Annotated in this window: 37 protein-coding genes and 1 other RNA gene; 21 read left to right on the top strand and 17 right to left on the bottom strand. The window is 38.5% G+C overall.

From position 1 onward, the window contains the following. Positions 1–82 precede the first annotated feature (82 nt). The 6 genes from XM47_RS17515 to XM47_RS17490 all read right to left on the bottom strand — a co-directional run bounded on the left by XM47_RS17515 (position 83) and on the right by XM47_RS17490 (position 8,472). Positions 83–2,884, bottom strand: a complete 2,802-nt coding sequence (locus XM47_RS17515) for an insulinase family protein (RefSeq protein WP_053084609.1) — start codon at positions 2,882–2,884, stop codon at positions 83–85. 72 nt (positions 2,885–2,956) lie between these two features. Beyond that, positions 2,957–3,727, bottom strand: a complete 771-nt coding sequence (locus XM47_RS17510; protein ID WP_048695467.1) for a divergent polysaccharide deacetylase family protein — start codon at positions 3,725–3,727, stop codon at positions 2,957–2,959. A gap of 117 nt (positions 3,728–3,844) precedes the next feature. Next, positions 3,845–5,056 (bottom strand): FAD-dependent monooxygenase, encoded by a 1,212-nt coding sequence (locus XM47_RS17505; RefSeq protein ID WP_048695466.1) that lies wholly within the window; start codon positions 5,054–5,056, stop codon positions 3,845–3,847. A 15-nt stretch (positions 5,057–5,071) separates the two neighbouring features. Next, the gene (ubiH, locus tag XM47_RS17500) at positions 5,072–6,289 is read right to left on the bottom strand and encodes a 2-octaprenyl-6-methoxyphenyl hydroxylase (protein ID WP_048695465.1); all 1,218 of its coding nucleotides are present in this window, start codon (positions 6,287–6,289) and stop codon (positions 5,072–5,074) included. A 15-nt stretch (positions 6,290–6,304) separates the two neighbouring features. Next, positions 6,305–7,624 (bottom strand): Xaa-Pro aminopeptidase, encoded by a 1,320-nt coding sequence (pepP, locus tag XM47_RS17495; protein WP_172656564.1) that lies wholly within the window; start codon positions 7,622–7,624, stop codon positions 6,305–6,307. A gap of 269 nt (positions 7,625–7,893) precedes the next feature. Beyond that, a complete protein-coding gene (locus XM47_RS17490) occupies positions 7,894–8,472 on the bottom strand; it encodes a UPF0149 family protein (protein ID WP_048695461.1) in 579 nt (192 codons plus the stop codon). A 223-nt stretch (positions 8,473–8,695) separates the two neighbouring features. Between XM47_RS17490 and ssrS the strand changes: the two genes are divergently transcribed. Then, positions 8,696–8,876, top strand: a non-coding RNA gene (ssrS, locus tag XM47_RS18935) — 6S RNA. An 8-nt stretch (positions 8,877–8,884) separates the two neighbouring features. Here the strand turns inward: ssrS and XM47_RS17485 are convergent. After that, positions 8,885–9,649 carry an SIMPL domain-containing protein gene (locus XM47_RS17485; RefSeq protein ID WP_048695458.1) on the bottom strand — a complete coding sequence of 255 codons (765 nt, stop codon included), beginning with the start codon at positions 9,647–9,649 and terminating at the stop codon, positions 8,885–8,887. 233 nt (positions 9,650–9,882) lie between these two features. On the opposite strand from XM47_RS17485, the gene XM47_RS17480 reads away from it, so the two are divergent. The 3 genes from XM47_RS17480 to bfr (XM47_RS17470) all read left to right on the top strand — a co-directional run bounded on the left by XM47_RS17480 (position 9,883) and on the right by bfr (XM47_RS17470) (position 11,592). Continuing rightward, the gene (locus XM47_RS17480) at positions 9,883–10,386 is read left to right on the top strand and encodes a phosphatase domain-containing putative toxin (RefSeq protein ID WP_048695456.1); all 504 of its coding nucleotides are present in this window, start codon (positions 9,883–9,885) and stop codon (positions 10,384–10,386) included. Between the two features lie 261 nt (positions 10,387–10,647). After that, positions 10,648–11,112 carry a bacterioferritin gene (gene bfr, locus XM47_RS17475; protein ID WP_048695473.1) on the top strand — a complete coding sequence of 155 codons (465 nt, stop codon included), beginning with the start codon at positions 10,648–10,650 and terminating at the stop codon, positions 11,110–11,112. Between the two features lie 12 nt (positions 11,113–11,124). Further along, entirely contained in the window at positions 11,125–11,592 is a 468-nt protein-coding gene (gene bfr / locus XM47_RS17470) for a bacterioferritin (RefSeq protein ID WP_048695452.1), read from the top strand. 186 nt (positions 11,593–11,778) lie between these two features. On the opposite strand, the gene mrcB is transcribed toward bfr (XM47_RS17470), so the two are convergent. The 3 genes from mrcB to XM47_RS17455 form a co-directional block, all read right to left on the bottom strand. Continuing rightward, positions 11,779–14,073, bottom strand: a complete 2,295-nt coding sequence (mrcB, locus tag XM47_RS17465; protein ID WP_048695449.1) for a penicillin-binding protein 1B — start codon at positions 14,071–14,073, stop codon at positions 11,779–11,781. Then, positions 14,063–16,528: an ATP-dependent helicase HrpB gene (hrpB, locus tag XM47_RS17460; RefSeq protein ID WP_216596000.1), complete on the bottom strand. Its 2,466-nt coding sequence runs from the start codon at positions 16,526–16,528 to the stop codon at positions 14,063–14,065. Before hrpB ends, mrcB begins: the two co-directional genes overlap by 11 nt. 1,143 nt (positions 16,529–17,671) lie before the next feature. Continuing rightward, on the bottom strand, positions 17,672–18,835 hold the full coding sequence (locus XM47_RS17455) for an XrtA/PEP-CTERM system-associated ATPase (RefSeq protein ID WP_048695444.1): 1,164 nt from the start codon (positions 18,833–18,835) through the stop codon (positions 17,672–17,674). Positions 18,836–19,237: 402 nt separating this feature from the next. Here XM47_RS17455 and greB point away from each other — a divergent pair, with 402 nt between their 5' ends. Both greB and XM47_RS17445 read left to right on the top strand, forming a co-directional pair. Further along, a complete protein-coding gene (gene greB / locus XM47_RS17450) occupies positions 19,238–19,714 on the top strand; it encodes a transcription elongation factor GreB (RefSeq protein ID WP_048695441.1) in 477 nt (158 codons plus the stop codon). A 649-nt stretch (positions 19,715–20,363) separates the two neighbouring features. Next, on the top strand, positions 20,364–22,187 hold the full coding sequence (locus tag XM47_RS17445; protein WP_048695438.1) for a DEAD/DEAH box helicase: 1,824 nt from the start codon (positions 20,364–20,366) through the stop codon (positions 22,185–22,187). A gap of 82 nt (positions 22,188–22,269) precedes the next feature. Here the strand turns inward: XM47_RS17445 and XM47_RS17440 are convergent, their stop codons facing one another. Both XM47_RS17440 and tesB read right to left on the bottom strand, forming a co-directional pair. Then, a complete protein-coding gene (locus XM47_RS17440) occupies positions 22,270–23,163 on the bottom strand; it encodes a phosphoribulokinase (RefSeq protein ID WP_048695435.1) in 894 nt (297 codons plus the stop codon). 99 nt (positions 23,164–23,262) lie between these two features. Next, positions 23,263–24,123, bottom strand: coding sequence for an acyl-CoA thioesterase II (gene tesB / locus XM47_RS17435; protein WP_048695433.1), 861 nt, complete (start codon positions 24,121–24,123; stop codon positions 23,263–23,265). Between the two features lie 96 nt (positions 24,124–24,219). Here tesB and XM47_RS17430 point away from each other — a divergent pair, with 96 nt between their 5' ends. Beyond that, the gene (locus tag XM47_RS17430; protein ID WP_048695430.1) at positions 24,220–25,416 is read left to right on the top strand and encodes a GGDEF domain-containing protein; all 1,197 of its coding nucleotides are present in this window, start codon (positions 24,220–24,222) and stop codon (positions 25,414–25,416) included. A gap of 13 nt (positions 25,417–25,429) precedes the next feature. Beyond that, on the top strand, positions 25,430–25,987 hold the full coding sequence (locus XM47_RS17425; protein WP_172656562.1) for an NUDIX domain-containing protein: 558 nt from the start codon (positions 25,430–25,432) through the stop codon (positions 25,985–25,987). A gap of 121 nt (positions 25,988–26,108) precedes the next feature. Here XM47_RS17425 and XM47_RS17420 read toward each other — a convergent pair whose 3' ends face one another. The 5 genes from XM47_RS17420 to rsmD all read right to left on the bottom strand — a co-directional run bounded on the left by XM47_RS17420 (position 26,109) and on the right by rsmD (position 30,105). After that, positions 26,109–26,597 (bottom strand): TIGR00645 family protein, encoded by a 489-nt coding sequence (locus XM47_RS17420; RefSeq protein WP_048695429.1) that lies wholly within the window; start codon positions 26,595–26,597, stop codon positions 26,109–26,111. Between the two features lie 129 nt (positions 26,598–26,726). Then, on the bottom strand, positions 26,727–26,936 hold the full coding sequence (locus XM47_RS17415; protein ID WP_048695426.1) for a cold-shock protein: 210 nt from the start codon (positions 26,934–26,936) through the stop codon (positions 26,727–26,729). 251 nt (positions 26,937–27,187) lie between these two features. Then, positions 27,188–29,065: a TIGR00341 family protein gene (locus XM47_RS17410; protein ID WP_048695424.1), complete on the bottom strand. Its 1,878-nt coding sequence runs from the start codon at positions 29,063–29,065 to the stop codon at positions 27,188–27,190. Between the two features lie 26 nt (positions 29,066–29,091). Beyond that, entirely contained in the window at positions 29,092–29,472 is a 381-nt protein-coding gene (locus XM47_RS17405) for a VOC family protein (protein ID WP_048695421.1), read from the bottom strand. A 15-nt stretch (positions 29,473–29,487) separates the two neighbouring features. Then, a complete protein-coding gene (rsmD, locus tag XM47_RS17400; RefSeq protein WP_048695419.1) occupies positions 29,488–30,105 on the bottom strand; it encodes a 16S rRNA (guanine(966)-N(2))-methyltransferase RsmD in 618 nt (205 codons plus the stop codon). Positions 30,106–30,275: 170 nt separating this feature from the next. Between rsmD and ftsY the strand changes: the two genes are divergently transcribed. The 13 genes from ftsY to XM47_RS17335 all read left to right on the top strand — a co-directional run. After that, entirely contained in the window at positions 30,276–31,598 is a 1,323-nt protein-coding gene (gene ftsY / locus XM47_RS17395; protein ID WP_048695416.1) for a signal recognition particle-docking protein FtsY, read from the top strand. Between the two features lie 38 nt (positions 31,599–31,636). After that, positions 31,637–32,323, top strand: coding sequence for a cell division ATP-binding protein FtsE (gene ftsE, locus XM47_RS17390; RefSeq protein WP_048695415.1), 687 nt, complete (start codon positions 31,637–31,639; stop codon positions 32,321–32,323). Continuing rightward, complete coding sequence (gene ftsX, locus XM47_RS17385; protein WP_048695412.1) at positions 32,320–33,309, top strand: permease-like cell division protein FtsX; 990 nt, start codon at positions 32,320–32,322, stop codon at positions 33,307–33,309. Before ftsE ends, ftsX begins: the two co-directional genes overlap by 4 nt. Before the next feature lie 285 nt (positions 33,310–33,594). Beyond that, on the top strand, positions 33,595–34,107 hold the full coding sequence (locus tag XM47_RS17380; protein WP_048695410.1) for a hypothetical protein: 513 nt from the start codon (positions 33,595–33,597) through the stop codon (positions 34,105–34,107). Continuing rightward, positions 34,097–35,791: a GMC oxidoreductase gene (locus tag XM47_RS17375; protein ID WP_048695407.1), complete on the top strand. Its 1,695-nt coding sequence runs from the start codon at positions 34,097–34,099 to the stop codon at positions 35,789–35,791. The genes XM47_RS17380 and XM47_RS17375 overlap by 11 nt, the downstream gene beginning before the upstream one ends. A gap of 2 nt (positions 35,792–35,793) precedes the next feature. Further along, positions 35,794–36,873: a ferritin-like domain-containing protein gene (locus tag XM47_RS17370; RefSeq protein ID WP_048695406.1), complete on the top strand. Its 1,080-nt coding sequence runs from the start codon at positions 35,794–35,796 to the stop codon at positions 36,871–36,873. An 11-nt stretch (positions 36,874–36,884) separates the two neighbouring features. Beyond that, positions 36,885–37,511 (top strand): DUF952 domain-containing protein, encoded by a 627-nt coding sequence (locus XM47_RS18980; protein WP_048695404.1) that lies wholly within the window; start codon positions 36,885–36,887, stop codon positions 37,509–37,511. 150 nt (positions 37,512–37,661) lie between these two features. Beyond that, positions 37,662–40,319: a response regulator gene (locus tag XM47_RS17360; protein WP_172656561.1), complete on the top strand. Its 2,658-nt coding sequence runs from the start codon at positions 37,662–37,664 to the stop codon at positions 40,317–40,319. A gap of 2 nt (positions 40,320–40,321) precedes the next feature. Next, positions 40,322–41,233, top strand: a complete 912-nt coding sequence (locus XM47_RS17355) for a GGDEF domain-containing response regulator (protein WP_048695400.1) — start codon at positions 40,322–40,324, stop codon at positions 41,231–41,233. A gap of 12 nt (positions 41,234–41,245) precedes the next feature. Next, positions 41,246–41,755, top strand: coding sequence for a TIGR03546 family protein (locus tag XM47_RS17350; RefSeq protein WP_048695396.1), 510 nt, complete (start codon positions 41,246–41,248; stop codon positions 41,753–41,755). A 2-nt stretch (positions 41,756–41,757) separates the two neighbouring features. Next, positions 41,758–43,539 carry a TIGR03545 family protein gene (locus tag XM47_RS17345; RefSeq protein ID WP_048695394.1) on the top strand — a complete coding sequence of 594 codons (1,782 nt, stop codon included), beginning with the start codon at positions 41,758–41,760 and terminating at the stop codon, positions 43,537–43,539. Positions 43,540–43,674: 135 nt separating this feature from the next. Continuing rightward, entirely contained in the window at positions 43,675–45,780 is a 2,106-nt protein-coding gene (locus tag XM47_RS17340; RefSeq protein WP_048695393.1) for a trypsin-like serine protease, read from the top strand. Between the two features lie 19 nt (positions 45,781–45,799). Further along, positions 45,800–46,670, top strand: an 871-nt coding sequence (locus tag XM47_RS17335; RefSeq protein ID WP_149865551.1) for a lactonase family protein, incomplete at its 3' end; no start/stop codon positions are given.

Raw genomic sequence — 46,670 nt, 5'->3', positions numbered from 1 at the left:
ATTTAGCTCTATAAAGGTCAACGCTTGCTGGGCTTGAGTCTGCATTAGCTAGGGCTTGACCCTAGCTAATTCCAATTAGGCTTTATTTGCTACCTTTCAACTGAATCAATAACTCCATGTTATTCTTCTTCAATAACATGCTTTGGTATAAATCGATTAGCTCTTGTTTCTCAATCTGCTTAAGCGTTTCAATTTTTGTTTGTTTAGTCGAGAAGTCTAAAACATTATCAATAAAATCAATTAGATAAGGTCGAGCTTCGGTATACAGGTTATCTGCTGGCTGATTCAAACCGGCAAGCATAGCTTGTTTAGCTTGGTTAAATTCTTCATCAGTTAATGTGGCCAGTTTTGCTTTATAGTCCAGCTTAAATTTATCAAAACGTTTCTTTAAGTCTTTATAAGAAGCATTGTTGCTTTGCACTAACATCATAAAAATAGGATGCTGATCATAGTCAAATGCCATGCTAGAGACTTGGTAACCCAATTGTTCTTCGGTTCTAAGTTGGCGGAAAAACTCACTACTAAACTGGCTATTAATCAGCTCTAACACAAGTGAATTTCTAACCGACTTTTTAGGCGACACATATGCGTCTAACACAGCGACATCCGTATGCTCAACTTTTTGCTTGTAGTTTAAAACCTCACCTTTATGAATTGGCATAATTTGGCGTTTGTACCTTTCAATAACATCACGCTCTACTGGCAATTTAGCACTGGTAATCGACACCATATTTTTTACTGTATCGACTTCATAAGCGCCGTAAGCAAAAATCAAAACACGATTACGCTTTAGTAGCTGTTTTCTAAAGTTTTTAACCATAGTTAAGTTTACATAGTCGCTAGCCATTAATAGCTGTTCGTCAGTAAAGGTTTGATACATTAACTGGTTAAATACAGAGCCCGCCTGATCCGCTGGAGTTTGTTTTGCTTTATTACGCTTTTGCTCTTGGTACTTTTGTAAAGACAACTCAAATTGCTTTTGGCTTAATTCAAAATTAGCTAAGGTGTCTAATACTTTATCTAGTAATAAGCTTTGATTACCACTCTTACCTTGCATTCTAACTCTGATGCTACCGCCCCAATAATTAGAAATACTAACAGAGGTACCAGCGCGACCAGCCTTATCCATTAAAGCAACTAGGTTACGGCTGAACATTTCTTTAAACACAGATGAAGTCACTGTGTATTGTGCATCTATATCCGCTAAATCTGTGTTAATTAATACTTCTAACCAACCCTTTTTAGCCTGATATTTTTCACTATGGATTAACCAAGCCTCGATACCATTTTCATTATAAATCTGAGTTGGCTGCGCTAAGCTTTTCTCAACCAACTTATCTAATTCAGGATTAAACAATTCATTCGCAGATGGCAACTGCATTTGAATGTTTGCCGCTAAGCCAGTCCAAGTATTTATCTCTTGCTGAGTAATCGCTTTATTTGAATACTGGCCAAAGTAATAAGGGATCTCTTTTTCTACTTTAGCTTCTGGATAAATATGCCAAACCCGCATGTTATTTGGGTTTAATTGCAGCATAAATTGGCTAATAGCATTTGGGTCAAATTCGTTAAAAATAGTGCTCGAATCCAAAATATGCTGAGCAGGTAAATCAAATAAACTAGCCGCTAAGTGAGTCGCTTTACGAGTTAAATTCGCTTTAGAGTTATTATTGAATGACTCTATTGCCATGGCTTTAATTTCATTGAAATAACTTGATTTAATCCCTTGGTTTTTAATCAAATTAATATAGCTTAACGTGGCTGCTATCACCTGATCTTGCTCGACAATACCTTTATCGGTTAACTCAATATAAACTTGTAAAAGGCCTGAATTGTCATAGTAAGATGGAGAAATTCTAACTGTACTAGAATTTGCCAATTGCTGTATTCGTAGGTATTCACCTAGCGTACCTGGCTCTTCAGAACTAATTAAATATGAAACGTACTGATTTACTTTTTGTCGCCAGTTATCTGAGTTATCTGCAATAGGGAACTCAATAATCAGCTGTTTACTTTCTTTTTGCGGTTTGTAGTAAATATGCTGATTTAAAGTTTGAGCTGTAAAAGCAGGCTCTACCACTTTAGGTTTATTGATTTGATTATTTTTAATCGTCGAAAAGTGCTTTTCAGCTAACAGCTTTAATTCCGCTAAGCTTTGCTTACCAGCAAGCACTAAATTCATAATATTGGCTGAATAGTAGGCTTGATAAAACTGCTTCATTTCAGCTAGTAATTCAGAATTTGGTTTATCACTTAAGGTTTCTAAGTTACCCACACTCATGTGCTTTAATGGATGTGCTGGGTTGCCTGTTTCGCCACGTACACGTTGTAAAATTCGACCATCATTTTGGCGGCCTCGAGTCCACTCGTTATCAACTGCGGTACGTTCTTTATCAACATATTTAGGGTCAAACAATGGCGCTTTAAAGTAATCACTAAACTGGTCTAAGGCTTCATCAAAATGGGTTTGGTTTACACTGAAATAATAGTTCGTGTGATCTAAGCTTGTGTAAGCATTACTAAAACCACCACGAGCTTGAACAAACTTGAAAAAAGAAGATGGCTCTGGGTACTTTTCTGTTCCCATAAACAGCATATGCTCTAAAAAGTGCGCTAAGCCTAATTGTGATTCAGGGTTTTGGTGACTGCCGACGCCAACCGCTAACGACGCTGTCGACTCTTCTGAGTTTTTATCCGAAATTAAAATAACCCTTAAGCCATTAGCTAAAGTTAAATATTCATATTCTCTATCATCTGTCGGACTTTTATTTATCACTATATTTTCAACTTTTTTGGCTGGTGACTTAGGCTGGCTTGTTTGGGTTGCACTACAGGCAGTTAATAAACTGGCTACCAGTGCGATAGTCCAAAATGAAAGTTTCACAAAAACTCCTTAATCATTCAGTTATTTTGTTTAAGTAGGCGCTTAAACAAATTTATTATTATATTGAATAGGTTATTTAACTTGGGTATTGCTCGCGAATGTCTGATATGGCTTAGTTTGCAACTCAGATACTCTTCTTAACATAATTGCATTGGCTGTATATTTAGCGAAAAAAGCCTCTAAAACAGCAATGGTTTCAGGGTGAGGGTGACCAATAGCAATAACATTTTGTTGTTTAGTCGCCATTTTTAGCACTTTGTTCAATTGTCTATTAATTGCGACTTGATCTATTTCATTATCTAAAAAAACATGTCGTCTATGTGCGGTTAATCCATGAGACAAAGCAACGCTTAAAGCCTGAGAAGATTTACTCGTGCGACTATCCACAAAATACAAATCTCTTTGTTTGAGCACACTCATAATGCTTTCTAAAGGTTGAACTAATTGGGTTAATTTACTGCCCATATGGTTATTAACCCCACTTATATGAGGAAAATCATCTAGCGCTAGCTTCAAAGTTTGTTTGATTTGCTCTGCGGTCATAGTACTTAAAATAGTGCCGGGCTCTTGCTTAATACCACTGCTCGACTCCATCGGCAGATGCAGCATTATTTCTCTGCCCTCAGCAACCGCTCTATTGGCAATATTTTTCCCGAATGGAGTGTTAGGTAAAATAGAAAGTGTTATCTCGGCTGGTAAGTTTAACAAACGAGCATCCGACGAACGATAACCAACGTCATCAATAATAATCGCAATATCAGCGCTAACAAACTGAACAGAGGCCAGTAAGCAAAGAATCGTTGTAAAACTCGTAATTATAATTTTATGAAAGAAGCGGAACAAAATACTCTACCCAGAATTAAATGCACCGCGAGTTTACCAAACTAACAGAAAAGAAGGTAACAGAAAGCGAGATTTTTCTAACCTAATCTCGCCAATTAAATTAAACCCAGCTTCAGGTTAAGTTAGGCTAGTTTTTGCAAGTTCAGGTAATCGCCCTGTATTACCTAAAGCAGCTTGAATAAATTTAGATTTAACTGGGCCAATTAAATCGACTAAGTTCAATGCGGCAGCTCTAGCAATTTTAAGTGGTAATAAATCATTGCTAAAGCCAGTTTTGAAAACGTACATAGCCGCTATTCGTTCAACCGCATCTGCTTGTCGCCAACGCATCACTTGCTTGAGCTTAACCAAGTTAATCTGACCATTTTCAGAAAGTTGTTGATTGGCGGCTTCTGCGATAGCTAGAGCATCAATTATGCCTAAGTTAGCGCCTTGCCCTGCTAGTGGATGAATTGTGTGGGCTGCATCGCCAATCAAAACACAAGTGTCTTTAATAAAGCTTTGCGCATAACGCATGGTTAATGGAAAGCTCATTCGCGAATTAACAATTTGGCATTGGCCTAAATTACCGTCAATCGCCGCAGTTAATTTGTTATTAAATTCACTATCTGACAATGCCAGTAATTGATCAGCTTGCTGGTGCGTTTGCGACCAAACAATAGAACACAGATTTGAATCGACCAAAGGTAAAAAAGCCAGCGGGCCGTCTGGGGTAAAGACTTGCCTTGCCGTTAATTCATGCGGCAGCTCAGTTTGAACAGTTGCCACTATTGCCGTTTGGCCATAATCAGAAAAAGTTAACGGAATATCTAACCAAGTCCTTAATTTAGAATTTGCGCCATCGGCACCAATTAATAATTTGGTTTGTAATAACTCACCTGTTGCCAATTTGAGTAAGGCTTGCTCTATATCTTGATCTAGTTGTTCAACTTCTGTCTGATAAAAACGACAATTATCTAACTCAGCCAATGCCTTGATTAACTCATTTTCAACTAACTGATTTTCAATAATATAGCCAAGTTCAGATAAATTTTGTTCTGCTGCCGAAAATCCGATTTTGCCTATGCTGTTTTTATCCCAGACTTGCATCTGATTATATGGGCTTAACCTTTGACTATTGAGCAACCCTTGCCAAACATTTAAATTTTTATAAGCATTAACACTCGCCAAATTAATCGCACTCACTCGCTGTGCATGTTCAGGTAAAGCTTCCTCTGCTAATTTAGGCGCAACAATCGCTATTTGGTGACCTTCTTTGGCAACCGCTAATGCAGCAGTTAAACCAACAATACCAGCGCCAACTATTACGAGATCAAATTTGTCTATCACATTAAATACCTATTATTAAACGCCTGAGTTTAAGCCCATAGCAGATTGCGCAAGCTTACGCTTTACAGGCGGTAGAAATTCTAAGCCAAGTAAACCTATGTTTCGTCCAAGCTTAAGCAAAGGATTTTGGTTTGAAAACAAGCGAACTAAATTATCCGTAGAATTCAGTACAAAATGAATATCGCCTTGCCTTTGCTGTAAATAACCCTGCCAAGTTTGATAACTCGATAAATCTTGCTTGTGTAAAACCGCTGCTTCTATCGATTTAGTAGCGGCAGCTATATCTCTTAAGCCTAAATTAAATCCTTGCCCAGCGATTGGATGCACTGTGTGTGAAGCATTCGCTAAAAACACCACACCTTGATGATAATTTTCAGATACCCAAGAGCGCTTTAATGGATAACTAGCTCTAGCTCCTAATTGCGTGATACGCCCTGCTCGATAGCCAAAAGCAGCCTGTAAAGCTTGGATAAAATCAGCATCGGATAAAGCCATTCTATCTGCAACTTGGGTTTGCTCACCACACCAAACCACACCAAATCTATCATCAGCCATTGGTAGCAAAGCCAAAGGGCCGTTTTCTGTAAAACGCTCGTAAGCAATATTCTGATGTGCTTTATCCACTGCGATGTTCGCAGTTAAGGCAAACTGACTGTAATCGTCTTGCTGAAAACGGGGTGAAATCAATTGACGCAACTGGCTATTGCCACCATCACAAGCTAAGACCAGTTTTGTACTGAGCACTTGCCCTGATTTTAATTGAAGCAAATTGCCAGCAGAAGATTGCGCGAGACTAACCAACTCATCAGGGCAAAACCAAGTAAGCTGACTATCGGCGTTCTTCAGATCAGCCAAACTCTGAGTTAAAGCTGCGCCAAACTGCTGAGCTTCAACCACAAAACCTAAAGCGGATTGATTTTCAGGGCAATCTAAAAAACTATAACCGGCACTGCCTAATTCGGAAACTTCAATTTTCTGGATTGGCTGGCAAAGATTTTTTAGGTAAGGCCATACTTGCCAGTTAGCAAGTTGCATTGCAGAACCGTAAGCGATCGCAATTGCCTTAGCGTCAAAACTAGTATGTAAACTATTTTTCGCTTCAAAAGCTTCAACAATTGCAATATTCAACTTAGACGTAACAGGATTTGATAGCAAGGCATTGGCCATGCTTAAACCCGCTAGGCCACCGCCGACAATAACTAGATCAAATTCAATTGGGGTAGTTTTTCCCATTTATATGCTTCTTGCCTATTTGCCTTGCATTAAGGCTTCTATCTCTGAAATTGTTTTAGGAGCGGCATCGGTAATAACTTGATAACCATCTTGGGTAATAATAACATTATCTTCAATCCGAATGCCGATACCACGCCACTGTTCGTCTACCTCAGCATCTTGCGCTACGTAAATTCCAGGCTCTACCGTTAACACCATACCGGCTTCTAAAGGTCTGTCTTGGCCTGCAACTTTATATAAACCAACATCATGTACATCTAGGCCTAACCAGTGACCTAAACCATGCATAAAAAATTGTCTATATGCGGCTGGCTTACCTTCTTCACTCGCTAAATTTTGCTCTAAACTACCGGTTAATAAACCAAGTTTGATTAAGCCTTTGGTGATAACTTCGACCGCAACATCTGTTGCTTGTTTTAGGGTATTACCCGGCTTTAAATACTGCATTGATGCGAGTTGAGCATCTAAAGTTAATTGATATAGCTTAGCTTGTGCTGGGGTAAACTTGCCATTTGCAGGGAAAGTTCTAGTGATATCGGCGGCATAACCATGCAGTTCACAACCTGCGTCAATTAAAACTAAATCACCATCTTCAATTCTGTCGGCGTTTTCTGTGTAATGTAAAATGCAAGCATTATCACCCGCGGCAACTATAGTGTTGTACGCAGCAAACCTAGCACCGTGTTGAGCGAACTCATGTAAAATATCGGCTTCTAGCTGATATTCCATCACCCCAGCTTGGCTGCGCTGCATTGCTCTTTTGTGAGCTTTACAACTGATATCAGCTGCTTGTTGCATAATTTCTAACTCTGCGTTTGATTTTACTAAACGCATTTCATGCATGATTTGTCGTAAATCAAACATACGGTACGGAGGCAAAGAAAGTTTGCCTTGATCTCTAATTTGCTGCACTAAATTAAAAATGCGTTTATCTACTTGCTTAGACTTACCTTGCAACCAATAAATAGTTTCAACGCCATTTAAAATTTGCTGCACTTCTGCATCAAAAGTTTCAATTGCAAATCCTTGTTCAAGCCCTAAATTTTGGCTGGCTTGCTCTGGACCCGCTCTTCTGCCATTCCAGATCTCAGCAAATTTATCTTTCGCTCGGCAAAATAAATATCGACTCGTTTCCGACTTTTTACTCAACACTAAAAAAGCATCTGGCTCGTTAAATCCGGTTAAGTAAAAAAAGTCACTGTCTTGACGAAAAGGGTACTCAGTGTCATTACTTCTAGTCTGCTCGGAAGCAGCTGCAATAATAGCGACACTATTATCCGCCATTTGGCTTAAAACATTTTCTATTCTTTGTTGGTATTCAGCTAAGCTAATCATATATAACCTTATTAATCTAACCTCAATTCGGGATAACAACTTACTTTCTTGAGGGCCTTTTTCCTGATAACTGCGTTGAATTCACTAGTAATAGCCAGCTATTACGTACGCAAATTCGCCTTGTTCTAAGAAAAAATACCTTTCAAGAAATAAAAAACTAATAATACCAATAGCTTAATGGGGTTAACTAATTTCTTATCCCGAGTTAAGGTTAATCTAAACTTAAATTAGAATCTAAATTTAGATTTTTATTATTTTTATTTTTGAGGTTAGTGAAACGTTGGTTTTTTATAGTCTTCACTACCAGAGTGATCACCTAATTCACCAAAGCAAGTAATGGCTGTCATGCGGACATATTCGGTAATCTCTTCAAAAGAAATTTGATTCTCTTCTGAATCATCCATTTCACTATCCATTTGACTTATTTCGATTAAATCTTGGTAAGCTTCTTTAACTGGAGCATCGACCTGATTAAATTTTTCACCAACGACAGCACCAAAAGCAGCAACAAATGCGGCTAACCATTCAACTAGCACTTCTGCTTTTTCGGTTAACAGAATATCGTCTTCGGTAGGAATATAGAGTTCAAAACTATAGTCCGAATCTGACAACTGCTGATAAATAACTTTATATAACTCAGTAAACTGAACTAATACATCGTCTGCAATTTCTGTATTTTGCATTGCGAATTCACTGACGAATTTGCGCCAGTCAGCTTGTTTATAAGGCATTCCTGCACATAGGCAACCACTGATAATGGCGTGTATTTCTGCCGCGGTGCAAGGTAATTCATTTTTGTGCAAAAATAATTCAAAATCATCGTAGTTAGGAAGTTTTTGTTCAGTCATTTAACGTAACCAAAATTCATTTATGTATATTGCGCTATCCTAACACTGAGTCCTAGTAGCGACAAACAGTCTGCAACTTTAAGCGTTTAAATGGTGGAAAAAACAGCAAGCAAACACTAAAATGAAACTAACTAGACGCATATGGTTGCAATAGCGATATTTCAGCTTTATAGTGCGCGCCCGTTGTTAGCGCAATTCTACTAACAACTTAGTTTCAATATTATGTTTCCTGAAGTGTTCGCCTATGGGTTATGTCCCTGAGCCGATAATTTTATTTTAGGATGATACCGCCTCGGCTATTGAGCAGGCTCGGCATGTACCGAGAAGCCTACGGCCGAGTGGTATTTTCCGCCTTGAACCTTACGGTTCAAGGGCTATACCCTAATCGACACTTCGGGAAGCACCACCAACTCTACTCCACTTTAAATTCAACCGTAATACTTGCTTTATACTTTACTTCATCAAATGAATTTGCGCGTTGATGGGATTGTTCTGCACTATAGCTGACAAACGCTTCCGCATTTTTCACACTTGGTTTAGCTTTTTGACGCAACATAGTTGCAGCCATAGTCGGTTGGTTCTGGATATTAGATTCGTGGAAAGAGATAGCCGTTAATTTTAAACCTAGTGCTGCCTCGTAAAAGGCTTTTTTCGCCATAATTTTATCTAACGCCTGTTTTTTAACTGCTTGCTCAAACTTTTCTTTTTCTGAATGTTCAAACTCAGTGGAAGCTAAACTAACTTCATCATGTTGATCGGATAATTGAGCTAATTTTTGTAAATGTTCGGCATTATTAATTTTAACTGACATACGATTAACTACGTTAAAACTCTTTGGCTTATCGCCAAACCAGCCAAACTCAGGAGATGAAGAAAATTTAGCGTTTTGAATAGAGTCAGCATCAACACCCGAATTGACTAATGATTTGTAGATTAACCGCTGAATTTGATCATTTTTTTCAATGGAACGCGCTAAGGCTTTGTCTTCCGTTTTAATCACCAAATCAATAATAGCGACGTCTGTATAAGCGGTTTTTTCTGCTTGTTCAGACAAATGCATGGTTTTTTGTTGTGGATGAAAATACTGCTCTAATTCTTTTGGCGTCCCTTTTAATTCAGGCGCTGCGTGTAAACCAAATGGAATACAAAGTAATACTAAACTGATCTTTTTAAACATAGAAACCCTTAATCTAGAACGATATTTGCTTTGATGCATCTCATTATGAACAAAATCACCGAAAAGAGTTCACCCTAATAACAATTAACTACATTTTTAATGAAAAGAACCAACTCCGCTTCAATACAAATTTATGCCCGACTTAAATAAACTGTCATTTGACATATTATTGGCCGTATATTAGCTTTCATCCAACTAATTAAACTAACAAAATCAATAGAGATATACTTATTATGCAACACCCTACTTTCCCCCTAAAGGTCAATGAACTCGGCGCTGAAATTATCATTACGCCATGTCCGGGAACTAAAGACGTGCCTTTAGCTGAATCAATTAGCCAATTAAAGCAGGCTGGTGCCGTTGCAGTTTTAACCTTTATGCAGCAATTTGAATTAGAAAAAAACAATGTGACTGAAATTAAGACACTATGTGAGCAAGCTGGCATACAGTGGTTTCATTTACCGATTCAAGACGATCAAGCGCCAGAAGAAATGTTTCAAACGCCTTGGCAACAAGCTAGAAAAATAGTCCACCAACTGCTTGATAGCAATCAAAAAATAGCGGTTCACTGCAAAGGCGGCACAGGCAGAACCGGATTAGTATCAGCACAAATATTATTAGAAAGAGGTTGGTCATTAGCAGACGCGAGCAAAGCGATAAAAGCGTTACGACCAAATAGCTTAACTTTACCTCCACACGTTAACTACCTTGAACAACTAGCTCAAAAAATGGCTTAAAAGCTAGCGACTGACTTATCAAGCCAACACAATTTAATCTTGATAGTCAGTCAAATTTCAAAAATTGGCTATGCTTAACTCTAGTTCAATCTTAGAGTTCAAAAAGCATAGCAAGTTTTAGTATAAAACTAAGTCTAAATGCGAATGATTATCCTACTCAAACCATTGATATATATAGGTTTTTAGTTTGATAAAACCCATTTTTTAGTCTATAGTGTTTTCAATATTTGCTAAATGCAAGATCAATACAGAGACACAATTATGCAAGGCGACAAACAAGTTATTGAATATCTTAATAAAGTTCTCACTGCGGAGCTTACCTCTATTAACCAATATTTTTTACATGCTCGCATGTTTAAAAACTGGGGATTAGAAAAATTAAATAGCGCGAATTACAAAAAATCTATTAAAGACATGAAACAAGCGGATGAAATTATCGAACGCGTTTTATTATTAGAAGGTTTACCTAATTTACAACGCTTAGGTGCGTTAAAAATTGGCGAAGAAACCAGTGAAATTATCAGCTGCAATATGAAGTTTCAGCACGAACAGGTTAGCTTATTAAAAGAAGCAATCGCGGTTTGTGAGAAACAACAAGATTACGTCAGCAGAGATTTACTTGAAGATATTTTAGAGTATGAAGAAGAGCATGTAGATTGGCTAGAAACTCAAGAATATCAAATTGAGAATATGGGTATCGAAAACTACCTACAAGCACAACTTTAATCGGAGAATATTATGAAAGGTAAACAAGTCGTAATCGATGCTTTAAATCGTTTATTAGCAAACGAACTAGCAGCAATGGACCAATACTTTATACATTCTCGCATGTACCAAGATTGGGGTTTAGAAAAATTATACGAAAGAATCGACCATGAGTTTGATGATGAAAAAGGCCATGCCTCAGCTATCATTGAGCGCATCCTGTTTTTAGAAGGCGTGCCAGACATGTCGACTCGCGACGGACTAGTGATAGGTACAGACGTACCTTCGATGCTAGAAAGCGATTTAAGAGTTGAATATGCGGTTGCCGCTTTACTAAAAGAAACCATAGCGTTATGCGAAAAAGAAAATGACTATGTCACTCGTGAAATGCTAGAAAAACTTCTAGACGACACTGAAGTAGATCATGCTTATTGGTTAGAACAGCAAATCCGTTTAATCAAAATGCTTGGTTTGCCAAATTACTTACAATCACAGCTATAACAGCTTGTTGTAAAATACTAACCACAGCTCGGGATAGCAACTACCTAGCATTATCTAATTTCCTATCCTGAGTTAATCTTAACTAACGAAAAAGGCTCTGTGTTTATCTACTTAGAGCCTTTTTTATTTACCTACATTTTTCTCTCAGAGAGAGTTATCCACAAAGATCAACACGCCCTAACTCAGTTACCAACTAAATAACTTATCTAACCAAGATTTTTTCGGTTCTTGCCACTCTTTTGTTTCTGCGCACGCTTTTGCTTTAGCTAAGCTAGGTGCAATGGCTGGTAGCATCATCATATTATTACAGCCGGGTAAAATATGTTCGCCTGTTGTTTTATCGAAATATTTCATCTCTATATTGGCGGGTTTTGCCATCACTAAACTACTAGGTGTTCGCATTTTTTGGTAATTCACAAATAACCTCAACGCCCCGCTAGAACCTGTTAATTTGATTGGTTTGTTATCATCATTGCCCACCCAAACAACTGCGAGTTGAGATTGGTCAAAACCAGAAAACCAACTATCTCTAGCGTCATTTGTTGTGCCTGTTTTACCTGCAAAATTTATCCTTGAAAGCGTTTTGCCTAAATACTTAGCCGAGCCTTTTTGCGTCACTTGATGCAAAGCATAATTAAGCAAATAAGCTTGTTCTGGCTGAATAACCCGCTCAGTAAATACTTTACTTTGCCAAATCAGCTCATTGTTTGGTGCGTTAATACTTTTAATCGCATTGATTTTTTTCTTAACGCCTGCATTTGCAAATACCTGATAAATTTGTGCAACTTCCATCGGACTTAATGTGGTCGACCCAAGCAACATAGATGGGTAAGGATTCACTTCTTTTTCAACGCCTAGCCACTGTAATGTATCGGCAACTTCTCTTAATCCTAACGCCATACCTAAATTTACCGCAGGGACATTTCGAGAGCCGACAAGCGCATCTAATAATGAAACCTGACCTAAGTACTTTTTGTCATAATTTTTGGGAGACCACTTTTTACCTAAAGAGCTAGTTAAAGTAATTTCTTTATCTTCTAACTGAGTTGCCAAATTATAATATTCGGGTTGTTGCAGCGCATTTAAGTAAATAGCGGGTTTAACTAATGAGCCAATATTTCGTTGTGCATCGAGAGCACGGTTAAAGCCGTCATAATTTGCGACTCTGTCACCCACAATCGCTTGTATACCGCCAGTATGATTATCGACCACCACCATGGCACCCTGTAAATCGGCTAGGCTTCGCTGAGATTCCAACAAATCTAAACCTGAGCTAACCGCTGCTTGCGCTTGATTTTGGGTTAAAGGATCAAAATGGGTAAATATTTTAATGCCGTCGTTTAACGGAATATCTTTACTTACAACCTGTTTTAATTCTCGTTTTACCTGAGCGACATAAGAAGGATAACGCCGTTTAGCTATCTTCTCTTTATCTTGAACTTTTATCGGTAATTCAACTTCGTGCTGGTACAAATTAGTGCTGATAAGATGGTTTTCCATCATCAATCTTAAAACCAGATCTCGACGCTCTTTGGCTCTTTCAGGAAAGCGTCTTGGATCATAATAAGAAGGGCCTTTGATAATACCAATTAAAAGTGCAACTTCACTCGGTCTTAACTCATTTAGCGGCTTGGCAAAATAATAATGACTCGCTAAACCAAAACCGTGCACGCCACGGTTATGATTTTGGCCTAAATAAACTTCATTTAAATAGGCTTGCAAGACCTGCTCTTTGCTATATCTCGCATCTAACAAAATGGCATAAATAGCTTCTTTAAACTTACGCACTAAGCTGCGTTCATTGGTTAAAAACATATTTTTAACCAATTGCTGAGTTAAGGTACTGCCACCCTGTACCGTTCTACCAGCCTGCACATTCACCATTAAAGCCCTTAAAATAGCGAGAGGTGAAATGCCATGGTGATCATAAAACTTTCTATCTTCAACTAAGATTAAGGTTTTACTGACAATGTCGGGAATTTGGTCTAGTTCGACTAAAATTCTATCTTCCAAGTTACTTGCTTGTAGTCGGTCGAGTAAATAAGGCTCTAAACTAAACTCAGATTCTGTCACGCCCTCTTTTAACGACTTTATCTGACCTATTCGATTTTTTCTAAAGGTGACTTGCAGTTTTTGCATCGGAATTTGTTGCTGCGGCATAGAGTATTCGCGGCGGATAAATTCCACCCCATTTTTAATCACTCTATACTCACCCGGTGCCGTTAACTGCCACACTTTGCGATAGTCCAGCAGGGTTAAATGACGAATCAACTCATCGCGACTTAACGCCTGTAAGCGCTCATACTTGTGCTCAACGCCATAAACTAGCGCAGGTAATTGCCACTTTGTGCCTTCAAACTTCTTTTTAATTTGCGCATCAAAATAAATCGCTGCCGCAATTAATAAAATAAAACCTATTATGCTAATTTTAATTAGAGTTTTAACTATCCAACGCGGCGCATTCTTCCAATTAATTGTCATTCGTTTGTGACCTTTGCCTTTTTGTTTTTGTTCCAGCTTCTGCTACCAGAGGATCGTCCGGCCAATAATGCTTAGGATATCGCCCTTTCATTTCTTTTTTGACTATGTCGTAACTGCCAGACCAAAAATTAATTAAATCTTGTGTGGTTTGGATTGGTCTTTTAGCTGGTGATAAAAGTTCACAAGTTAGCTTTACTCTACCATTAGCGATACTTGGGTGCTCAGTTAAACCATAAAAAGATTGCATAAAACAACTTAGCTTAGGCCCAGATTCATGGCTGTAATCTATTTTAACCACCCGCCCGTCTGGCATTTCATACTTAGTAGGAAGTAAACTAGCTAGAGTTTGCTGTAACGCATAATCTTTTTGCTGTAACCAAAGTGCGGCTATATCTAAATTCGCAAGCTGCTTAACTGAATTAATATCCGCCAAATACAAACTTAACCAAGTTTCGGCGGTTTCAATTAAATACGAAAACGAAATCGATGCAAAATCTGAGTTAACTTCAGCTGCCAAATTCCAACGATAAATAAATAACTTAATCGCATCAGCGTGATTAAATAACTCGATTCCCTGCTTATTTATCAAAGCCAACCATGCTTGAGTTTTCTCTTGCTGACTGGGTGCTTGGCTTAATTTAACTTTATTAAGCGGTAATTTAAGCAAACTAGTTTGCTGATAAAAACTGAGCTGATTCGCTTGGTAATCAACTTGGGTTCGCTTTTGTAAATAAGGCTGAATAATAGCTTCGAGCATTTGCCAGTCTAATTCAAAAGCAGAGCGAATCGTGGCATTTGGGCTTTTATTCGACATGCTTGCATCTATTACCAAAATCCACTCTGGCGGATTTAGTGAGTCGGCAGCATACAAGTCGACCGCACTGCCGCAAGCCATTAAATAACTCACCTTATCATTTTGATTACCGAGCTTTTTGGCAACACGGTGAATAAAAAGCGGTACTATGACTTGATACAAATCGTCAAATTGCTGCTCGATACTAGCAGCGGAAATTTCTCGCTGTAAGCTTTTTTCTGCCGCTTGTTTAATCGGATTATTCGACTTGCAAAGTTCAACCAAACTTTGATTTAGCTGCCAAGTGTTCACTTGACGATTTTCTTGTAACCATGCAGCAAATAAGTGTGCGAGCGCTAAATCTGGTTTTACATTTAAGATAATACCAGCAATTAAATCAGCCCCTTTCGCTTGGAGCTGTAAACCCAATTCGGTTATTTTTTGCTGAGAAGGCGATAAATCAATTAGCTTAAGCCTAGCGAGCTTTTCATTTGCGAGGCGGATCTGATTATCACTCGGAGGTGTTGGCCAATCGAGATCTAATACATTGGTTTCACCCCATAAGTAAACTTCAAAACACAGTTGCGATAGATCGGCTTGCTCAATTTCTGCTGGATAATGTTTTCTTAATCTGGATTGGCTTTCTTCTGGCCATAAACGATAACAAATCCCGGCATGAGTTCGTCCCGCTCGCCCCATACGTTGCACGGCCGAATCTTGTGAAATTTGCTCGGTAATCAGTTGGCTAAATTCACTGACATTATCGTATTTAACTTTTTTATGTAGGCCGGTGTCTATTACTATACTGACGTTTTCTATGGTTAAACTGGTTTCAGCAATATTGGTTGCTAATACAATTTTACGTTTGCCTTGTTGATCGGCCTGCAGTGCTTGTTGTTGCTGTTTTAAACTAAGCTGACCATGTAAAGTGTGAATAGCAAACTTATTTAATTCGGTTTGTTTTAGTTGTTTTTCTAACCGATTAATTTCGCCGCTACCCGCCAAGAAAACTAAAATATCGCCAGAGTTAACTAGGCTCTCTTTTATCACTTTTATAATGTGGTTTTCAAAGCCAAACCAATCATTATTATTTGTTTTATAAGGCCGATAAAAAACCTCGATAGGAAAATTACGCCCTTCACTTTTAATCACAGGCGCATCTGGTAGGGTTCTGTTTAAACTCGCCAAATCTAAAGTAGCAGACATGATTAATAGTTTTAAATCGTCTCTAAGCGCAGCTTGTACTTGTTTTGCCAATACAAAGGCTAAATCCGACTGCAATGACCGTTCGTGAAACTCATCAAACAAAACCAAGTGATAGTCGCTGAGTTCAGGATCGCTTTGCAAAATTCGCGTTAAAACCCCTTCGGTCACCACTTCTAGTTTTGTTTGGGATGAGACTCGCGTTTCGCCTCTCATTCTTAAACCAATTGTTTGGCCTATTTTTTCATCTAATTGTTGACTTAAGTAATGTGCAATATTGCGCGCGGCGACTCGCCTTGGCTCAAGTAAAATTAACTTGCCATGCCATTTTCCTTGCGCCAGCAAAGCCAGTGGTAACCAAGTTGATTTACCTGCCCCTGGCGGCGCTTGCAAAATAACACTTGGGTGAGCATTTATAGCTTGGTGTATTTCAGTAAATACGGCTTCAACAGGCAGCAAAATCGGCATCATTCTCGAAAAGATAAAGCGCTATGATACCGCATCAAATTTAACCCTAAAAGCAGGAATCGAGCCGTCTAGCTTTCTGGTGTTGAAAATAGACCAGAATGAAAGGCATTAACTGAGATTTGTTACCGCTTGAATGAAGCAGTTTAAGGGTTAGATTTTTGGTCTAAGGCAATATTGCATATTAAAAACATTGTAGGCGTCAAGCTTGCTGACGCGTGAAGGTTAAATCACTATATCTGTTTAATCTCAACAAAGGTTTTGCTTTCAAAAACGCGCGAGCAAGCATCGCGCCTGCTCGTTTAGCTTAACTTGTGGTTTTAAAGGTATCTGTCCAGATAATCTATTTGTTGCATGAAAAAATATTGTAGGCGTCAAGCTTGCTGACGCGTGAAGGTTAACTCAATATATCTATTTAATCTCAACAAAGGTTTTGCTTTCAAAAACGTGCCAGCAAGCTTCGCGCCTGCTCGTTTAGCTTAACTTGTGGTTTTAAAGGTATCTGTCCAGATAATCTATTTGTTGCATGAAAAAATATTGTAAATTACCTGCATGACAGGCATTGTTAAAAATATAAATTACAATCACTTACAGCCAATGTCTATTTATTTTAATTAATAATAACCAAATCACTTTTAAGTTCGGCCATTCAAAAATTTCAATACGCTAGCACCAGAAAGTCATTAACTAATTTTGTGAGATATTACCCTTTTTATAGTAAGAGATTGGTTTAGCAATCACGCCACAAAAACCATAACCGATTGATTTATAATAATTTTAAAATATAGATTCGAAACAAATTAAATTATTTTAGATTAGAAGTGCCAGCAAAATACAAATAATTGTCTACACTTTAATCAGTTAATAAATGTGACGGATAGCATTTAGTAAAGGTTTCATGTTAGTGCGCCCCGAAGAGAAATGGTTTTATAGGACTTAAAACAAGTGGTCATTTATCGATGGATAAGGAAGCTAGGCTTATAGGATAAGTCAATGGACATAGGACATTCAGGATGAAGCTTTACAAGGAGTAATATCTCCCTTGGGAATTTTGTATTATGGATGATAATAGTGAATACGGCAGTGTAATTTTACACTGCCTTTTTTTTGCCTTTAATTAACCTGAATTTAGGTTAATTATTCATCTAGTTCTTTTTGCTCATCTTCAACATTCGAGACTTGCTTAAGTTGTTTCAGTTTGCGGTTAATCACGTTATCTATGTAGCGACTTACCTTTAACTTATATTCTATAGATGTTTCTAGGGTGTATTTAATTTCTGACAGCATGTTTCTCAGGTGCGTTACATCATCCATAACATCTTTTGGTAACCCTGACGCTTTAACACTACCGAATTGTGGCGCTGGCGGCGTTAAGTCTTCTAACTTGCTTTCATTCTCAACTGTCTGTTGGGTTATATTTTCTTCCGAACGGTTTTCTTGCTGAGTGCTTGGATTGCTCGCTTGAACTAGTTTTTCTGGCTCTAAATCAGCAGATTCTTGCTTAATTTCTGCAATTACGGTTGCTACATCTTCGGCCGTTAATAGCGTTTTGTCTTCTAAAAACCCATAAAGTAAAACTCGGTCACACAGAGTGTTAATTCGTCTTGGAGTACCGCCGGTGAAATCGTAAATTGATTCGATTGCTTCATTAGCGATAATGTCTACTGGCTTACCTGCAGCAGCTGCTAATCTAAAGTTAATATATTCATGAGTTTCTGGTTGAGACAATGGTTTCAAGTCGCATGATGCCACAATTCGCTGCCTAAACTGCTCCATGTTTGGTAGTTGAAGTAACTCTCTCAGTTCAGGCTGACCGAGTAAAAAGCTTTGTAATAAAGGCTTACCATCAATTTGGAAATTGGACAGCATGCGCAGCTCTTCAACCGATTCTACTGGTAAGTTTTGCGCTTCATCTACTACTAATAATGCACGGTAACCGCTCGAAACTAGTCTTGCTAACTCTTGTTCAATTAACTGGAGTACTTGGCCTTTGGATTTGTTATCCGTATTTAAGCCAAGCTTTGCCGCCGTTACAAAAATTAAATCTTCTGGGTTTAATTTTGGCGTCACTATTTGGATAGCTTTTACTTCATCATTTTCTAGCTCTGCCAATAAGCTATTTGCAATCGTTGTTTTACCAGTACCAATTTGACCAGTAATCACAATAAAGCCTTCACCTTGGCTAATACCGTACTTTAAATAAGATAAAGCGCGATTATGGAGTTTACTCGCAAAGAAAAAATTTGGATCGGGTGTTAAATGAAAAGGTTTATCAGTAAAACCGTAAAAAGCTTCATACATGATTTTAAGCTCAATTTTATTTAAATGATGTCTTTAAACAGTAGACGTGAATATGTAACCTGAACTCGGGATAAGAAATCAGCTAACAATTTGAAATACATATACTTTTGATATTTCATCTATTCTAGCTCGATACTTTTTCTTAGTACAAGGCGAATTTGAGTGCTAATAGCGAGTCTATTGCAATCAAATTTAACGCCTTAATAAGAAGAAACAGCGAGAAAAAACAGCTGCTAGAAAGCAAGTTCTTATCCCGAGTTCAGGTTATTTAATTAATATTACCTTACTAAGCACCCAAAGCGAAACCGGATCTTAAGAATATAACCAAAGATGGTTTTGTTAAATCCAGATTATAAAATACAATTTAGTGCAATTGGCCTAACTCAACGCATGAACAAATAAATGAAAACAAATTTAGTTACCCGTGAAGGTTTCGAAAAACTAGAACAAGAGCTTGATCACTTATGGCGAACAGAGCGCCCAGAAGTTACTAAAAAAGTGACTTGGGCTGCGAGTTTAGGCGACAGAAGCGAAAACGCTGACTATCAGTACAACAAGCGTTTATTACGCCAAATTGATAGAAGAGTCAGGTACTTACGTAAACGACTAGAAGAAATGAAAATTGTCGATTACTCACCAGAGCAAGATGGAAAGGTATTTTTTGGCGCTTGGGTTGAGGTAGAAAATGAATCAGGTGAAATCAAAAAATTTAGAATTGTAGGCCCTGACGAAATTTATGGTCGTAATGATTACATTTCGATAGATTCGCCTATGGCTAGGGCTTTATTAAAAAAACAGGTCGACGATGAAGCAGAGGTTCCTACCCCTTCTGGTAAGCAATTATGGTTTATTAACCAAATAAGCTACCATTCTAAATAGTTGTATTACAGCTCTAAAAATTACTTTTAACCGTTTTAAACTCGGTTAAAAGTAAAGCCTAGAATATATACATTTAGCTTTTCTGGCTGACGTGCATCAGCTATAAAACAAACAGCGCTACGCCCCATAAATAAAAGGCTTTATTATAAACTCGCTAAGCTATTCATTTAATCATAAAGCTTGTTCCGTGACATATAGAATCAACTTTAAATTGCGGTCACAGCTAAAATTTAGATAACAAACTAAAACTTATACTATTTACGCATCCAAATTAGGCTAAATAGATTAAAAACATAAATAACTGTCCATTTTTCAACCAATCGCTTGCAATCCTATTTTTTATCTGTATAGTGCGCGTCTCCCAGCAAGGGCTTTTCATATAACAGCGCTTTTGAAAGCAAAAGCAACACACGCTGTCACAATTCAACGTCTATTACGTTGTCACTATAGAAAGTCACGCTGGTACAGAGAGGCATTACGCCGCCAGCTGATAAAGCTATGTAATGTGCGACTATTGAAAACAATCAATAACGCCATCGTGAAGGTAATCAATTAACTCAAGGTTTGAGTTGCCTTAAAAGGTATCTTCGTGTGCGTCCGCCTCATATTTTAGCAATCGGGTGATTTCACCCAACGATAGAGTATATTTATGTCAAATACTGAATCAACAGTTCAATTTAACGAACTGGGTCTTCCTGCACCTATTTTACAAGCCATTGAGTCAATGGGCTTTACGCAACCTACGCCAATTCAAGAAAAATCAATTCCTGCGTTATTAGAAGGAAAAGATATTTTAGGTGAAGCGCAAACAGGTACAGGTAAAACGGCTGCTTTCGGTTTACCATTATTAGCAAACTTAGACGCTAACTTGCGTAAAACGCAAATGTTAGTAGTTTGTCCAACTCGTGAACTAGCAATTCAAGTTGCAGAAGCTTTATCAGATTTCAGTAAAAATCTGAAAGGCTTTAAAGTTGCAACCGTTTACGGTGGTCAGTCTTATACACCTCAAATCCGTGATTTACGCGCAGGCCCACAAGTTGTTGTTGGTACACCTGGTCGTTTAATGGATCACATTGATAAAGGTCGTTTACAACTAGATAACTTAAAAGCTTGTGTTTTAGATGAAGCAGATGAAATGCTTAACATGGGCTTTTTAGAAGATATTCAGTGGATTTTGGAACATGTTCCAGATTCAACGCAAATGGCATTTTTCTCAGCAACTATGCCACCAGCAATCAAACGTGTAACTCAACAGTTCTTAAAATCTCCTGTTCACGTGAAAATTGCACCAGTTAAAGCACAAAAAGCAAACATTAGCCAAAAAGCTTGGCGTGTTAGCAAAATCGGTAAAACAGCCGGTCTTGAGCGTATTGCTGAAACTGTAGATTACGATGCTATGATAGTTTTCGTGCGTACTCGTAACGATACTTTAATGCTAGCTGAACACTTAGTAAGCAAAGGTTTCTCTGCTTCTGCACTTAACGGTGACATGAACCAGAATGACCGTGAGCGTATTGTAGACCAACTTAAGAATGGTAAATTATCTATCTTAATCGCTACTGACGTTGTAGCACGTGGTCTTGATGTGCCAAGAATTACGCATGTTATTAACTATGACTTACCAACTGATTCTGAATCTTATGTTCATAGAATTGGTCGTACAGGTCGCGCGGGTCGAAGTGGTGAAGCGATTTTATTTGCTAATTACCGTGAAATCCGTGGTTTGTCTCGTTTAGAGCGTGCAACTGACGGTCGTATCGAAACATTCGAAATGCCAGACGTTAAAGATTTAGGCAAAATTCGCGCAGATAAAATCAAGTCTCAGCTTCAAGCAACAATTGAAAGCCAAGACTTAGAGCAATTCCGTGGCGTATTAAACCAGTTTGTTGAAGAAAGTGAGCAATCACTTGAAGATATCGCTACTGCATTATTGTTCCAACAGCAGCTAAAACAGCCTTTATTCCCGAAAGCAGATCCAGTTGATTCACCACGTGATAGAAATCGTCGTGAAGCTAGAGATGGCGGACGTGGAGAAGGTCGTGGTCGTCGTGATCGTAACGACAGAGGCGGTGAGCGTGCTAACAGAGGTGAGCGTGGTGGCGATCGCGGTGCTAGTCGCCCACGTCGTAACGATGCTGATTTTGATACCTTCCGTTTTGAAGTTGGTCGTTCTGATGGTGTTAGACCAGGTGATATCGTTGGTGCAGTTGCAAACGAAATCAACTTAGACAGCAGCAATATCGGTCATATTAAGTTGCACGATAATCACTCATATGTTGATTTACCTAAGGGTATGCCAAAAACTGTGTTTGATAAATTGACTAAGATTTCAATTCGTAACAAACGTGCGACACCAAGAGTTGCAGATCCAGCTGAAAAAGCAGCTAGCGAATCGTCTGACCAGGCACCAAAATTTAGACCAAGAAGAGATGACGCACAACCACGTCGTCGCGAAAGACGTCCATTTAACTAAGCAACTAAACCAAGTTGTCTTAATTAAACAAAAATAGGCTCATATGAGCCTATTTTTTTGCCTAAAATTCAGATAAATATTCTTATCTAAGTAGCCACTCTGTCGAGCTCACTTTTTTCCCTTTTTTGTGCATTAGCTCTTCGATTAACGGCGTAATAATCAACTCCATCGCAAGTCCCATTTTTCCACCCGGTACCACCATAGTGTTAACACGTGACATAAATGCACCGTCAATCATATTTAAATAATATGGAAAATCGACACCTTTAACGCCTCTAAACCGAATCACGACAAAGCTTTCATCTAGTGTTGGAATATCTTTAGCTGAAAACGGATTAGAAGTATCCACAGTTGGCACACGCTGAAAATTTACATGCGTACGGCTAAATTGAGGCGTAATGTAGTTAATATAATCATCCATAGAGCGAACAATAGATGACATAACCGCTTCGTGGCTGTGGCCTCTGTCTGTTGTATCTCGGATTATTTTTTGAATCCACTCAAGGTTGACTATAGGTACCATGCCAATCAATAAATCAACATGCTTAGCAACATTGTTCTCTTCCGTTACTATGCCGCCATGTAGTCCTTCATAAAACAATAAGTCAGATTCAGGTAAATCATGCCAAGGACTAAAGGTACCCGGCATTTGGTTGTACGGAACCGCTTCGTCAAAAGAGTGTAAATAACGTCTTATTTTCCCCTGACCAGTTTGCCCATAGCCTTCGAATAATTCTTCTAATAAATTAAAATCATTCGCTTCAGAGCCAAAGTAACTAATATGGCGACCTTGCTCTTGTGCTTTTCTGATCTGCACTTCCATTTCGGGCCGAGTATAGCGATGAAAGCTATCGCCTTCGATTTCAGTCGCTTTTATATCAAAGCTTCTAAAAATATGACGAAAGGCATTTGTAGTGGTGGATGTCCCAGCACCTGACGAACCTGTAATAGCAATTATTGGATGTTTAGCTGACATATAATTTTACTCAAATTTAATTGCGCTTAGTTAATCCCATCCAGCAACAAATATCAAGTTTAGTCATTCACTTGAAGCGCTTTAGTGTGATAGATCAAATCAAGCATGAACTCGTATAACACCTTCTTGTACGCTGGATGCGACTAAGTCACCGTTTTGGTTATAAAATTTACCTCTGACTAAACCTCTTGCGCCTGACGCTGAAGGGCTATCTATTTCGTACAATATCCAGTCATCAAATTTAAACTCTCGATGAAACCACATCGAATGATCTAAAGTCGCGACTTGCATTTTAGGATCCATAAATGATTTTCCGTGCGGTTGTAATGATGTCACCAGAAAATAAAAATCAGAGGCGTAAGACAATAAATATTTATGAACTCTTTGGTCATTCGGCATTACACCGTTTGTTTTCATCCAAACATGCCTTTTCGCAGGTGCTTTTTCTGGCTGTAACGGATTAATCCACTCTACGGGTTTAATTTCGATCGGTTTGTCACAAGTAAACTTATCTCGAACTTTTGCAGGGATTTGATCCTGAAATTTTCTTGCTATTTCTAAGTCTGACAATAAGTTTTCAGGTCCAGTAACATTCGGCATTTCATGCTGGTGTTCAAGGCCATGTTCAGGTTTTTGAAATGAAGCCGTTAAATAAAAGATCACTTTGCCATGCTGTATTGCTTCGACTCTTCGCGTGCAAAAGCTTTTACCATCGCGAATAACATCGACTTTATATAATATAGGGTGGTGAACGTCACCCGCGCGTAAAAAGTACGAGTGATATGAGTGCACGGCCCGATCAAGATCGACGGTTTCTTGCGCGGCTGCTAATGCCTGTCCTAACACTTGGCCACCAAAAACAGCACCAAAGCCTAAATCTTGAGATTGGCCTCTAAAAATCCCCTGCTCAATTTTTTCTAAACTTAATAGATCTAATAGCTCAGCTAAAACATCACTCATCTTATCTTCCTCAAAATTTTCAGGCACCAAATAACTTGGTATTTATGCCGCATATCTTTATGATTAGCCCTGACTTTAACTTTATACGGTAAAACTGTGCTTGCAACCTGTCGAACTTTACTGCTCTCAAGCTGTATTTTATTAATTTGTTATTTTAGCCAAACTTTATATTTATTTCAGTTTGGTCGATGGAACCAAGTTGCGGTTTGGCTACCTTACTTATTATTACCACTAAGTGCCTTATTTGCATCGCAATTTAACCAAAACAGGCTCGCTTTGTTCGCTGTTTCCTGCTTGTTTTTTGCATCCTTTTTACCCCTTGTTTTAGCTCAGCTTGAACTTACTCCAGCTTTAAATTCTGGGTTAGCTTTTACTTGGTTAATCCTGACTGGCTTTTATCTCTGTTTACGTAGAGAAAGTGGTTTATTTAATCGAAAAGGGCTCATGCAAGTTACGATTTTGCTTATCCCTATCGCGATATTTTTTGCCCTAGCCAAACTCAATCCAGAGTTGTTAACTCAAGTTGTGTTATGGCAAACGTTAGACAATGACTTTATCTCTTTATTTGTACTCATTAGCTGCTTTGCATTTGTGCTGGTTAACCTAGTTAAATCTGGCTGGCAGCAAAATCCAATCGAGAGTAACTTCTCTATCATGCTATTGTGCTGCTGGTTTTATCATTTACTGGCGCCTAATCAGCCGTTACAAGCGATTTGCTTATCTTCGATTGCTATCATTTTGATTGTCACTACCTTGTCGCATTCTTATCAATTAGCTTATTTTGATGAGTTAACTAAGCTGCCTTCCAGACGGGCGCTTAATCGATACGCTATGACCCTAGGGCGTAAATATATACTTGTCATGGCTGATGTAGATCACTTTAAACAGTTTAACGATACATATGGCCATGATGTGGGCGACCAAGTATTAAAATTAGTCGCAAGCCGACTAGGTGAAGTATCGTCAGGCGGTAAAGCATATCGTTATGGCGGCGAAGAATTTACTTTGGTGTTTGCCAATAAAACGCCCACTCAAGTTGTACCTGAACTAGAAAGACTGAGGCAAAGTATCGCTAACTATGACATGGTGGTTAGGGATAAGAGTCGACCGAAAAAATCAGAAAAAGATCGAAATGCGGCCCCTGCCAATGCAACAAAAACCGTAAATGTCACCATAAGTATGGGGTATGCTTTACGCAGTAAAGAACTCAATGACTTTGATAAATGTTTAAAAGCAGCTGATGAAGCTTTATATAGAGCCAAAAAAGCAGGCCGAAATTGTGTCAGCGATTAAGGATAGAAAAAGAATGAAGAATAAATTAATTGACGAAGCTAACCCATGGAAAACTAATTCGAGTAGAGAGATTTACTCAAACCCTTGGATTAAAGTACGTGAAGACAAAGTCACCACTCCTGCTAATACCGATGGTATATACAGTGTTGTTGAGTTTCAAAACTCAGCAGTCGGCATAGTGCCATTAGACAGTGCTGGTTATACTTGGTTAGTTGGACAATGGCGCTACCCCCTACAGGAATATAGTTGGGAAATCATAGAAGGTGGCTGCCCGATTAATGAAGAACCACTGGATTGTGCGATTAGAGAATTAAAAGAAGAAGCAGGCTTAGTTGCACAAAATTACCAAGAAATTTTAAATATGTCGCTGTCAAACTCATCGACAGATGACAGAGCAACCGTCTATTTAGCGACAGATATAGAAATAGGCGAAGCTGAACCGGAAGAAACTGAAGATTTAAAACTAATTCGTTTACCCTTATCAGAAGCCATTGAATACGCTATGACAGGTAAAATTCACGATGCGATTAGTGTTGCTGCCTTATTAAAACTTAAAATATTAGGCTACTAAACGATTAGTGTTTCAGCTTAAATAAAAAAGAAAGCTAAAAATATTAGGTTATTAAGCGATTAGTCCGCTGCAACTTTTTATGGCATATTTGAGCGGTTTTAAGCCGCTCAGATACAGAGGGCTAATGTCTAGAAATTTTATCTAAATAACCCATCGCAAAGGCAGAGATAACAAAAGTTAAATGCACAATGACGTACCACAACATTTTGTCAGTATCTATGTTTTCGGCATTCATGAAGACTTTCAATAAGTGAATGGAAGAAATAGCGACAATTGAAGCTGCGACTTTATTTTTCAAAGACCCCGCATCTAGCTTACCTAACCAATTTAACTTTTCTTGACCTTCTTTAATATCAATTTGGCTAACAAAGTTTTCGTAACTAGAAAACATCACCATAACTAATAAGCCACCAACTAGGGCTAAATCAACTAAAGACAGAATTACTAAAACTAAATCTGTTTCTTTAATTTCAAAAATATGTGGGAAAACATGAAAGATTTCTTGGAAAAATTTAATACCCAATGCGACAAGCGCTAAACTTAAACCAAGGTAAATAGGTGCTAATAACCAGCGAGCTGAATATAAAACTTGTTCGATAAATTTTTCCACGTCAAAGAGACCTAATGAATACAGAATTGGGGTAGATTGTATCTTGGAAAAGTATGAATTAAAAAGAAATTTTGAGGAAATAAGCAGGTTGGCGAGTGCGAACCTGCAGAATTCGGATTTTACTCGTGCTTAAACAGGTACTACGTTTTCAGCTTGAGGTCCTTTCTGGCCTTGAACGACATTTAAAGTCACTTTTTGACCTTCTTGTAAAGTTTTACGACCGTCAGCTACGATTGCTGAGTAATGTACGAATACATCTTTGCCGCCTTCTTGCTCAATGAAACCAAAACCTTTCTCATCATTGAACCACTTTACTGTACCGTTTACTTGATTTGACATTTTTTTCTCTTACTTAAAACTATAAATTACCAAACACTCTGGCAATTTTTCTAAAATTTGCACTTATGTGCAGCCTCATAATAAAGTAGTTTTGTACATTTGTCGCACAGTTTTTAGCAAAAAAATGAATTTTTTTTCAATTTTTTCCACCAACACCAAGTGTGTAAAAGTTTAATGACAGAAAAATTAATTTTAAACTTAAACGCACGATTTTCACACCATTTGTATGATAAACAACCTAATTAAAGGTATTACCTCTTTATGACTATGGTCATTTCCATTTCAATTTCTTTCTGTAATTGTTTCTGTAATACAGACTTAATTTCGGCCAGCTGCTCTGCATTTGGGTAATCTGTTACGACTAACTCAAATCTGACAATCAAGGGATCATGCTGAACCACACTGACATTTTTGATATCAGCAAAATCTAAGTGAATTAACTGAATTTGATTCGACCAAGAATCATTATTCATCATTCGGACAAAACTTACTGCCAATGGAATTGAAACCAGCATGGTTATAATAGCTGGGATAACAAGCCCCTTTTGAGCCCGCTGGAAAGGAGAAAAACCCAACCAAGAAAACGTCACCGCTGCCGCTAAAACTATGCCTGCTAAGTTAGTTAAAAATAGCAGGAATGAACCACTAATCATATCCCAATCGAGCCAAGCGATTGCCACACCGGTTGTCGCTAACGGTGGTACTAGTGCTACCGCAACGGCGACACCAGCTAAACTTTTTGCAATTTCAGAGCGACTATTAGCATAAGCAGCTGCCACACCAGAAATAATTGCGACACCTAAATCGAGTAAATTAGGAGAAACCCTAGCACTCATTTCTGTCGTTAATATTTTCAGCGGTATCATTAAAGATAACAAAGCGCCACAGAATAAGGCTAACAATAAACCCGCGAGCAGAGTTTTCCCTGCTTGCGTCATTAATACTTGGTCTTGGCGAACGGTCCCCATAGCTAAAGAGATTAGTGGCGCCATTAAAGGTGCTAATATCATAGCGCCGATAAGCACGGGTGCTGAGTTAGCAAATAAACCTAAAGTCGCAAGCATAGTAGAAAGCGCCATTAGGGTTAAAAAAGTGGCCGAGGCGACCGCATTTTCACGTAGGGCTTGGTATATATCTCTAAACTCTTCGGTCGCTGCGTGAATATTCCAAGGTAAGGTTTTACTGATCAGCTCAGGTACCGCATCTAAAGTGGGTAAATTTTGGGTTCGAAAAATTTCCTTGCCATTACCCGGCTTACGCTCAACCTTTAAGTACCGACCAGGAATAAGTTGTAAATGATTGGCAAGCGTAATTAGCTTTAGACTTTCCCCTTTCCTTTCTCGACCATCAATTTGATATTCAATTTCTTTGGCGAAAGTAAAATCTAGCATAGCGGTTCTAACATGGCCGATAAATTCAGGTAATCTTTTAGGCGGCTCAACTATGCTTTTCAACAATCCCCAAAATAATTGGCGCAAGCTTCTTGGCGCTAAAAATACAGAATGAAACATACCATCATTAATATTCGACTCACCGATTAAGTGCTGGACAAAACGGGTATTACTAGAATGTTGAACAACAGAAATCGCGGTAACTGCAGTAGTCACGCTTTTGCCTTTTTGCGTCGTCAACGTCAATTTAAACGGAATTTGATGCCTTATTTCATTCCATCTTTGACCGAAGCTTTTAATTCGTTGAAAAAAACTAGGTCGTGTAACACGCACAGGTTTTAAACCGACAAAATCTCCAACTTCAATGGTATTAAGCACCATTTCATCATTACACTTCATCATGTCGACTTGGTATGTTTCTTGTTGAAACACATCAACTAAAGCTTCTTCTAAATCAAAATGAATACCAAAACCTATAATACTTTGTGGTGATTTAGGATGCGGTAAAATAGAAATCACACACTTGTATTCAGCCAGCAAAGGAATCACTTGGCTATTAGCATCATCTGATAAATACAAAATACAATGATGGTTTTCAGAGAACTTGGTTTCTCCTCGGAGAATATCAACTAGGTTGATGAGAAACACGTCTCGATTAGATGCATGCCGAGAAACAAGTTCTTCTAGCTCTTCTAAATTTTCATCTTCAACAATTAAGAAAATATTGGCGTTGGACATACAGATTTCCGTTTCTACAAAAGAATTTATAATTGGCTTTGTAATCCAATTACATGACCATCTGGGTCATTAGTAAAAGCTTGCCAAACTGACATATCACTAACTCGGCTAACACAATGTGGTGCTTGGGTGAACTCTAAGTGTAAATCTAGCAGACGTTGATAAGTCGCAAAAATATCTTTTACTTGTAAGCAAATAATTAAATATTCGGATGGCGTAACCGTTTCAGCTTCAACTTCTACCACCAGCAAATTCACAGCTTCAATATTAAGCAAGGCTACTTCTTCAGTCTGATAATGGCATGTCAAACCTAACTTATCTATATAGAATTCCAAAGATTGCTGCAAGTCAGTGACCTGAATTTCAATTTGGGCCAGACTCAGGATTTGATGACGAGATTCACTCATTAAATATTTCCCTATTTAACCTTGGTTTCGATATAAACGATAGCACACTTGCCCTGTTGTTTTTTCTTTTAACTGCACCCAAGTGTCTGGGATTGAGTTAACTGACCAATCTTTCTCAGTTTCGATATAAATAAAGGCGTCATCAGTTAAACAATTTGAATCAACAAGTGCTTGCAGCGTTTTTTCAACTAAGTTTTGATTAAAAGGCGGATCAATAAAGACCAAGTCATAATTTTGCTGAGTATTAGCAATAAAATCTAAACAACTCTGGTTATATACATTAATTGGGGTTGGGTCACTGATACTCAGTGACGCTATATTTTGCTCCAGTTGTCTCGCGATTGGTTTTGCGAGTTCAACTAAGTCGACAGATTTTGCACCACGAGATAGCGCTTCAAATCCCAATGATCCAGCCCCTGAAAATGCATCAAGTACCGTTTTCTCTGCAACATCAAACATCAACCAATTAAATAAAGTCTCTTTTATTCTATCGGTTGTTGGTCTTAAACCTTGGCTGTCTTGCACTTTTAGCTTTTTACCCTTCCAAATTCCACCAATAATGCGAATAAATCCATCTGATTTACTCGCTTTAGCGTTTGGCTTATTTTGTCTAGACTTTGAGCGTGATACCATATCGACCTAATAAAATGTATTTTTTAACATTGATACTGTTATTTTACTGGAAACTGAGCAAAAATCTGAACTTTATGTTGAGAATTTACGCTTCTAGGTCAAGTTTAACCTGACTTGGTTGCAGTAAAATAGCAATAAGATACAAATCACTAAGTAAGAGACAACTTTGTATGAGTCGTAAAAAAGGATTCTTTGGTTGGTTTGGCAAAAAAGAAGCTGAACAACCTAGCCCAGAACCAGTAGCAGAAGAACAATTAAGTTCAATTGAAGAAACTGTAGAATCAAAAACAGCAGCAGAAACTAGCTCAACGCCGGAACCAATCGCTGCGCCTACCGAAGAAAAAACGACATTAGTTGATGATTCGCCTAAATTAGATGAGCAACCGACTGAGTCTGTTGTTGAAGCTGTGTCTGAAACCATCACAGAAGTAGAGCCTGAAACCATCACTGAACCAGAACCTGAGGAAGTGATTGAAGAGCCAATACCTGAAGCTGAAATAGCTCCTGTTGCAGAAGTTCAACAAGCTGCTGAACCAGTGCCTGCTGAAGCGCCAGAGAAAAAAGAGAAAGTCGGATTATTTGCTCGTTTAAAACGCAGTTTAAGCCGCACTAAACTCACTATCGGGAGTGGTTTATTTGGCTTATTTAAAGGCAAAAAAATTGATGATGAGTTATTTGAAGATTTAGAAACTCAATTACTTATGGCCGATGTGGGTATAGATACCACAACTAAAATTATTGACTCTGTGACTGAGTCAGCTGAACGACGTCAGCTTAAAGATGGCGAAGCTTTATATGATTTACTTAAAAATAAAATGCGAGATATTTTAGGTGAAGTCAATCAACCGTTAAGCATTCCACCCGAGCATAAAGGCCCGTTTGTTATTTTAATGGTGGGTGTAAATGGTGTTGGTAAAACAACAACTATAGGTAAATTAGCGAAACAATTCCAAAGCCAAGGTAAAAGTGTCATGTTGGCGGCTGGTGATACTTTCCGTGCCGCTGCTGTAGAGCAATTACAAGTTTGGGGCGAGCGTAATGATATACATGTTGTTGCACAGCATACAGGTGCTGATAGCGCTTCTGTGGTATTTGATGCGCTTGAATCTGCCAAAGCTAAAAACACGGATATTTTAATCGCAGATACTGCTGGTCGATTACAGAATAAAGCTCACTTAATGGAAGAGCTGAAAAAAATTGTTCGAGTAATGAAAAAAATCGATGCCGATGCGCCACATGAAATCATGTTAGTCATAGACGCAGCGACCGGACAAAATGCCATTAGCCAAACAAAATTATTTACCGAAGCTGTTGGCTTAACGGGTATTACACTAACTAAAATGGACGGAACGGCAAAAGGTGGGGTTATCTTTGCGGTTGCGGATCAATTTAAAGTACCAATTCGTTATATCGGGGTTGGTGAAGGCATAGATGATTTACGTAGTTTTGACGCGGATGACTTTACTGAGGCATTATTTAGCACAGAAGAGTAACTACTCTACCAGACATTAAACAATAACAAGGATCAAGCATGATTCGATTTGAGCAGGTTTCTAAAACTTATCGCGGTGGTCATCAGGCGCTGCAAAAAGTAAACTTTCACATTCAACCGGGTGAAATGGCCTTTCTTACAGGTCATTCTGGTGCAGGTAAAAGTACTCTGCTCAAATTGATATCGATTCTAGAACGCCCATCGGCAGGTGGGGTTTTTATTAATGGCCATGATTTAAGCAAAGTCACAGCCAAGCAAATCCCTTATGTACGTCGTGACATCGGCATGATATTCCAAAATCATAGGTTACTAAAAGAGCACACTATTTTTGATAATGTCGCTCTACCTTTAGTCATTGAAGGTTATAGCTTAAAACAAATCAGAAGCCGAGTAGAAACCGCGCTCGACAAAGTCGGTTTACTCGATAAACAAAGATATTACCCTATGATGCTTTCTGGCGGCGAGCAACAAAGAGTCGGCATTGCTAGAGCAGTCGTAAATACTCCACCTATATTATTAGCAGATGAACCAACTGGTAACTTAGATCCTAAATTGTCACTAGATATCATGCGTTTATTTGAAGATTTCAATAAAGTCGGTACAAGTGTATTAATCGCAACACATGATCTCGGCCTGATCGCAAGAATGAAATACCGCACTCTAACTCTCAAAAAAGGCCGTATGTTATCTAACGACGCCCTCGCCTCTGAGGATAGCTTTGCATGAGTATTTTATTTGGCAATCGAAATAACACAGGTGCAAGCCAACGCAAACTCAGCTTATGGCAAAAGCTAATCGGCTTAGTGCTCGCCAATATCCGCCAATGGTTAAGTGCCTTAGGTGAAATTTGGCGAGATCCAATTCCATCAGCTTTAACCATAGCTGTATTAGGCGTCAGCTTAACACTACCTGCCACTATGCATGTGGTGGTTAAAAATGCGCAAGTTGTTGAACAACACTGGCAAAATGCAGCAGAAATTTCACTATTTCTCAATGATGGACTCAGTTCTAAACAGTTAACCGCCTTTGTTAAACAAGTTGAACTGAATTCAAAAGTTGAGTCGGTTGAATTAATCACTAAAAACCAAGCTTTAACCGAATTTGAAAACCTTTCTGGATTTGGTGATGCAATTAAATACCTAGATGTGAACCCTTTACCCAATGTGTTAATTGTTAGGCCGCAAACCGATCATGCCAATGCCAGAGCGGCATCTTTGTTATTAGAGTCTTTGGAGCAAAGCCGAGAAGTCAACTTTGGTAAATTAGATATAGAGTGGTTACGCCGCCTGAATGCTATTTTAGATATGGTGAAAGATGCCATGTCTAGTTTAACCATTTTACTCTTCGCTTCTGTGGTCTTAATTGTGGGTAATACAATACGCTTATCTATTTTAAGCCGAAAAGAAGAAATTGAAGTGTTAAAACTGGTTGGAGCGACCAATAGTTTTATCCACCGCCCTTTCCTGTTTACTGGATTATGGTATGGCTTATTTGGTGGCACACTAGCTTGGTTGACCATAGAGGTAATGGTTTACTACCTATCCGGCTCTATTAATCAAATTACTAGCTTGTACCAATCTAACTTTAGCCTAACTGGGCTGTCTCCTAGCGAGATGCTGGTTTTACTTCTAATCAGTATGACTTTAGGTTTACTTGGCTCTTATTTAGTCGTCAGAAAACAAATAAAGCTAATCGAACCAGACGCTAACTAGCCTGATTTAGCGAGTTAGCCATGCTGTTTACACTTATCGTAAACAGCATATTCTACTTTGTTCCTACAAAATTTTTCCCTTATCAAAACACTAATCATTTTACTTGTATAATTTTTGTGCTTTATTTGACAGTATGGTTAACCTTATCTCTGGTTAACCATAAAGTGAAAAGCAAGATAGATGTAAATTAATATTTACGATTTAGCTTTTTAATTTATACTTCTACTGCGCAAGCAAAGCCTACAATAAAAATTAAAAAATAGACCTGAGTAAAGGTTAATAAAAATGACAACGGAGTTGGCCATGGAAACCCCCCCTAGTTACGAACTAGAGACACCTTATCCCTACCTTGAAGATGCCTTAGATATAGATCAAACAACCTTTGATAGCATGTTTAAGCTATTCACAAAAATTGCAGAACATTGGCAATTAGAGCTACCTAAATCCGGACAAGAATCACAGCTGCTTGTATTTATGCAAAATAGAATGAAGCTTAACTTAAGTTATTATGCTGAATATAAAAACGCAGTATGTGTAATAAAAGAAATGACCCAACAACTTGGCGAAGAACAAGCTTACATCAAGCTACTAACCGACCCTGCCGCTGCAATTACACCACCGACGACCAGATTAGCTAGAGCCAGACAAAAAGTATCAAATGAATTCATTACGCTAGCGCTCAGCATAGGCGGATTTAAAACTTTTGGCGCTAAAAATGCGCTTGGCTTTATTGGCGGTGCAAACATTAAGGATCAAACACCATATAGAGATTATCAAGGAGTAGATAATGCAAAATAATCCAGATGTATTGATTATTGGTTCAGGCGTCGCAGGCGCTGCAATCGCATCAAAAATACTTGGTAATAATCCTCAGGCGTCTGTGCTTATGCTGGAGGCTGGTTCTAAAGTAAAAATGCGAGACTTTGCATTACACCAAGAATACTTAACCACAGGTAACCTACCTTACAAATTTTGTGAAGACGAACCTTATCCAACCAAGGATTCTCGCGGTGAAAATCAGAGCATAGGATCAACACTCATTCCTATGAACGGTTCTAGATTGATGATTTATGGCGGCTCAACTGTTCACTGGGGCGGCTGGTCTTTCCGTTTAAAGCCTGAAGATTTCAAATTAAAATCGAACGCAAAAAATGCAGTGCAAACAGCGCTAAAAGGCGATTATGATTTGTTAGACTGGCCTATTAGTTACGATGAACTTGAGCCTTATTATTCTGAAGCTGAAAAATATATAGGGGTTTCTGGTGATTCAGAAGATCCAACTGTGCCTCGCAGCCAAGGCTATCCATATCCAGCTTTCCCGTACACGCTAGAAGATAAGCCTGCGATTCAAGCTCTGGAAAAGCTAAACATTCCTTATAGTCACATGCCGATTGCGCGCCACGGAATAAACGATTCAGCTTCAGTACATGCACCATGTCAAACTACAGGAACTTGCAAGTATTGTCCTTTTGGTGCCCGTTATGCCGCTGCAAATTACATCGATGCCATGCTTGAGTTTGAAAATTATCCAAACTTTGAAGTTAAAACCAATGTCATTGTTGAATCTTTAATTATGTCGAGTAAAAACCACGTAAAAGGGGTTCGATATATAGACAAGTCAATTTCAGCAACTGAGTCCCAAACACTCGAAGCCAAAGTCGTTATCGTTGCTGCTGGAGCGGTGGAATCATCTAAATTGTTACTGAGATCACAATCGGATTACTGGCCTCAAGGTGTGGGTAACGATCATGATCTTGTGGGTAGAAACTTAATTACTCACCCTTACATTATGTTTGAAGCCGAGCTCGCAGAAAACCCTGATGGCCTAATGCCAGAAATGGATTTTCCAACCCTAGTTTCGCGCTACTTTGACAGCGAAGCAGAGCAAGCTTTAGGCAAATATATTATTGTTAACCCATCATCGAGTATCGGCACACGCCTAGCTAAAGAAATGCAGCAAGGTCATTCTGTTCAAGTTATCAAAGATATGGTCACAGGCAAAACCAATATTCAGCTACATGTTTTAGTTGAAATATTCAGCCAGCAAAACAACAGGCTTCTAAACTCTAACCGTAAAAACCACTTTGGATTACCAGAAACAATTATAGAGTTTAGCCAAGGGCCAGACTTTGATGAGAGATTGCAGCAAATAAAGCAGCAAATGGATAAATTATTTGCCGCTATGAATGCCAGTGAAAGTAAAATCAAAACGATTTCTTGGCGTGCTGATCACGCAGCCTGTACAACCAGAATGAGTGATACAGCAAGCACAGGTGTAGTAGATAAAAACTTAAAAGTATTTGATGTTGATAATTTATATATTTGCTCCAATGCATCTTTCTCTAGCTTAGGTGCGGTTAACCCTACCCTAACTCTATCTAGTTTATCTTTAAGATTAGGTGAGTACTTAAACAAACATATTCTAGAAAGTCTCAACTCAACAAATTCAGAAGAAAACGCTGTTGAGACACAGGGAGCATAATCATGGACCAACAAATAACAAATCAGATTAATCAACAAAAACAGGCTATTTTTGAAAAGCTACAAAAGGCGATACAACTAGAGTTGTCTACTTTACCACCCTATTTAACCGCCTATTTTTCAATTCATGAAAATACCAATAAAGAAGCTGCGAACTTAATCCGCAGTGTATTTATGGAAGAGATGCTACACCTATGCTTAGCTGGTAATGTGATGGTCTCAATTGGTGGTCAGGTCAAGTTAGGCAAAGACAACATTCCTAGCTACCCTTGCGCTTTAGAGTTTAAAGGCCGGGAATTCGAAATTGATCTGGCAAAGTTTTCAGCCGATAGTATCCAAACTTTTAGACGAATTGAACTGCCGGATGATATGCCTCCTCTAGATAAAAACACCAAAGCAACCAATGAAATGAAAATTGGCGGTTACAGTATTGGTGAGTTTTATCAAAGTATCATTAGCGATTTAACTGAGTTAGACAAAACCTGCCGACAAAACGGTGAAAGCTTGTTTTCTTCAGATACTAGTAATCAAATAACCGAAACTTACTTTTGGCGAGGCGGCGGTAAGCCGATTGGTGTCATTGACATAACAACCGCGACCACAGCCTTGGAGCAAATTATTGATCAGGGTGAAGGCGCAGCCGCGACTTTATATGATGGAGACGCGGATGAATATGGCCAAGCGCCCGATCTAGCTCACTTTTTTAAATTTAGTGAAATTTACTATCAGCGCCACTACCAAGCTGATGACAATCCTCTGTTACCTCCAACGGGTGATAGCATGGCGGTGGACTTTACCGCGGTTTACCCAGTTAAAGCGAACTGTAAGCAATCGGACTTTGAGCTTAATTCTGATTTAGCTGCCTTAAATTATCAATTCAATCAAAACTATAGCTTGATGCTGCAACAAATCGAAGAAGCTTTCTCTGGCAACCCAAGAGTTTTATACAATGCAATCATGAATGGTATGCACGACTTAACACCAATTGCTAGAACTATGGCTAAAATGCCAATTGACCCAAGCAATCCAAATCTGACCGGCGGACCTTCATTTGAGTGGGCCGAGCCAATTTTAGCTAAATAAGGAATTTAATCATGGGCTTCAAAATAGAAGTTAACTCTATATTAAGAACAGAAGAAAATTACGAGTTAGAGGTAGGAAAAACCTACCCATTCAAAAAATCGGGTAGCCGTATTTTTTTTGATGACATTCCAGTTTGGTTAACCGATAAAAATTGGCTAGCCCTAGCTGAAATCAGCATTGTGAGCCAAACACGCGAAAACGATACCTTAACAGGTGAATTTAGAGTGGACTATCTTTACCAAGACGAAGAGCAACAAGCCGTAACCAATATGTTTATCAGAATGTATGACGGTGTTCTAGATCCTTATATCTATGTCGTTTCATCTCATGCAGAATATGATACATCCATGGCATCCGGTGTTTTAGTCAGAGACAGTTTAGAAACTGATGGTTTTATTCATGCCTCACCTAAAAGCCAATTAGATAGGGTCGCCAATAAATTCTATAAAGATGTTGAACAAGCACAGATACTGGTTGTTGAAAAAGCAAAACTAACACCCGAATTAAAATGGGAGCCCGCTACAGGCGGTTTGTATCCGCACATTTATGGCCCAATGAATATGGATGCAGTGGTTAAAATTGTACCCATAGCTGAGAATGAGTCGAATGAATACGCTATAGACTTAAGCTTGCTTTAGGTCTATACCTAGGTTTGTTATACTTTTAAGCATAATAAATAAAAACTTTAGTTGAGCATTTGCGAGTCATAATGCTCAACAGACAAATTTTTATTGATAACAAAAATGGAATAATGACTAAATTACACGGATAGTATTATGGCCCCAATCATGAATAATAACGATAAACTCGCCTCTTTATTAAAAGCACTTTTAAATGCAACACCTGATTTAATTTTTGCTAAAGATAAAAATCTGAATTACATAGCACATAATGAGGCTTTCTCTAAGCTAGTTGGCAAACCTAATCAAGATTTAACTGGGTTATCTGATTTAGACATTTTTGAAAACCAAGCATCTATCAATAATGTTAGAGCAATCGACAGCCAAATCCTATCGACTGGCGAAACCATCACTAAGCAAGAAACAACCGTATACCCAGATGGAAGAACCGTAAAAGTCGATACCCTCAAAGCCCCTTTTTATAACGAGGTAGGCGAATTGATGGGGGTTTTAGGTATTTCACGCGATGTCACTAGACGCGTTGACGCCGAAAAACAACTCAAAATAGCAAAAGAAAAGGCGGAAGGTGCTAGTTTAGCCAAATCAGAGTTTTTAGCTAAAATGAGTCATGAAATACGCACACCAATGAATGCGGTGATTGGCTTAAGTCAATTGTTAAGCCGAACCGATTTATCAAGTGAACAACAGGATTTTGTCGATAAAATTCTCGGTTCCGCAGAAGTTTTACTTAGTATTATTAATGACATATTAGATTTCTCTAAAGTTGAAGCAAATAGCTTAACCTTAGAGAAAGTGCCATTTAGTCTGCAAAAAGTCATCGACAGAACTATCACTATTTGTGAATTAAGAGCGTTAGATAAAAATCTAGAGTTTATTCTAGACTTGTCTAGCCAAGTCCCAAATTATCTTATCGGCGACCCAAATCGTTTACAGCAGATTCTCGTTAATCTAGCGAATAATGCGATTAAGTTTACCGATAAAGGCCACATATTAGTAAAAATAGAATTAGACGAAATTAAAAATAATCTCGCCAAGATACACTTTTCAGTGACAGATACTGGCATTGGCATTTCAGAAAAAGAACAAAAAAGTTTATTTGCGGCTTTCTCTCAAATAGACAACTCGTTAACTAGAGAATTTGAAGGTTCAGGCTTAGGTCTAGCCATTAGCAAACAACTGGTTGAGTTAATGGGAGGCAGAATTCAAGTAGAGAGCAAACCCGATCAAGGTTCAACTTTTAGCTTTAATATCGAATGTGAAATTGTCGAAGATGCAGAACAAAACCAAGATAACTACGTCAACTTTACCCAGCTCAAAACTTTGGTCGTAGATGACAGTGCAGTTGCTCGTAGCATAGTCATGGAAATGCTGAGTGAACTAGGTATGCAAGTTGATTGCGCTGATAGCGGCTTAGACGCGATTAACATGGTCAAAAAAGCCAGTGAAGTTCGTCGAGACTACGATTTAATCATAATGGATTGGCGCATGCCTGGGCTAGACGGCATAAGTGCGGCTAAACAAATTAAGCATGGATTAGGCAAAACGCATATCCCTGCCATTTTATTACTTTCTGCATATGATCTTGATGAAGCCAAGCGAAAATCAGAGTTAGGTACAATAGATGCCTACCTTGAAAAACCCGTTACGCCACATACATTAATTGAGGCTATCGCCGAAAGCCTAACACCGGAACAACTCACCCCAAATAGAAAAAGAGGCACTTCTACTCTAGCTAAATGGGACGCAGGCCAACTTGATTACTCATCAGCTAAAATCCTAGTCGTAGATGATAATGCCATTAATCGGAAAGTGGTTACTGGCTTTTTGCAAGACACTAAAATCAATATCGATATCGCGATAGATGGTGAAGATGCAGTTGCTAAAGTATTAAGCACTCACTACGACTTGGTGTTGATGGATGTACAAATGCCCAAAATGGACGGCTATACAGCGACAAAATTGATTAAGCAAAATGATAAGTACAATAAACTACCTATCATAGCCATGACAGCTCACGCTATGGAAGGAGATAAACAACTCAGTTTAGATGCCGGTATGAATGGTCATTTAACCAAACCACTCGATGCCGACGAATTGTTTGATGTTTTGCTAAAATGGATTCCTAACGTAACTGAGTCTGTCCCACTTTTCAGCAAAGTGACAATAGATGAGAAAGATGACGACACTTCCTACATCCTCAGCAAACTCAGTGCGATCACTAGCTTAAATTTAGATGCAGCCCTGAATCGTTGCCAAGGAAAAACCAAGTTATATTGCAAATTAGCCGCAGATTTTGTGCTAGAACATCAGCATAGTGTCAGTGAATTTTTAGCATTTTCTGAAAATAACGAGTCCGATAAGCTATTTATCAAAGTCCATGCCTTAAAATCAAGCTCTGCCTATATAGGTGCTTTTGAGTTATCCAAAAACTGCGCAAGCATAGAAAACAAAATAGATAGCCAAGAAGATTACAGCAAGTTATTAACTCTAGTCTGTAAACAATTACAAAACTTACTTTATGAGCTTGGAAGCGTATTCGATCAAGCTAAAGATAAAAAGTCGATTAAAAATGCGCTTTCAACCTCTGACTATTTACGCCAACTATTACCCTTGCTCCAAAGTTCAGACTTTGCCGCAGAAGATTTATTACCAGAGATAGTAAAATCTTGTATGTCGGATGAGCTTAAACTTCAAATTCAACAAGTTGAACGTTTCGTCCATGAGATTGAATTTGAACAAGCGGCGGAATTATGTGAGCAAATAGTGAATAAAATATCAGCCAATCCCAATTTACAGGAAGTCTAGTTATGATTAGTCCAGCGCTGCGAGTTTTAATCGTAGATGATGAAAAAAGTAACTTAGTAATATTAAGTGATTTGCTTAAACGAGAAGCACAAATTAGCCTAGCCAATTGCGGAAAGCTTGGGCTCAAAAAAGCCCAAGAGCTCAAACCAGATATTATTTTACTCGATGTCATGATGCCTGATTTTGATGGCTTTGAAGTGATTAAAGAGCTTAAAGCATGCGAAATCACTCGCCAAATTCCAGTCATATTCATCACAGGTTTAGGCGACGTAGAAAGTGAAGAGAAAGGTTTTGAACTAGGCGCCTGCGATTATATCCAAAAACCTTTTCATCTAGGTATCGCCAAAGCGAGAGTCAGATTACATTTAACCCTAGCCAGACAATGTATTATGCTAGAAGAACTAGCCAATGTTGATCCACTAACTTCAATCGCTAATCGAAGAAAGTATGACGAGCAAATCACCAATGAATGGGCTGCAGCTCAACGCAACAAAACTGAAATTGTGTTAGCTATGATAGATGTCGATCAGTTCAAACAATATAATGATAATTATGGCCATAGTGCTGGTGATTTAGTACTGTCACAAGTCGGTAAAGCGTTAAATTTACAATTACAAAGACCACGTGATTTTGTTGCAAGATATGGTGGCGAAGAGTTTGTTGTTATCATTGCTGATACAAACACTGAAGGGGCGCAGAAAACCTTAGAAAACTGTAAACAAGCAATAGAAGCTCTAAACATAAAACATGAATTCAGCCAGCACCAACAAATTACGATAAGTATAGGCGCTGTAATTTGTCAGCCAGAGCTAGAGCAAAAACCAGAAGCCGCGTTAAAGCAAGCTGATGAAATGCTCTATCAAGCAAAACAAAATGGCCGAAATAGAATTGAATGGTTCAATCAAGGATCCTAGGAAACCCAGACTATGATAACGACCCTAGTTAAGTTATTTATTGCACTAAACTCAGAAAACTCAGCTAAGCAAATTGCTTATGCAGTTGCGCTTGGCTCTATTATTGGATTAACGCCTTTATTTAGCTTACACAATCTAGTTGTACTGATACTCGCTTTTTTAATTCGAGTTCATCTGGGTACATTTTTTGTTTCATGGTCTCTATTTAGTTTATTAGGTGTCATGCTAACCACGAGTTTTTCAAACCTAGGCGCTAGCTTACTTAATTTGGCCAGTTTGAACGATTTTTGGACTAGCCTATATCAGATTACTTTATTTAAACTAGCTCATTTCCATCACACAACAACGTTAGGATCGTTAATTATTTCTTTGATAACCTTTATGCCAATTACTTATCTAAGTGTCTATTTAATTAATAAATATCGTCAGCATGTCATGGCATTCATTATGAAATTTAAGGTAGTCCAAAGCCTTAAAGCATCTAAATTTTATTCAGTCTACCAAAGTTTATCTGGACGTTAATTATGAAAAAATATTTACGTTGGCAAGGTGCCGTTGGCTTTTTAGCTGTTATCGCTTTATTCGCCGCTTTCATTTATCTATTCGCCGGTAGTTTAATCAAGTTATCAATAGAAAAAGGTGGCAGCTGGTATTTAGGCGCCGAAGTTAACTTGGCTCAAGCAAGTGTGGATTGGTCTCCAGTCACATTGACGTTAAACAAGCTAGAAGTAACGGACGCAAACGAACCGGAATTCAACCTAGTAGAGTTTAATAACGCTGAAATCAAACTGGATGTTTGGCAATACCTAATAGGTAAAACCATAATCAATAATTTAGAGCTAACCGGCCTTGCTTTTCATACTAAACGCAGTTCTCCGGGTAAGGTTTACTTAGAAAGCGAAACTGACAAGCCAAGCGAAGAGGATTCAGAAGACCCGACGTCTGATAAAGAATTAAGCCTACCTTCGGTTGAAGATATTCTTGCGAAAGAAGAGCTAATTACGCCAGAAAAAGCGAAAGCGCTCAAAACGACTTATCAAACAGAACAAGAGAAATTAAAGCAAATCAAAGATACCTTGCCAAACAAGGAAGCGCTTGCTGAATACAAAGCAAAAATCAATGAAATCACCAGTAAAAAAGTTAAAACACCGGCGGATCTAATTGAACTAAAAGAAGCACTCGACGTTGTAAAAGATAAAATTAAGCAGGACAAGGCTTTAGTCAAACAAGCCAAAGAGCAGCTTGCTGAAAGCAAAGAAAATATCCAAACCGCCATCAAGGAATTAAAAGACGCACCTGGCCAAGATTGGGATAAAGTAAAAAACAAATACCAGCTTGATAGTTTTGAAGCAGATGATATTGCTCACATACTATTTGGTGAAGCAGGCAGGGAATACTATGGCTATGCCGAAAAAGTTTACCAACAGTTAAAACCTTTACTCGACAAAGACAGTCAAGCAGAGGATGAAGCACCAGCTAACCCAGAGCTAGGGCAATTCGTCCACTTTACAGAGCAAGATCCGCTGCCAAGCTGGCTAGTAAAAGCGGCTCAGGTTGAGATCTTAACCTCGCAAGGTAAGTTACTGGCTGATATCAAAGAATTAAACAACCAACACTGGTTAAGAGATTTACCGACTCAGGTCCACCTTGCGTCAACTCAAAAAGACAAGGCTAAGGTTCGTGCAGACTTAACATTTTATAAAACCCAAGATGCTAATATTTTAAGCCAAGGGGATTGGGATGTGTCTAACCTGAAAGTAAGTTCAGATAAACAAGCATCGAAAAAGAAGTTTTCGGTCCAACAAACGAACTTAGCATCAAGCGGCAGTTATAAGATTGAGCCGAAGCAGAAATATTCTCATTTAACATCACAAATCAAGTTGAACTTGACCGACTCAGAATTTAGCTCTTCGACTAATTCGGGTTGGCAACAAGACGTCATTACTCAATTGAATAGAAAAGACGCGATACCAGTAAAAATTCAACTATCGGGTAAATTAGCCAACCCAGATTGGGAGATAGATAGCGGGATTAGCCAAATCGTTAAAGACACTATGAAAGCCAAGGTTGATGACAAGCTAGATCAGTATAAAGCTAAGTTAAATACCAAACTGAATGAGCAAGTGCAGCAAAGCTTGAATCTGAATCAATCAGATGCGGCTGAGCTAACCTCGGTTGAAGCCCTACTTGAAGATACGGATCAAGCGATAAATGATCTGCTAAAAGCCAAGTTGAAGTCAGTAACAGACGAGAAAAAAGATGAGCTTAAAGAGAAATTAAAAAATAAACTCAAGGGTCTATTTTAATAGTTCAAATCAAAACGCTTTACTGATTTAAATTAAAAGCACAGCCTTCGGCTGTGTTTTTAATTTGAAATAAGCCAAAATTTGGATTTAAGCGTACCTTTATAATCACCCAATCCAGTTACACAAGGTTCTGACATGAAAACTCGCACCCTACTTTTACTTTTATCTAGCCTAAGCTTTTCATGTCTTGGTTTTGCGGCGAAAACGCTTACCACCAACGAATTAGCACCAACACTTAGAATTGTAGGTGGGGAACAAGCAGACTCAGCCGATTGGCCTTGGGTAGCGGCTTTGGTTTATACCCAAGAAGAAATAGCGACAAGTCTGACCGTGGGCGGTTCTAATATTTCCCATAGGCTTTTTAACAATAGTCCATCTGGCGATGTCAGTGGCATACTGGTCGATTGCCAAGCGGGCTTAACCCAATGCCAAAATGCTGAGAATAAAGTTTGTTTAATTGAACGTGGTGAAAATTTCTTTTTTCAAAAAGTACAAAACTGCGAAGATGGCGGTGGTGTAGGTGCAATCATATACAACAATATAGAGGGTGAATTCAGTGGCACCTTAGGTGAGGATAGTGGTAACCAAATTCCAGCTCTCGCTATATCACAAAACCAAGGTTTATTTTTATTAACTAAGCTTGGTCAAACCACTCGTGTTTTTGTTGCCAATAGCCCAAGTATAGTGTCACAAAATTCAATTTGTGGTGGTTCATATTTAGGGAATCGATGGGTTTTAACCGCAGCTCACTGCGTCGATCAACTCAATAAACCCAAAGTGAATGTGGGAGAATTTAATCTAAATGATGGCGCTGAGAATGCGATTTCAATCGAGACAATTTACAGCCACCCAAACTATAATAATGAAAGCTTTGAGAATGACTTGGCCTTACTTAAATTATCCTCTCTACCGGCTACAAATCAAAAAATCACAGTCGCAGAGTTAGACTTAACCGACGCTTTAGCTGCAATCAATTCACCTGCCACTGTAATCGGTTGGGGCTCAACCCTCGGCTACGATGCTGGTGAAGATGTTCTATCTATCCCTTCTCGTCAATTAAATCAGGTCGAATTGGAATTATTTAATACCCAAGAATGCCGAGAAATACAAAGAGAAGCACTGAATAGAGATAATCCGGATCTAGATTATAGCCAGAGTAGCCTTGGACTGACTGAAAATATGATTTGTGCGGGTATAGTTCAAGGCGGTAAAGGTGCATGCCAAGGTGATAGTGGCGGGCCGTTAATCATTAATACCAATCAAGGTTATCAACAAGTCGGTATAGTCAGCCATGGTAGAGGTTGTGCTGCAGAGGGCTATTTAGGGGTATATACCAAAGCATCTGCTTATAAAAACTGGATTGAAACCTTATCGAGCGGAATAGAAGTTCAGCCATACATAAAACTGGGGGCGACTGGTCAAAATAGCCCTTACCAAATTAGCATCCAGCTCTCAAACAATAGCAACCAAGCTACCAGTTTAAGTTTTTCGTTAAGTGATGATAGTGTATTCAGTTACAACAGCGACACCTGTCAATCACTCCAATCCAATCAAACTTGTCGATTAACACTTAATTACCTTTCTCAATTTGTAACCGAGCAAACCGTGCAGGTGAGGATTGCATCATCAAATAGCCAAATTCTGACTAGCGATATCGAACTTTCAGCACAAACCATTGCGCCTGCTAATCAATTGTTTTTAGCTGACCAGCCAAGCGAGCTAGTAAACTGGTTTAGCGGTGGCGATGCCACTTGGCTCTATAATACAGAGCTTGAACAATTAGAGAGTGGCGAAATCGATAACTTATCGAAAAGCATCTTAATGGCAGAGATTGAGGGTGAAGGAAATTTAAGTTTCGAATGGTCTGTATCTTCAGAAGAGAACCTTGAAGAGCCTGATGAACCATTCGATAGAGTCGAGTTTTACCTTAACGGTGAATTACAGGCATTTTTATCTGGTGATATTAGCTTCTCTAATTACCTAATCAGCTTACCTGCAGGCATCAATAGAGTTAGCTGGGTTTATCAAAAAGACCCGTTTGAAAAAGCGCTAGAAGATAAAGCCTACTTAAAAAGTATTCGCTTTATTCCAAAACCAGTCACGACAACGCCAGATAATAGTGCGCCATCAAGTGAATCCGAAAATGAAAAAAGTAGTGGTTCACTCGCTATATTTAATTATTGGCTACTGCTATTAGTTATAGTTAAGTGCTTAGTTGCAAATCCGAGATCTAAGCGCTAACGCTAAATTAGAGAAAATTATGCTAAATCGAACAGAACGAAAGAAATTCTCTAATTTAACTAAGTTAATCGCATTTTGTGCAATCCCTTTATTGAGTTTATCGACTATGGCTAAAACGATTATTTATGTCGCAAATAGCGACACACCAAGTGTCAGCGTGTTCCAGCTTGAATTGTCATCTGGAAATTTAATCCAGCTACAACAGCAGTTGTTACCCAATTTAGTCAAATTAGGTCCCTCCTCGCCTATGCTAATCACACCAAACAAGCAAAATTTATTAGTGGTTAATAGAGGCGAACCCAAAGTAATATTCAACTTTTCGATTCAGGCTAAATCCGGTCAATTATCCTTAAAGAGTAAAACTGCATTACCAGCAAGTATGGCGAATATATCTACAGATAAAACAGGTAAGCTATTACTTGCGGCTTCTTATCCACAGCACCTACTATCTGTTCACTCACTGTCTGAACAAGGTGACGTTTTACCACAACAACAAGTGTTAACTGACTTGCCAAATGCGCATGCATCATTAATTAACAAGGACAATCGATTTGTCTTCGTTCCTGCGCTTGGTTCTGATCAAATCAGACAATTCAAGCTAAACCTTGAAACAGGCCAGTTATCGCCCAACACCCCAAGTGAATTTCAACTAGAAGCGAATACAGGACCTAGACACCTAGTTGAGCATCCCAATAAGAATATGGTTTATTTACTTGGCGAGTATGATGCCACAATTCACGTATTTGAGTATCAGAGTACTGCCGGCACTTTAGCGAAAATACAACAAATAGAAACAGCACAAACTGATTCACTAAAAGTAAATGGCCTTAAGCACCCTAACCAAGATACAAGTAAGGCTAAACGTTTTTGGGCTGCTGATATTCATATCA

Origin of the sequence: Catenovulum maritimum, from assembly GCF_001050375.1 — a bacterium.
In the GTDB taxonomy this organism is placed as follows: Bacteria; Pseudomonadota; Gammaproteobacteria; order Enterobacterales; family Alteromonadaceae; genus Catenovulum; species Catenovulum maritimum.
This window is presented reverse-complemented; position numbering and strand designations above follow the sequence as displayed.

Excerpts from the sequence above, each read along its gene's own strand:
- ubiH (WP_048695465.1), bottom strand. The coding sequence starts at position 6,289 with ATGGGAAAAACTACCCCAATTGAATTTGATCTAGTTATTGTCGGCGGT.
- pepP (WP_172656564.1), bottom strand. The coding sequence starts at position 7,624 with ATGATTAGCTTAGCTGAATACCAACAAAGAATAGAAAATGTTTTAAGC.
- XM47_RS17490 (WP_048695461.1), bottom strand. The coding sequence starts at position 8,472 with ATGACTGAACAAAAACTTCCTAACTACGATGATTTTGAATTATTTTTG.
- XM47_RS17485 (WP_048695458.1), bottom strand. The coding sequence starts at position 9,649 with ATGTTTAAAAAGATCAGTTTAGTATTACTTTGTATTCCATTTGGTTTA.
- XM47_RS17480 (WP_048695456.1), top strand. The coding sequence starts at position 9,883 with ATGCAACACCCTACTTTCCCCCTAAAGGTCAATGAACTCGGCGCTGAA.
- bfr (WP_048695473.1), top strand. The coding sequence starts at position 10,648 with ATGCAAGGCGACAAACAAGTTATTGAATATCTTAATAAAGTTCTCACT.
- bfr (WP_048695452.1), top strand. The coding sequence starts at position 11,125 with ATGAAAGGTAAACAAGTCGTAATCGATGCTTTAAATCGTTTATTAGCA.
- mrcB (WP_048695449.1), bottom strand. The coding sequence starts at position 14,073 with ATGACAATTAATTGGAAGAATGCGCCGCGTTGGATAGTTAAAACTCTA.
- XM47_RS17455 (WP_048695444.1), bottom strand. The coding sequence starts at position 18,835 with ATGTATGAAGCTTTTTACGGTTTTACTGATAAACCTTTTCATTTAACA.
- greB (WP_048695441.1), top strand. The coding sequence starts at position 19,238 with ATGAAAACAAATTTAGTTACCCGTGAAGGTTTCGAAAAACTAGAACAA.
- XM47_RS17445 (WP_048695438.1), top strand. The coding sequence starts at position 20,364 with ATGTCAAATACTGAATCAACAGTTCAATTTAACGAACTGGGTCTTCCT.
- XM47_RS17440 (WP_048695435.1), bottom strand. The coding sequence starts at position 23,163 with ATGTCAGCTAAACATCCAATAATTGCTATTACAGGTTCGTCAGGTGCT.
- tesB (WP_048695433.1), bottom strand. The coding sequence starts at position 24,123 with ATGAGTGATGTTTTAGCTGAGCTATTAGATCTATTAAGTTTAGAAAAA.
- XM47_RS17425 (WP_172656562.1), top strand. The coding sequence starts at position 25,430 with ATGAAGAATAAATTAATTGACGAAGCTAACCCATGGAAAACTAATTCG.
- XM47_RS17415 (WP_048695426.1), bottom strand. The coding sequence starts at position 26,936 with ATGTCAAATCAAGTAAACGGTACAGTAAAGTGGTTCAATGATGAGAAA.
- XM47_RS17410 (WP_048695424.1), bottom strand. The coding sequence starts at position 29,065 with ATGTCCAACGCCAATATTTTCTTAATTGTTGAAGATGAAAATTTAGAA.
- XM47_RS17405 (WP_048695421.1), bottom strand. The coding sequence starts at position 29,472 with ATGAGTGAATCTCGTCATCAAATCCTGAGTCTGGCCCAAATTGAAATT.
- rsmD (WP_048695419.1), bottom strand. The coding sequence starts at position 30,105 with ATGGTATCACGCTCAAAGTCTAGACAAAATAAGCCAAACGCTAAAGCG.
- ftsY (WP_048695416.1), top strand. The coding sequence starts at position 30,276 with ATGAGTCGTAAAAAAGGATTCTTTGGTTGGTTTGGCAAAAAAGAAGCT.
- ftsE (WP_048695415.1), top strand. The coding sequence starts at position 31,637 with ATGATTCGATTTGAGCAGGTTTCTAAAACTTATCGCGGTGGTCATCAG.
- ftsX (WP_048695412.1), top strand. The coding sequence starts at position 32,320 with ATGAGTATTTTATTTGGCAATCGAAATAACACAGGTGCAAGCCAACGC.
- XM47_RS17380 (WP_048695410.1), top strand. The coding sequence starts at position 33,595 with ATGACAACGGAGTTGGCCATGGAAACCCCCCCTAGTTACGAACTAGAG.
- XM47_RS17375 (WP_048695407.1), top strand. The coding sequence starts at position 34,097 with ATGCAAAATAATCCAGATGTATTGATTATTGGTTCAGGCGTCGCAGGC.
- XM47_RS17370 (WP_048695406.1), top strand. The coding sequence starts at position 35,794 with ATGGACCAACAAATAACAAATCAGATTAATCAACAAAAACAGGCTATT.
- XM47_RS18980 (WP_048695404.1), top strand. The coding sequence starts at position 36,885 with ATGGGCTTCAAAATAGAAGTTAACTCTATATTAAGAACAGAAGAAAAT.
- XM47_RS17360 (WP_172656561.1), top strand. The coding sequence starts at position 37,662 with ATGAATAATAACGATAAACTCGCCTCTTTATTAAAAGCACTTTTAAAT.
- XM47_RS17355 (WP_048695400.1), top strand. The coding sequence starts at position 40,322 with ATGATTAGTCCAGCGCTGCGAGTTTTAATCGTAGATGATGAAAAAAGT.
- XM47_RS17350 (WP_048695396.1), top strand. The coding sequence starts at position 41,246 with ATGATAACGACCCTAGTTAAGTTATTTATTGCACTAAACTCAGAAAAC.
- XM47_RS17345 (WP_048695394.1), top strand. The coding sequence starts at position 41,758 with ATGAAAAAATATTTACGTTGGCAAGGTGCCGTTGGCTTTTTAGCTGTT.
- XM47_RS17340 (WP_048695393.1), top strand. The coding sequence starts at position 43,675 with ATGAAAACTCGCACCCTACTTTTACTTTTATCTAGCCTAAGCTTTTCA.